We start from the raw sequence: 57,671 nt of genomic DNA, 5'->3' as shown, positions 1-57,671 counted from the left end.
CAGCCTTGCCGGCGAATCTCGCGTGGAGATGGTTGCGCGATTCACGGAGCCGTTTCCGGTGAGCGCTGCGCTCGCGATCTTCGGATTTCCACCGCCTGACGCGCGCCGACTGAGCGGACTCGTGGACGGTTTGATTCACGGTCGCGGCAGCGAGGCGTCGATCAAGGCGTCGCAAGAGCTGACGGACTATCTGATAGAGCAATTGAAGATGCGTGCCGCTTCGGCCGATCCATCGACGGACGTCCTGGCGGCCGTCGCCCATGGCAGTGTCGAAGGCCGACCGCTCTCCATCGAGGATCAGGTCTCGATCACACGACTCTTGTTGTTCGGTGGGTTCACGACGGTGAACCTGGCGTTGTCACAGACATTGCTGCTCTTCGCAAAGTATCCGGAACTCGCCGAAGGGCTGCGCAGTCAGCCAGAACTGTTTCCAACGGCTCTTGAAGAGTTCGTGCGTTATGCATCGCCCGCCACGTATCTACGTCGCACCGTGGTCGCCGAGGCCGAGCTTGGTGGCTCGAAACTTCGCGCTGGCGATCAGGTGCTGCTGTGTTTCGGCGCGGCCAATCGCGATCCGTCGGTGTTCGACAAGCCGGACGAGATAAATCTCGCCCGCAATCCCAATCCGCATGTGGGCTTTGGCTTCGGGGCGCATCGCTGTCTCGGCTCGGCCATTGCGAAGCTGGAGCTGCGGGTCGCGCTCGAAGAAATTCTGCGTCGTTACGAGCGCGTGGAACTGGATCCAGACGATTCGATCGCCTGGGGCGAAGGCGAGACCCAAGGGTTGACGCGGCTGCCACTGGTGCTGCGCCCGCGCGCGAGCGCCTGACAACTGTTGAGGATGCGTGCATGACGACTGAAGCAAAAGTGATGACCGAACAGACGATCCCTCGTCGGCCGTTGACGGCGATACAGCGCCGCATCGTCGAGTCGCTGACGGACTCCGATCCGACCATGGTGCCGAAGGCAGTGACCTATCTGCCCACGAAGGTCTTTTCGTCTGCGGAGTACTTCGAGCTGGAGCAGAAGACGCTGTTCCGCGGCAAGCCGGTGCCGATGGAAGTATCGGCGGCTTTGCCGAAGCCGAAGATGCACGTTGTGAATGAAGACTACGGCACGTCGGTCCTCCTGACCCGCGACGACGCCGGCAAGGTGCATGCATTCCTGAACGTCTGCATGCATCGTTGCATCCAGCTGTCGCGCGAGAAGCAGCCGAAGTCCGGCGGATTGATCGTGTGCCCGTATCACGCGTGGTCGTACAACATGAGAGGCGAGCTCGTCGGCGTGCCGCGCGAAGACGTGTTCCCGGGGCTCGATCGCAAGAAGCATTCGCTGAAGGCGCTCGAATGTGTCGAAGCGGGCGGCATCATCTGGGTCAATCTGGACCCCAACAGCAAGGCGGATTTCTCGATTGTCGCGGGCGATCTAGCCGCGGAGTTCGATGCGATCGGCTTGCCGAACCAGGTCGTCTACACCAAGGCGCGCTATGAGATCGCGGCGAACTGGAAGTTCGTGCACGACGCGTTCCTCGAGAACTATCACGTGCCGCGGCTGCACTCGAAGTCGCTCGGTAAAATGTTCGAGGATCGACCGACAGCCTTTACTCAGATCGGCCCACATCTGCTGCAATCTTCGACGCGCGCGGGCTACAAGAGCGAGCAGGGCGCAGGCATGCAGACGTTCGAGGACTTTCGAGCCTCGGGCGTGTTCAGCTACACGCTGATCCCCGGCAGCATCGTCATCACCAGCCCCACCTATATCAACGTGATGTTCCTGTCGCCGCAGTCGCCGGACAGGACCGTCATCAACTACTACATGCTCGTCGACCGCATACCGGAGACCGAGGCTGAGAAGGCGCGCTGTGAAAAATCGATCGCGCTGATGCAGCGGGTAACCGCGGACGAGGATTTCTGGGTCTCTGAACTGGGAACGCGCGGCGTGAAAGCCGGCGCGGTGGAACAGATGACCTTGGGCGGCATGGAGCAGGATGTCGCGACTTTCCACAAAGTGCTCGAAGAACAGATGGGACTGACCCGCGGGTAAGAGAACAGACCATGGCCACCGAAACGATCAGCAGCATTCCGGCGCACGTGCGTCCGGAACAAGTCGTCGATGTCGACATCTACACGGACCCGCGGCTGCTTGCCGGGCCGCATGCGGCGTACAAGGCATTCCAGGACGCCGGGCCGGACATCTTCTATACGCCCCGCAACGGCGGTCATTGGATCATCACGCGCTACGATCTGATGTCGACCATCCTGCGCGACCCGGAGCATTTCTCGAGCAAGGAGCTGCACATCCCGCGGCTCAACAGCCCGGTGCAGTTCATTCCCCTGAGCCTCGATCCGCCGGATCACGCGCGCTATCGGGCGGTGCTGCTCAAACACTTCGACAAGAAGTCCATCGCGGCGATGGCCGACAAGCTGCGCCTGTGGGCGGATCGGCTGATCGATCGAGTGCAGGCCAGGGGGCATTGCGACTTCGCCGAGGAGTTGGGCGCGGCCTATCCCGTGTCGATCTTCATGGAAATGATGGGCATGCCGCTGGAGCGTTTCGAAGAATTCCGTGGCATCGTGCTGGAGTACTTCAGCAACATCAGCAGCGAGCGTCGCCTTCAGCTGCAAGAGACGATCATCGGCGTGATGATGGATTTGCGCGAGCAACGCTTGAAGGAGCCGCGCGAGGATCTCATCAGCAAGCTCCTCGCCGAGCGTGTGCGAGGCGAACCGTTGACGGCGGAAGAGTTCCAGTCGATGGGATATCTGCTGTTCCTCGGCGGTCTCGACACGGTGGCGAATGCATTGACGTTCGCGTTCTATCACCTCGCCGGCGATCCCGCGCTACAAAGCCGGCTCGCCAGTCAGCCGGAGCGTCTGCCGGACTTCGTCGAGGAGTCGCTCCGCATGTACGGAGTCGTGCATCAGCCGCGCATCGTCAAGAAGCAGATCGAGCTTGCTGGCGCTCGTTTCGAAGTAGGCGATATGGTGATGTGCGCGCTGCCTGTCGCGGGTCGCGACGATCGCAAGAATCCCGATCCTGAACGTTTCGACATCGATCGTCAGGATCGGCAGCACATCGCGTTCTCCATCGGCGCTCACACCTGCATCGGCAATGTGCTGGCGCGGGCCGAGATGCGCACCTTCACAGAAGCATGGCTACGGCGTATTCCCAATTTCCGGCTGGCGCCGGGCGCGAAACTCGAATGGCGGGGCGGCTCCATTCTGGCGCTGACTCATCTGCCGCTCGAATGGCATGCTGGAGGCTGAGCCCGCCATGCCACGAATCAATGTGACGACCCGGTCGGGCGAGACGCTGACGATCGATGCAACGGCCGGCAGCTCTCTGAAAGATGCGCTCATGGACGGTGGTGTGCAGGAGATCAACGCGGTGACGAGCTGCGGCGGGTGCTGTTCGTGTGGCACGTGTCATGTCTTTATCGATGCCGCGGATTTCCCGCGCTTGCCCGGCATGCAGAGTCAGGAAGACGATCTGCTGTATGTGCGGGACGATCGTCAGCCCACGTCGCGGCTGGCCTGTCAGATCAATGTCACCGACCAGCTCGATGGGCTGAAGGTGACTGTCGCACCGGAATGGTGAGGAGCAAGTCATGTCAGCGATCGATCCGCAACGTTACGAGATGATCAAGGTGTCTGTCAGCGACGGCATCGCGACGCTGGTGCTCTCCAATCCGGCCCGCAAGAACGCCGTGAATCGCCAGATGCACACCGAGCTGGAACGCATCTGGGACGATATCGATGCCGACGACGACGTGCGCGTGGCGATTCTGACCGGCGACGCGGGCACGTTCTGCGCGGGCACGGATCTCGGCGGACAACAGAAGCAGAACAACGAGGGACGACGGGGGCGGCCGCGAACCCGGCCCGCCCGGCGAATCTTCTGGAACATGCTCGATTGTGAGAAGCCGATTATCGCGAAGGTGCGTGGCTACGCTTATGGCCTGGGCGTGAATCTGGCGCTGGCGTGCGACTTGGTCTACGCCGCGGAATCCGCGAAACTATGCGACTCGCACGTGAAGCATGGCATCGCTCCGGGCGACGGCGGCGCTGCGTTGTGGCCGCTGCTGATCGGGTTTCATCGTGCGAAAGAGCTGATCCTCACGGGTGAGCCGATCGTTGGTCGCAAGGCGGCGGACATCGGGTTGATCAACTATGCGCTGCCCGACGATGAGCTCGACGCGGCTGTGGATGCGATGGCTCGCAAGCTCGCGGACGGACCGCCGCTGGCGATCTCCTACGGCAAGCTTTCAGTGAATACCATGCTGAAGCAGATGATGGCCGGTGCATTCGAGACGTCGCTCGCTTACGATCAGCTGACGCTGTATACGCAGGACCACAAAGAAGGCGCCAATGCATTCATGGAAAAGCGCAAGCCGAAGTTCACGGGCAACTGACGCAGGAACGTCTGAACAATGTGCGCGATGAGAGCCCCTCGTTCTTTGAAAGCCGCGGCGAATCGGGTCGCCTCGAGCGATTCACCCTTGTCGCGACGGAAGAAGCCGTCGCAGGAGCGATCGCGCACGACCGTCCAATCCATCTTCGCGGCCACGGAAGAGCTGGTGCGAGAGCACGGTTTCGGCAACGTCGGGACGCGTCAGATCGCGGAGCGGGCGGGCGTGAGTATCGGCTCGCTTTATCAATACTTCCCGACTTACGAGGCGATCCTGCTCGCCTGGTACGAAGACGTGGCGGCCACGGCAGCTCAGAAGATGCGCGTCACGACAGTCGACATCCTCGACAAGCCGCAGATCGAAGCCGTGCGTATCGCCATCACCGCGCTGCTGACTATTCTCGAGCGCAATTCACTGGTGTTGCTGCGCATGCCGACCGAGGCGCCCGAGATCGAACGAGTGGTCGGCGCGACGTCGTTTCTGACCATGAATCGGGCGGCGATGCGCTTGTTCTTCGCTCAGCACCACGAGTTCGACCCACTGGAGACCGAGCGGCACATCTTCTTCCTGGAGACGCTGCTCATGAGCGTCTTCCGTCGGTGGGTGTTGGAAAAGCCGCGCAACGTGCCGCGAGCCATGCTGATCGAGCAGGTGGTCGGCGTGGTGGACGACTACTTGAAACGCAACGTCGTGGCGCCCAAGCGCAAGCGTTGACGTTTCAGGGCAGGATTTCGGCGAGCTGTCGTTGCGCTTCGAGCATTCGCGGCAGCACTTCGGTTCGTATGCGCGCCGCGGACTCCGGCGTCGCATGCAGCGCGACGACGAAGGCCGCAACGGTGCGGGCCTGCGTATTGCGAATCGGCACCGCGATCGACATCGAGCCGATTTCGACTTCCTGATCGATGATCGAGAAGCCGCTGGCTCGGACGCGATCGAGTTCGGCCTCGAGTGCGTCGATATCGGTCAGGGTGCGAGGAGTGATGGCGCGGCGATCGCTTTGCATCAGTCGCTCATGGCTTTGAGCGGGCGGCAGCCCAGCCAGGAGCACGCGACCCATGGCTGTGCAGTACGCCGGTAACCGGCTGCCGGCGTGCAGACTGCCGGCAATCAACTGATGGTGTGCGGCTCGCGCGATGTAGACGATCTCGGTGCCATCGAGCACCGACGCCGAACAGGACGCGCTCACTGCATGAGCCAATTGATCGAGCGAGGGCTGAATCAATCGCGACAACGGCGCGGCCAGGTACGCGTTGCCCAGACGCAGAATTTGCGGAGTGAGCTCGAAGTAGCGGCCGTCGGTCGTCGCGTAGCCACGGTTGACCAGCGTGAGCAAACACCGTCGCGCCGAGGCGCGGTCGAGACCGGCGAGACGGGCCACTTCTGCGATGGTCAAAGCGGAGCGGCCGCGGCCATAGGCCTCGATCACCGCCAGCCCCTTGGCGAAGCCGCCCATCTGGTCTTCCGGATTCGCGGCGGCCTTGGTCGGCGGGGCTGCGAGGTCGGGCGTTTTGTTAGTCGGTGTAATCGGTTGGCTCATGTTGGCGGTCTTGAGGTGCTGCAATGCTAATGACTTCCTCGGGAGAGTGCGAGGTAGCCGTTGTGCGATATGGATTCAGTTGATACATTATCGCACAAACGTGCTACTGGAATGAGCACCACCCGGAATCCATGCCAGGGTCGGCGATCCGTATCGGCGATGAGGTGTGAGCATGAAATTGACGGGGTGTGCAGCGGTCGTGACAGGCGGTGCTTCCGGACTGGGCGAGGCGACTGCTCGCGGGCTGGCTGCCGAAGGCGTAAAGGTCGCGATCTTCGACCTCAATGCTGAGAAGGGCGAAGCGGTCGCGGCTGCGATCGGTGGCGTCTTCTGCCAGGTCGATGTGCGTCAGGACGCGAGTGTGGATGCGGGCTTCGCCAAGGCGCGGGCCGCGTTTGGACAGGAACGCATCCTGGTCAACTGCGCCGGCCTCGGTAACGCGGTCAAGACCGCGTCGCGCGACAAACAAACGGGCGAGATCAAACATTTTCCGCTCGACCAGTTCGAGCGCATCGTGCAGATCAATCTGATTGGAACGTTCCGCTGTATCGCGAAATCCGCGGCCGGAATGTTGCAGCTGCAGCCGATGGATGATGGCGAGCGCGGTGTGATCGTGAACACCGCCAGCGTCGCTGCCGAAGATGGCCAGATAGGGCAGGCGGCTTACGCCTCGTCGAAAGCAGGCATTGTCGGCATGACATTGCCGGTCGCGCGCGATCTGATGAACGAAGGCATTCGCGTGAACACGATTCTGCCCGGCATCTTCGACACTCCCCTGATGGCGACGATGAAAGAACCTGTGCGCCAGGCGCTGGCGGCTTCGGTGCCCTTTCCCAAGCGCCTCGGCGCGCCGGCGGAATATGCCTCGCTCGCGCTCGAGATCTGTCGCAACAGCTACCTCAATGGAGCCTGCTTCCGTCTCGACGGCGCCATTCGCATGGCGCCGCGTTGATCGGTCGCAATGACTCGGATTTAACCAACCCGTACCCGGTTTCTCGTTGACACCCGGAAACTCATGTGCGACTTTGTTACATCAGGGCGATAATCGCACAACTGATTCAGCGGTTCGAAAACGATCTGACCTTTTTGATGTGAGAGGGGGACCCATGACGATTGCAGTTCAATCAGCGGTGAAGTCGGTGCTCACGGCTGCATCCGTGTTTTCGAGCCTGCTTGCTGGCGTCGCATCGGCGCAGACGGCAGAAGCGCCAGCGGCCGATACGGCCCAAACACAATCCGAGAGCCTCGAGGTGATCACGGTCACTGCGCAGCGTCGCGAAGAGCGCTCCGTCGATGTGCCGATTTCCATCGCCTCGCTCAGCGGAGATACGCTGCGCGCGGCCGGTGTTGCGGCGACCGCCGCCCTGCCGCAAGCGGTGCCCGGTCTGCGCTTCGATTACTCCGGTTCTTACGTGCAGCCGACCATTCGCGGTGTCGGTAGCGCGCTCGCCGGTCCCGGCATGAACTCCAACGTCGCGATCTATGTCGACGGTTTTTATGTTCCGAACCTGTTGGGCTCGGACTTCGATCTGGTCAGCGTGCAAAGCGTCGATGTCTTGAAGGGTCCGCAAGGCACGCTGTTTGGCCGCAACGCCACGGGTGGCGCCATTCTCGTCACCACGCGCGATCCTACGGATGAGTTCACGGGCGAAGTGCGTGCGGGCTTCGGCTCGTTCGGCCGTGCCACCGTGAGCGGCTATCTGTCCGGCGGTTTGACCGACACGATCTCTGCGGATCTCACTGCGTACTACGAAGAGGGCGATGGCAGCGTCAAGAGCCTGGTCACCGGTAAGGATGACGTCGCCGCGTTCGAACGATCGACCGTGCGTTCGAAGATCCTCTGGAAGCCCTCCGATGCCGCGAAGATCGCGCTGACGCTCGAGCATCGCGAAGCTGACGATCCGACCGCGAACATCACCAGCGCCTATGAAGGGATGTCGGCCGGCTCTGTGATTCCCGGGACGCTTATCGCGACCGGTCCACACAACTACTCCGGTACGGCGAAGGCAGGCCACGATTACGCGGGCACGAGTGCAACGCTGCGCGGCGACTTCGACCTGGGCGGCTTGAATTTCACTTCTTATTCGATGTATCGCGACGAGAAGAGCGATGAAGCGAAGGACTACGACAGCACGCCGGTGGACATCTTCTCCGCGGCCTGGCGCGTGAACGACAAGACTTTGACGCAGGAATTCAACCTGTCTTCGAACGAGGGCGAGAAATTCTCCTGGGTCACGGGCCTGTTCTACTACCGCAACGAGAACGAATATCCGTCCTTCAATCAGAAGGTCGGCACGGCGGCCCCATTCAGCGCCTTCCGTTCCAACATCGTGCAGAAGTCGTTGGCTGCGTTCGCCGACGGCACTTATGAGATCGCGGACGGATTGTTCCTGACCGCCGGCGTGCGTTGGGGACGCGATGAATCCGAGGCCAGCTATCTGGACAAGGTGAATCCCGCGAACACGCGTCAAGGCGAGCACAGCTGGACGAGTGTCACGCCGCGTGCGGTGCTCCGCTATGAGCTGTCGCCGTACTCGAACGTGTATGCCTCGTATACCCAAGGTTACAAGGCCGGTCTCGTGCCGATCACCGAGTCGACCACGCCGGTCGATCCCGAGAAGATCGATGCGTACGAAGTGGGTTACAAGCTGGCCGGCTCGGGACTCACGTTCGATGCCGCAGCGTTTTACTACGACTACACGGATCTGCAGATCGCGTCGTACGTCGGCACGATCAGTCTGACGCGCAACGCGGCCGAGTCGGAGATTTACGGTCTCGACGCGCAAGTGACGGCGGATCTGACCGATCGATGGTCGGTGCGTGCCGGCGCTACTTACGTGCATTCCGAGTACAAGTCATTCCCCGGCGCGGTCTCCTATCAGCAGGTGCTCGATCCGACTTCGCCGGCGTATGGCGTCTTTATCAACCCGCCGGTCGATGCGAGCGGCAACCAGATGCAACGTGCGCCTGAAACCTCGGGCACGTTGGGCGTGAACTATCACCAGCCGGTATCGTGGGGCGAGCTGTCGTTCGATGCGAATCTGTACGCGACCTCGAAGTTCTACTTCGATCCCATCAACGACTTCGTCGAGGACGGCTACACGCTGCTGAATCTGCGCGCCACCTGGACGTCGCTGTCCGGGTCAACGTCGGTCACCGTGTACGGCAACAACGTTACGGATGAGGACTATCGCGCCGAAGTGCTGCCGGGTCCATTCTCGATCCAGCAGATCTACGGCGAGCCTGCGGCTGCCGGCGTCTCGGTGTCTTATAAGTTCTGATCGAGCGCGGCGTGGAAGAAACGTTTGACTATGTGATCGTGGGAGCCGGTGCGGCGGGTTGCGTGCTCGCGTACCGGCTCTCGCAAGACCCTGCGAACCGGGTGCTGCTGATCGAAGCGGGCGGCTCGCATCGTCATCCGTTCATCACCATGCCGAAAGGCATTTTCAAAATCATGGCGAGTCCGGTGCACATGTGGCCCTACATGACGCAGCCGGACACCGCTTCCAAGCACGCGGCCGAATCGTGGGCGAGGGGACGCACCCTCGGCGGATCCAGCTCCGTGAACGGCATGGTCTATGTCCGCGGCCAGGATGCCGACTACGATTCGCTCGCGGCCAATTCGAGTGAAGATTGGAGCTGGCAGCACATCGGCGCCGCGTATCGTGCGATGGAGAATCACGAGCTCGGGCCGGCGCCGACGCGCGGCGACCGCGGGCCGCTGCATATCTCGTTACCTGAAATGCGCACGCCGCTGATCGATGCGGCCATCAAAGCCGGTGCGTCGATGGGGCTTGCACCCAAAGCCGACGTCAACGATCCGGAAGACGTGCCTCGAATCGGCTACGCGCCGCGCACTATCTATCGCGGTCGTCGTCAAAGCGGCGCAACGGCTTTTCTCGATCCGATTCGAGATAGAAAGAATCTGACTGTGATCACGGGTGCTGCCGTCGATGCCGTCGAGTTCGACGGGCGGCGCGCTTCGTCAGTTCGCGCGATTCACAATGGCGCGACGGTGCGATTCAAGGCTCGTCGAGAGATTCTGCTCTCGGGCGGCACACTGTCCACGCCAGCGGTATTGCAGCGTTCGGGTGTCGGTCCGGCGGAGCTGCTGCATCGGCATGGCGTTGCTTTGGTTCAAGAGAGTCCCGAAGTGGGCCGCAACGTTGTCGAGCATCGCGGACTCGTAATGCAATGGCGCGTTCCGGATCGCTCTTCGGTCAACCGCGACCTGCAGGGTTGGCGCCGGTATCGCTCCGCCACTCAATATTATCTGACCCGACGCGGCCCGCTTGCGGCCGGTGTTTACGACGCCGTTGCGTATTTCAAATCACGCGCTGATTTGTCGCGTCCAGACATGCAGATGCTGATCGCACCCTTCAGCATCAACTACACGAACCCGGCTGCGGGCGTCGAAGCGCACGGTGGCATGAATCTCTGTGTGTATCCGCTGCGGCCGGAATCGAAAGGCTCGGTATCGATTCGCTCGCGCGACGCCAGCGAGTTGCCCGAGATCCAATCCGGATACGGCACGGCGCCAGACGATCGCAAGAAGATGATCGACATCGTGCGGCTCACGCGTCGGTTCGTGAAAAGCCCGGCGCTCGCGGCGTTTCAGCCGCAGGAGACTCGCCCGGGTGCTGAATACCAGAGCGACGAGCAGATCCTCGATGCCCATCTGCAGATGGGCTACACGAACTATCACGCATGCGGCAGTTGTCGCATGGGAAGGGATGAGCAATCCGTTGTCGACCCACGCCTGCGAGTGCGAGGTGTCGATGGCCTGCGGGTCGTGGACACCTCGGTTTTTCCAGTCATGCCCTCCGGCAATACCAACGGGCCGGCCATGGTGCTCGGCTGGCGGGCGGCGGATCTCATTCTGGCGGAGCGTTGAGAGATTCCTATGAGCGCGACATCCATGAATCATATCTCCAGCCTGAAGTATCCGGACCGCTTGTTCATCGACGGCGCCTGGGTCGCGGCTTCGTCGAATCAGAGTCTCGACGTCATCGCGCCGGCGACAGAGCAGAAATACCTTTCGGTCGCCGCGGCGTCGTCAGCGGATATCAACCGAGCCGTCGCAGCCGCACGTGTTGCGTTCGACAAGGGCCCATGGCCCCGAATGTCACATGCCGAGCGTGGGCGCTATCTGATGGCGATCGCCGAGGAACTGGATCGTCGCAAGCAGGATGTCGCCCGGGCGTGGCCGAATGAGATGGGCATCCTGCACTCGATGGCGACTGCATACGCCGGCGGTGTGAGTGGCATGTACAAGTTCTATGCGAGCCTCGCCGGTCAGTTCGCCTTCGAAGAAAAACGTCGCACGTTCTCTGGCGCGAAAGTCGGACTGCTGGTGCGCGAGCCTGTGGGTGTCGTCGGTGCAATCATTCCCTGGAATGGACCGATTGCGCTCATCGGGTTCAAAGTCGCGCCGGCATTGCTCGCGGGCTGCACCGTGGTGATCAAAGGGTCGCCGGAGGCGCCAAGTCATGCGCTGATCATGGCCGAGATCGCGGAGAAAGTAGGGCTCCCGCCGGGCGTGCTCAATGTCGTCACCGCCGATCGCGAGGCGTCCGAAGCGCTCGTGCGCCATCCCGGCATCGACAAGATTGCATTCACCGGCTCCAGCGCTACCGGCAAGCGTATCGCTTCGATTCTTGGCGAACGGATGGCGCGTTACACGCTCGAGCTCGGTGGCAAGTCGGCAGCGGTCGTGCTCGATGACTACGATGTGGAGCAGGCGGCACAGTCGATCGCCGCGAATGCATGCGACATGACCGGTCAGGTCTGCGCCTCCCTCACTCGCATGATTGTCTCGCGCTCGCGGCACGATGCTTTCGTCGAGGCGCTCAGCAGCAAGCTGTCGAAGGTCGTGGTCGGCGATCCGTTCGATCCAACGACGCAGATGGGGCCGCTGGCGACGGCAAGACAACGTGACATCGTCGAACGCTACATCGCGAAGGGCAAAGAGGCTGGCTTCAAGATCGCCACGGGTGGCCGGCGGCCGTCGCACCTGTCGCGTGGATTCTTCGTTGAACCGACAGTGTTCGCGGGCGTCGACAATCGCTCAGCCATCGCGCAGGAAGAAATCTTCGGCCCGGTGATCGTCGCCATTGCCGCGGACAACGACGAGCACGCCATCGAGTTGGCCAACGACAGCCCGTATGGATTGAACGCGACCGTGTTTACCAACGACGTCGAGCGCGCCTATTCGGTGGCGCGTCGGCTCCGCAGCGGTACCGTCGGTCACAACGGGTTGCGTCTCGACTTCTCGATTGCGTTTGGCGGATTCAAACAGTCGGGTGTCGGCAGAGAAGGCGGAGTCGAAGGACTCATGCCCTATCTCGAAACCAAGACGGTATTGCTCGACGGCCTGCCTGCGCACATCGCCGCGGCAGAAGCCTCGCGAGCGAAGGCCTGAGGCAGAGACCGTGAAGCAAGAGAATCTTTCCGACACCGTCCGGCTCCATTCGCCAGCACCGCACGTCGCGGTGATCACGATCGATCGACCTGAGGCTCGCAATGCCGTCAGTGCTTCGGTGGCGGAGGGCATCGATCGAGCTCTGACGCTCACCGAAGCTGACACGGACACCTGGGTAGTCGTGCTGACCGGCGCGGGCGGCAAAGCCTTCTGCGCGGGTGCGGATTTGAAAGAAGTGGCGGCGGGGCGCGCGGCGACCTTGGGAACGTCACGCGGCGGGTTTGCAGGCTTCGTGAATTATTCTCGAGAGAAACCCTGGATCGCCGCTGTCGAGGGTTTCGCGCTCGGCGGCGGTTTCGAGATTGTTCTCACTTGCGACATGGTCGTAGCCGCGGAGACTGCGACGTTTGGTTTGCCCGAGACGTCACGCGGACTCATGGCGGCGGCGGGGGGCGTTTACCGACTGCCTCGTTTACTACCCCGGAATATCGCCATCGAGCTGATCGCGACCGGAAAGGTACTATCGGCGACGCAGGCGCATGCTCACGGACTCGTCAATCGAGTCGCCTCCGCCGGCTCCGCGCTCGATGTTGCCGTCGAACTCGCGCAAGCGGTTGCGAAATGCGCACCTGTCGCCGTTCGTGAAAGCTTGAAGGTCGCGCGAGTCGCGGCCGATATGAGCGATGCTGAGTTGCGTGTCGTGATGAGACAAGCATTCGAGCGCAATGCCAGCGCGGAAGATTATCGCGAAGGTCCGCGTGCGTTTCTCGAGAAGCGCGCCCCACAATGGCTCGGTCGCTGAGCACGCCACCGCTGGAGTGACCATGATCGAAGAGTTGAAGGCCCACGAAGATTTTCGGCAGCAGGTGCGCGAATGGCTCGCTCGCAATCTGCCGAAGGATTGGCAGGCCGAAATGCTCGGCGCGTCCGAAGACGAGCACGCTGCATTTCAGAAGCGGTGGTTCCGTCAGATGCGAGAGGGCGGCTACGTTGCTCCGCATTGGCCGAAGCAGTGGGGCGGCGGTGGCATGTCCTTCCCGCAGCAGATCGTGTTGTTCGAAGAGCTCGCCCGCGCCGGCGCGCCGCGGCTCGTTCTCTATTTCATCTCTCTTTATCACGCACCGGCGACACTGCTGGAGTGGGGTTCGGAGGAGCAGCGCAAACGACATCTGCCAGCGATCCTGACCGGCGATGAGATCTGGTGCCAGGGCTTCTCCGAGCCTGGCGCCGGCTCCGATCTGGCCAGTTTGCGCACGAAGGCGGAGCGTCGCGGCGATGTCTACGTTATCAACGGCCAGAAAACATGGTCGTCGAACGCCTATCGCGCACGCTACTGTCTGCTGCTCGCGCGCACGGATTCCACCGCGCCCAAGCACAAAGGCATTTCCTATTTCATTCTGGATCTCGAGAGCAAAGGCGTCACCCGCCGGCCGATCCGGATGCTCACCGGTGGCTCGCACTTTTGCGAACTGTTCCTGGACAACGTCGAGATTCCGGCTGAGAACCGCATCGGTGAAGAAGGTCAGGGTTGGGCGGTTGCTCAATCGACACTCGCGTCAGAGCGCGGCCTCACGGCGCTGGAGTTCGCTGAGCGTATGCGCCAGGCGCTGGCTCTGTTGGTGCGCGATGCTTCCAAGCCGGCGCCGTGGGGCGGTCGGTTCATCGATGACGCCGGCATTCGCCGCCAGCTCGTCGATGTGCACATCGGCACCGAGACGCTCCATGTGCTGGTGGGAAACATGCTGACCCGTGCGTTGCGTGGCGACGGGGGCGGCTCCGAAGCATCCATCATCAAGATCTATCACAGCGAGATGCTGCAGAAGTTCACCGACCTCGGTGTGCAGCTGGGCGGCATCTCCGGCCAATACGTGCAATCGGTGCTGATGGGCGGCGGTTACGAATCCGGCTACTGGATGCACGACAACCTGTACTCGTGGGCTTGCACCATCGCAGGGGGCAGCAACGAGATCCAACGCAACATCATCGCTGAGAAGACGCTAGGTCTACCGCGCGAGCCGAAGCTCGCCAGCGGACACTAAGGGCTGCAACATGGAATTCGGCTGGACTCCCAAACAAAACGAGTATCGACAACGCGTGCGCACCGCGTTGGACGAGCTCCTCCCGGACAACTGGGATGAGTTCTACGTCAAGCGCAGCTATGCCTCCGACGAAGCGATGGAGTTCTCGCGCTGGTTTTGCGCCGAGCTCGCCAAGCGAGGACTGTTGGTGCCGCACTGGCCGACCGAGTACGGCGGCAACGCCGGAGAGGACTGGGAGCATTTCATCCTCGGCGAAGAGATGAAAGCGGCTGGCGAGCCTCGCGGCGGCCAGTACATGAACATCAACTGGATCGGACCCGTGCTCATGAAGTACGGCACCGAGGAGCAGAAGCGCGAGCACCTGGGCGGCATCGCGAGCGGCAAGGTCATCTGGTGCCAGGGTTTCTCCGAGCCGAATGCGGGCACGGATCTCGCAGCGTTGAAGACCAAAGCGGAGCGTCGCGACGATCACTACATCGTCAACGGCGGCAAGATCTGGACGTCCTACGCGCGCAAGGCCGATTGGTGCATCCTGCTGGTGCGTACAGGGTCCGAGCGCAAGGACATTACCGTGCTGCTCGTCCCGATGAATTCGCCCGGCATTCGCGTCGCGTCCTATTCCGGGCTGGTGAAAGACGGTCATCTCAACGAAGTGTTCTTCGAAGACGTGCGCGTGCCGGTGGGCGCACGGGTCGGCGAGGAGAACCGTGGCTGGGAAATCATTACGCACGCGCTGTCGTACGAGCGCGTTGGCGTGCCGCGATATCACGTTGGCCTCGAGGCGCTCGACATGATGGTCGAGAAGTTACAGAGCGAGGGGCGCTGGGACGACGCCGTCATCCAGACGCTCGCCGGCGAGCTGGTCGCCAAGTTCGAGGCGGCTCGCTTGCTGACGTATCGAGTGGTCGATCAGCGCGTGAAACGTCAGCCGCCGAACACCGACGCCAACCTGTCACGCATCTGTTCGCTCGAAGCCGTGCAGGATTTAATGGACTTCATCGCGCAGTTTGCACCGGATGCGCTGGCCGGCGGCCACCTGCTGCTCGACGACTACTATCGGATCAACACGCCCGCCGGCATTACCGGCGGCACCAACGAGATCCAACTCGATCTGGTGGCGCAACGCGGCCTCGGGCTGCCGAGGAAATGAGTCGATGGATTTCAAACTGACCGAGGAACAGTCCGCTCTCGTCGAGGCCGTGCAGGCCATTCTCGGCGATCATTCGGAGCTGACGGTGTCGAATCGCCACGGCTTCTGCCATTTCGATCACAAGCTGCAGCACCTGCTGCTCGAAAACGGCTTTCTCGACGCCGGTCGCGATCTGGGCGCGCTGGAAGCGGCGCTGGTCACAATCGAAGCGTCCCGTATTCCGGCGACGGTCGAGGTGGGCGCGTCCGCAATCGTCGCGGCTCGGCTGCTGCCCGATGAGCGAGTCGAAGGGCCCATTGCCTTGATCGGGGAGGGGGGCCTCGACAAGCCGGTCCGCAATCTTCCTGTGGCGCGCACCGCATTCGTGGAAAGCGGCGACGATGTACTCGTCCTCAAGATCGAGGCAAAAGACGTCGAAATCACGCCGTCTATTTATGCGTATCCGTTCGGACGCTTTCGTACCGAGCCGGATCTCACCCGATGCCAGCGCATCGTAGGCGCGGCGGTTCAGTTGAGGCAGTGGTGGCGTGTCGCGTTGGCCGCCGAATGTTCCGGTACGGCACAGAGTGCCATCGCTTTCACGATCGACCACGTCAACAACAGGCAGGTGCTCGGCCGTGCCGTCGGTTCGTATCAGAGCGTGCAGCACCGACTCGTGCAGTGTCACATGATTGCTCAGGGCATCCACTTCCTCACGCTACGCGCCGCCTGGAGCGGCGACCCTGCTCATGCGGACGAGGCGGCGTGCTATGCCCAGCAACACGTGCAGAAGTTCATGGTGGACCTGCATCAGTTCAATGGCGCCATGGGCGTGACCAATGAACACCTGCTGCATTTCTGGACCTATCGGCTGCGCGCGTTACAGAGTGAGGCCGGTGGTGCTCATGGAGCGGCGCGGAGCATTGCACGCGCTCGATGGGCGCGTTCATCGATGCCCAAGGTCGCGGGAGGGCGCGCATGACAGATGAAGCCGGCAACGAGCTTCGCGAAGCAATCCGCCCCGTGCTCGAGGGCAAGTGGGACGGCACGGTTGCACACTTTAAAGAAGGTCGGACGGCCCAAGCCGAAGATGAGCTATGGAACGAAGCGGCCTCGCTGGGCTGGTTCGGCGTAGCCATCGCGGAGGAGCACGGCGGTCTGGGCTTGGGTTATGCAGGCCTCGCTGTTCTCTATGAGGAGCTGGGGCGATATCTCGCGCCGTTGCCAGCGCTGCCGATGTTGCTGGCCGCCGAAGCGATTGCGCTCGCCGGCGATGACGCACAGAAGTCGATGTGGCTGCCGAAGATCGCAGCCGGCGAGATTCGCATCTCGATGGCGTTGCCGCTCAAAGGTGAGCCACTGCCTCGAGTGACTGCCGAAGGCGTGGTCAGCGGTCGTGTTCCTCACGTAGGCTGCGGCAGCAAGGTCGACTATCTGTTGCTGCCAGTCCGAAGTGAGCGCGGAGTCGACCTGGCGATCTTCGATGTGTCCGCGAAAGGTGTGGTTGTCACGCCCGCGCCGATCATCGATCTGACACGCTCGATGTGCACGGTCACCCTCGAGGGAGTGCAGACAGACGGCGCACGGCGACTACTGCTCACGGCCGAACAATGGGAGCGGTTGCTCGATCATGCGAGTGTCGCGCTCGCACTGGACAGCGTCGGCGGCGGCATGCACATCCTCGAGCGGACGGTCGCATACATGAGTGTGCGAACTCAGTTCGGGCGGCCGATCGGCTCATTCCAGGCGCTGAAACATCGCGCGGCCAGCTGGAAGGTTTGGCTCGAAGGCGCGCGTGCCTTGACCACTCAGGCGGCTTTGCAAGTGGCGAGTTCAGCGGCGAATGCTTCGTCCCTGGCGTCTTCGGCCAAGGCGTCGGCCTGCGATGTCTACACGGGGGTCGCTGGAGATGCAATTCAGCTCCATGGTGGGATCGGCTTCACGTGGGAGCACGAGTGTCACTTGTTCATGAAGCGGGCGCGATTGAATGCCGCATGGCTCGGCACACCGCTGCAACATCGCGAACGCGTGGCAGGGCTTTCCTTCGCGGCAGCGCTAGGCCCGGATTTTTCTCGCGGCGGACTGCTCGCCATTTCCTGATCGAGGGCGCGTCGTGATTGGATTAGCAGACAAGTCAGTGATCGTGACGGGTGGCGGCAGCGGCATCGGTCGCGCGGCTGTTGAGTTGCTGATCGGTCACGGTGCAATCGTTACCGTCGCTGACATCAACGAGGCGGGCGGCCGCGAGGTCGTGGACGCCGTGAATGCAGGCGGCGTGCGTCGTGCACAGTTTGTTCGTGCCAACGTTGCGGTTGAAACTGACGTGAAGGCGATGGTCGAAGCCGCGGAGTCTTTCGGCGGCCGTCTTGACGGAGCTATCAATGGCGCTGGCATCGGTCAGCTAGGCAAGAAAGTGCACGAGCTCGACGCGTCCGAATGGGATGCGCACATGGCGATCAACCTGCGCGGGATGTTCTTGTGCATGAAGTACGAGATCGCGGCGATGCTGAAAGTGGGCGGCGGCTCCATCGTGGCGATTTCCTCCGTTGCCGCGGTGATGGGGTTGACCACGAGCCCGGAGTACTGCGCGGGCAAGGCCGGCGTAAACGGGCTCGTGCGCGCTGCTGCGATCGACTACGCCAAGCAAGGCATTCGAATAAATGCACTGCTGCCGGGCGCCACGAATACGCCGCTGGCGATGAAGGCATTGGCCACGAAACCCAAGGATGTCGGCCCCATGACACTACCGAACGGCCGTCGGGCGGAGCCGATCGAGATTGCTCGCGGCGCCGTTTGGATGATCTCGGACGAGGCGTCTTATATGAATGGCCACTGCCTCACGCTCGACGGCGGCCTGTCGATTGTCTGAATATGGATCTCGGCATCTCCGGCCGAATGGCGTTGGTTTGCGGCGGTAGCCGCGGGATCGGCTATGCGACGGCTCGGCGACTCGCGAGCGAAGGCGCACGGGTAACGATTGTCGCTCGCACGCACGAGTCTGCGATGCGAGCTGTCGGTTCGCTACATCGTGAGACCGGCGGTGTCGTTGAGGGTCTCTTCGCGGATCTGAGCACGCCCGAGGGACGAGCAGGGATCATCGCGGCGTATCCGCACACGGACATCCTGATCGCTCACGCGGGCACTCCACAGCGGCCAGCGGAGTTCGAGTCGTTGTCGCGAACGGATTGGGAAGGGTGGTTCGATGCACATTTCTATTCCGCGCTCGATCTGATCCGCGCCTACACACCGGGCATGAAGCAGCGTCGTTTTGGACGCATCGTCAACGTCTCTGCGAGCTTCATCAAATTTCCGCAGATCAGGAACGGGCACTCGCATGCAGCGCGGCTGGCGCTTGCTGGTGCGATTGCAGCGCTGGTTCGCGAGCTTGCGCCATTCAATGTGACCATCAACAGCGTGCTGCCCGGGCTCGTGGACACCGATGCGCTACGTGGCGCGCTGAGCGAGCGCGCCCGACAACGAGGACTCTCCTTCGAAGCCGTGCTCGCAGAAACGATTCGGACCTGTCCGGCCGGACGCATCGCGAGCGCGGATGAAATGGGCGATCTGATCGCGACGCTGGCCGGCTCGCCGTTTGCGTTCATGACGGGGCAGAACGTCGTCGTCGACGGCGGCGCCTACCCCGGTTTGTTTTAACGACGCGGTTATTACAGCGTCTCTTCGGTACCGAACAAGGCCGTGCTGGTGAGCGTATCGCCCGGGCCACCGGTCATGAGCGAAAGCTTCGCATCGGGCACCTGATTGGTGGACGTACCGCGTAGTTGACGTACTGCTTCCGCCATCAAACCCATGCCGTGAATGAAGCCTTCGGCGAGATCGCCGCCCGAGGTGTTACAGGGCAGGGCGCCGTTGGGCGCGATCAGATTCTCGAAGCGGATGACTTCGCCTGCGTTCTCGAAAGTGCAGAAACCATGATCGATGAGGGCGCCGACGCCCATGCCGGTCATGTTCTGATACACCTGCAGGACGTCCACGTCTTTCGGCGCGTAGCCAGACTCGGCCCACATCCTGCGCGCGACGCCGGCCTGGCCGGCGGTGCTATACGGATGGATGTTTTCCTCTCGCGCGCCGCTGCCTTCGAGACCGCCCATGGGTGCGGAGAGAATGTAAGCGGGCTTCTGTTTGAGGTGTTTCGCGCGCTCGGCGGAAACAACGATCACCGCACAAGCCCCGTCGTTTTCGCGTGAGCAGTCGAACAGCCGATACGGCTCCGAGATCATTCGCGCATTCGCATAGGTCTGGTCATCGAGCACCGTATTGCGCCCATAGGCGCGAGGATTGTTGCGAGCGTGGTAGTAACACGCCTGGGCCATCGCACGAAGCGTTTCTGCCGGCACGCCATCGGCCTCGATCAGCCGCTGCGCGCGCAGAGCCAGAATCTGGACCGGCGATTCCAGGCCGTTCACGAGGTATTGTGCGGCGGTATCGTTCTGCGCGACGTTGATGCGCAAACGTTGTCCTGCGCTCTCGGCCATCGATCGATAGACCGCGACGACACTTGCCTGTCCGGCAACGATGGCGCTCGCAGCGATACTGAGTGCGCCAGGAATGCCGCCACCGTGGATCCAGCTGAGCGCTGCGAATCGAACTTCGCGCGTGCCCAGCGCAGGCATCAGCTTCTGCGCATCGCTACGTTCGGAGGCGTATGAAATGAACCCATCCACTTCGCTCGGCTGGATGCCTGCCTCTTCGCAGGCATCGACGATGGCGCGTACGCAAAGCTTCAGCTCGGGATCGGGCGACGTGCCACGCTTGTAATACGGTGTTTGACCGACGCCGACGATCGCTGTCTTGCCGCGAATGGTGCTCATCGGTGTGCCTCCAGCGTCCACTGGATGGAGGGATAATGTTTGCTCTTCTCTGAGGGTGGCAAGATCAGGCCGCGAACAGCTGCGCCAATTCGGAGGTTCTCTTCCGAGCCCTGCAGAATGCCCATGACGCGCGCGTTGCCAGCCGCGGGGATTTCGGCGAGCACGGTGACGTAGGGAACATCGGCGGCGCGCTCCTTCACCCGCTCGAACGCATAACACGTGCGCGTCCACGCATATACGGTGCCGACGGGTTCGAGCGGTGTCCAAACGAATTCCCACGAGCCACAAACACCGCAACGGTAGTGCGCGGGCCACGTCCATTGTCCGCAGCCGGAGCAACGAGGTAATTTGAATTCACCTTGTTCCAATGCGCGCCAGTATTCATCGTCGGCGCCGATGCCGCCGATGATTCGATGTTGCTCGTAAGAAAATTGCATGACATCTCCAATCAGACGATGTGCGATAGGCGAACCGAGGTGCGTCTGCCGCCGTGGCATCTAAACACACCTCAGTCCGCGATGAAATCGAAGTGCTCGACGGCCTCGCTCTCGAGATCCAGTACGGCACAGCTCGAAATGAAGCCCTGCGAAGTAGGTCGGCCTTCGCCCGTCGAGCCGGGATTGATCACCAATGTCCCGGCAACGCGCGTGGCGACCGGGCAGTGGATGTGTCCATACATGACGATGTCGGCCGCGACCTCGCCAAAACGTTTGAACTCGCTCGACGATGGAAGGATGTAGGCGCCGCCCGATTCCCACGGCGTGCTGTGAACGAGCAGTACTCGCTTGCCTTCGAGTTGCAGCTCTCTGCGCTTCTGTTGTCGTGACAACCAGATCAACAGCTCTGGCTCGATCCAATCTTCGGCGCGCGCTCGCATTCCTTGCGCGCTGAAAAAAACTTCTTCGTGATTGCCCCAGATCGTGCAGACATCGCGATCGCGCAGCTCACGCACCACCTCATTCGAAAAACGAAACTGGTTGATGCAGTCGCCCAGGCAGATCCAACGATCGACGTCGCCCATCAAGTCGAACGCCCGGCGCAGTGCACCGGGGTTCGCGTGGATATCGGAAACGATGCCGAGCTTCATGTTCAGGGCTTGACGGCGGAGCACTCACTTTGGTGTACTTTATCGTAACAGACGTGCGATAAACGCACAAAACGAATTTGGCTTACGAAGAGTCCAGGGCAGGAGTCGCGTGGGCTGCCAGCAGAAGGCAGTGCAGGGCACTGCGTGCGAGGGGGCGATGACGAACTCCGGGCTTGGTAAGAAATTTGTCTGCGGCTTGACGGCCTTTGCCGGATGGGCGGCCACGTCAACGGTGCTGGCTCAGGTCCAGTCCGAAGCTGCTCCCACGACGGTGCAACCAGCATCCGTCGGGCCAGAAGAGGTCATCGTCACGGCACGCCGTCGCGATGAACGACTGCAAGACGTCCCACTCGCGGTAACAGCGGTCAGCTCCGCGGAATTGCAGCATCAAAACATTCTATCCGTCGCGCAACTCTCGCAAGCTGCGCCAGCGCTCGTGACGGTGCCCGCCTCCGGTGGCGGTCGATCGCAACCGGTTTTCACGATCCGTGGATTGAGCGCTCAGGAATTGTCGGTGATCGGCGATCCCTCGGTATCGACCTATCTGGGCGATGTGGTCATGGCTCGAACGCAAGGCATGAATGCCGCGCTCTTCGACGTTGGATCGATTGAAATCCTGCGCGGTCCGCAGGGCACGCTGTTCGGCCGCAACACAACTGGTGGCGCCGTCGTCATCCGACCCAACAGGCCTACCGATCGATTCGAAGGAAGGGTTGCTTTGACCGGCGGCAACTTCGAGACGTTCAACACCGAGGCGATGATCAACGTGCCCGTGGGCGAGCTGTTGAAAGTTCGCGTCGCGGCCGTGAATCGCAAGGACGATGGCTTCGTTTACGACGAGTTGCTCGGTCGGAACATCAACGACACCGATCAACAGGCTGCGCGCGTTTCGGCGCTGCTGACGCTTCCCGGCGATGCCGAGGTGCTCACGGTTTACGACTACTTCCGCGATGACAGTGGAAGTACCCCTGGCTTCATCAAGCATGTGAACCCGAATGGCTCGTTCAACGGCGAGGCGTACCGGGCAGCGCGGGGTTATCGGCCGCTCGAGACGCTGCTGTCGGAGCAGCAAGCGCGCGGCATCTATCGTGTCGCAAACGGCACACCGTTGTTCAACGACATCAAGACGCACACGTTCTCGAACACGATTACGGTGCCGCTCAGCGACGATGTAAGCATCAAGAACATCCTGGGCTATCGCACAGTCTGGGACGAGTTGCGCGATGACGTCGATGGCACCGAGAGCGCGCTGTTTCCCCAGGAACGCAACGATCGCGGGCACCAGGTGAGCGAAGAATTCCAACTGCTCGGCACGGCGGGGCGCCTGGACTGGATCACCGGCTTGTATTACTTCCGCGAGAAGGGTCGCACTCAGGCGGAGTCCTACGCCGGAGCAGTCGATCCGGGGCCGATCGAGCCGCGGCATGTCGAAGAGTACGAGGGGCCTGCCTATTCCATCACCGATGTCGCGGGAGAAAACACCAGCTATGCGGTGTTTGCTCAAGGCACCTATGAGTTGCTGGATGGCCTGAAGCTGACGGCGGGCGCGCGCTACACCCGCGATGAGCGCGAGGCGACGATTCGTAATCGCACTCGGAGCGCATGCCGTTTTACGCTAGACCAGGACGGCGATCCCGCGACGCCGGAAACGACGCCGGCATTGGGCGACTGTGCAGTCACCAACGATGCGTCGTTCTCCGAGCCGACGTACAACATCAGTCTCGATTATCAGTTTGCGGATTCGAAGCTGGTCTACCTCGCACATCGCCATGGCTATCGCAGCGGTGGCTTCGGATCTCGCGCAGCTTCGCAGGCGGGCCTGGCTCGCACCTTCGAGCCTGAATCGGTGGATGACGTCGAGATCGGCTTGAAAGCCGATTGGCGGCCCGGCGATGTGTTCTTGCGGACCAATCTGGCCGCTTATTACTCGAAGTACGAAGACATCCAGCGCATCCTGACCGATCCGAACGTGGCGCCGGTTACGGCGGTCACTACCAACGCGGGCCGCGCGCGCATCCAGGGCATCGAGGCTGAGCTCATGGTGCGTCCCATCGAGTCGCTGGAGTTGTCCGCCGACTACGCTTATACCGACGCGGAGTTCACCGAGTTCATCGCACCGGACGGCACGGACTTATCCAACGCGCCGTTCGCACGCGCACCCAAGAACGTATATACGTTCGGGGCTCGCTACACGCTGCCGATCGATGCGAGTCGCGGAGACATCTCGTTGGGCGGCTCCTTCTATCACGTCGACGAGTACAGTGCGGTCGACGACGTCATTCCCGGCGTCACCGGCGTCGCGGCGCGGGAGCTCGTCAACGCCGACGTGAGCTGGAACGCCGTGCTGGGCTCGCGTTTCGATGTGTCTGCGTACGTGACCAATCTGCTCGATAAGCAGAACAGCTCCCTGTTCGTGACGTTGAACGGGCTGGGCTTCACCAGCCATATCGCCGAGGAACCGCGGCGCTACGGCGTCAGCGTGCGCTATCACTTCGGGGAGTGAGCCGGCCTTGTCCACGAGCGGGCCGAGCACCCTGCGGCAGCAAGCCGGCGCGTCATGGCTGGTCGCGGTGTTGTTTACGTGCTGTTTCACGTTGTCGTATGTGGATCGGCATGTCATCAGCCTGCTGGTCGAGCCGATCAAGTCGGCGCTGGTCTTGAGCGATACCCAGATCGGTGTCATTCAAGGTCTGAGCTTCTCGGTGTTCTACGTGCTCGCCAGCCTGCCACTGGCGCACCTGTCGGATCGAGGCAATCGTCCTCGGATCATCGCGGCGTGTATCGCGGTGTGGAGCTGCATGACCATGCTCTGCGGACTGGCCGTCAACTTCTGGCACCTGCTGCTGGCTCGCATTGGCGTAGCAGCGGCGGAGTCGGGTTTGCCGCCGGCCGCCTTGACGATGATGGCCGACACGTACGATCCCAAACGTTTGGTGCGGGCCACGTCGATCTTCATGCTCGCGCCCTATCTTGGTGGAGCGATCGCGCTCGTCGGAGGCGGCGCCATTTACGCTGCCGTTGCGCAAACTCCGTGGCCCGCGATTCCAGGCATCGGACCCCTCGACTCGTGGCAGTGGGTTTTCATCATGGCTGGCGCGCCGGGAATGCTGGTGGCGTTGATCGTGCTTTGTTTGCTGAAGGAGCCGAGGACCGAGGCCAGCGGCAAATCCGATGCAACGGTGGCGGAGCTGGTGACCTTTCTTCGTACCGATTGGCGGCCACTCATGGCGTACATCGTCGCCACCGCCTTGGTCGTGCTGCTGTTCAATGCGCAGGTCGCCTGGGTGCCGGCAGCGTTGATGCGTGCTCATGGCATGGACGCGCACACCGTCGGCCTCTTGTTCGGTCCCGTATTTCTCGTGGCAGGCGCCATCGGCACACTGGGGGCCGGCATGATTTTGGGGAAGGCGCGGGGCGATGTGGTGACCAGCACGGTCCGCCTGATGCGCCTTTGTGCGTTGGTCGCGCTGCCGGCGGCCGTCATCGGGCCGCAGATCGCTTCTGTCTGGATTCAGCTCACGGTTGTGGGTGTTTCACTTCTGTGCAGCAGCGCCATCCTCGGTATGTCTACCGTGCCACTGCAGTTCATTGCACCCAAGCCGTTGCGGGCGCGAATCATGGCGCTGCAAGGACTGGTTTGCGCATTGATCGGGACGGGGCTCGGACCGTTGCTGGTCGGCGTGCTGAGCGACCAGCTCGATACCTTTGCTTCGCAGTCATTGACAGTCGCGCTGTCGGTCATCGCCGTCGGCACCGTTCCCTTGTCTTATCTCTTGCTCGGGAGCGCGCTTCGATCTTTCGATAGTTCCGCTCGAGCATCGCGGCCAGAGCGCAGTGCTCTGTTCAGTCATCCGCCCGTGCCCGTTCCCGAGGAGTAGTTCATGAGTCAAGGCACCAGCAGCGTCCGCGTCGATAGCAATGTCGCGCAGCGGTTGATCGAGCATATTCGTAACAAGACGACCGATACCGCGCCATCGGAGCTGCGCATTCCGATCGACCAGTTCGTGAACCCGGCGCGAGCGGATGCCGAGATCGCGCTGTTGAAGCGCTTGCCGGTAATCGTCGCGCATGAGTCCGAGCTGAAAGATACGGGCAGCTATGTGACACGCGAAGTCCTGGGCGTGGCGTTACTCATCGTGCGACAGAGCGACGGCAGCGTGGCCGCGTTTCATAACATGTGCCGACATCGAGGCGGCCGGGTCGAGCAGGCCGCGGCGGGCAGCAAGCGCGTGTTCATGTGTCAGTACCATGGCTGGGCCTACAACTCCGAAGGCGGAAATTTGCGCCATGTTCCCTATGAAGAATCGTTCGGCGAGATCGACCGGTCCTGCAACGGTTTGAAGCGTTTCACCACGCACGTGAGGCACGGTTTCGTTCTGGTCGAATTGTCGAGCCCGCCGGGTCGCTCGATCGCCGGGTACTTCGGTCCCGAAGTCGATGCGGAGCTCGCGCCCTGGGGTCTGGAGCGCTCGCAGATCTTCCTCGACAAGTCTTTCACGCTCAATATCAACTGGAAGCTGGTGATGGACGGCGCCGTGGACAGCATGCATCCACAGTTCCTGCACGTGGGTGGCGTGGGCAAGCTCGTGGCCACGCACACCGCTGTGTTTCAGGCCTACGGCAAGCACGGCAAGTTATTTCAACCGCGTCGCAAGCTGGAACAGCTGGTGCGAGAGGGCGCGGAGCTGGAAGGCAGCTCCAAGTACATCAGCTCACTGCTGCTGCTCTATCCCAATGCGCTGATCATTGGCGCGCCCGATCATGTCGAGTTCTGGACCGTGTGGCCGGTGCCTGGCAATCCGAACCAATCCACGGTGCATATCCGTTTCCTGGTGCGTCCGGAGATTCTCAGTCCCGAAATGGAAAGCCGCATCAACGCCAGCTGGGACATCCTGGCCAATGCGGCCACCCAAGAGGACTGGCCGATGGAAGAGTTCATTCAAAAAAATGCGCAGGCGAATCCCGAAGGCACGTTCGTCTATGGCAAGAACGAGCGCGCGGCCCAGCATCTGCACTGGCAGTTGATCGAGGATCTCGGCAACGGCGCGTCCTGAGCCTATGGCTGGCTACGATTTTCTGCGGGGACTGAGGGTCCTGGAAGTAGCGCAGCTCGGGCCGTCCAGCCTGGGCGGCTATCTCGCCGACATGGGCGCCGAAGTCATCAAGATCGAAGGCGCCGATGGCGATCCGGTGCGCCATACCGGCTCGCCCGCGATCGGTGCGCCGGACGGCGTCGGCTTGCTCCACCTGCGCTGGAATCGCGGCAAGAAAAGTGTGGGTGTGAATCTCGCGAGCGAGCAGGGCCGGCACGTTTTCCGGCGGCTCGCGGCGACGTGCGATGTCGTGATCGAAGGGATGCGCGCCGGATTCCTGGAGCGGCTCGGCCTGGGCTTCGACACGCTGCGAGCTGATAACCGAAAGCTTGTTTTCTGTTCATTGTCGGGCCTTGGCAGTACCGGCCCTTATCGCACGCTCGGCTCGCATGCGCCCGCATTCGATGCATTCGCGGCGCTGTCTTCGACCAATCTGTATGCGCTGACGAGTGCCGAAAGAGCCAATGCGGATTGGGCGCCGATTGGAATGAACGCAATGGGGTTGAATGCGGCATTGGGCACGTTGGCCGCAATCATTCGCGCGCGAGCGACAGGAGAGGGCGCAATGATCGAAGTGACTGGTGCGGAATCGGCTGCCCACTGGCTACCGGACGGGGTCGACCGGGCGCTCAATGCGGGGCAGTCGCATGAGCGACCGGGCTTCGCGCACGAAGATGGCAGGATGATTGGTTGGCCGCGCTTGCACGCTTACGAGACGAGCGACGGCCGTCAGATCTTTTTCCAGGCAACGCGGCCGAAATTCTGGGAACGGTTTTGCCAGGCTGTGGAGCGCGTCGATCTGCTCGCCGCCACTGACGAGCTCATCTTCCGCGAGCTCACAACCATCTTCCGTACCCGTGCCGCTGGCGAGTGGATGGCGCTGTTTCTGTCCAAGGGCATCGCGGGCGGTCCAGTCAACACGGTCGAGAGTCTCGCGACTGACCCTCATTTTCTGGCGCGCGACAACGTTTATGAAGTTCGCGGCTCCGACGGCAATGTATTACGCCTTGCCACCACGCCGGTGAAGACGTCGGGGCAGCGATTCGCGCCGGAGCTTGCGCCCGAGCAGTGGCAACACACGCAGCAGGTGCTCGCCGCGACCCTCGCTCTGGATGCAGAAGAGATGCGCGGTCTGCTCAGTCAGGGCGCGATCTATTCTCGAGAACGTCGCTGAGAAACATTTCATGTCGACCATCAATCTTCATCAGATGCTGCGTTTCTGGGCCACGCGCTGGCCGCAGCGACACGCGATTCGATGCGCCGGCCGCGATGTCAGCTGGGGGGAGTTGCATCGTCGCAGCGATGAGATCGCGGCAGGGCTGCACCGGCTCGGCGTCAGTAAGGGCGATCGCATCGGCATTCTCATGCACAATCGCGTCGAGTTCATCGAGACGATGCTCGGCGTCATCAAAGCCGGCGGCGCGGTCACGTTGCTCAATGTCCGATTCACGTCGCGAGAGATGATGTACCCGATTGTCGATGCGGGCATCGACGTTGTGGTTACGGAGCGCGCGCTGGTGGAACTGTTGTCGGAGGCGGAGCGCGAGAATCCGAAGTTGAAGGTGTACTCGGTCGACCGAGTCGACGGCTGCGGATTGCTGGACGATCTCAGAATCTCGGGGGCAATCGCACCCGAGCTGCAAATCGGCTCGGAGGATGTCGCTCTCGTTTGTTACACGTCGGGAACGACTGGCTTTCCCAAGGGGGCCATGCTGACTCACGGCAACATTCGTGAGTCGGCGCTGGCAAGCAACATCCCGTCCGGCATGACGTTCGCCGATCGCTTGCTGGTGTCATTGCCGCTGGCATACACCTGGGCAAGCTGTCAGTACCTGCGCGAAGCCATCGTCACGGGCGCCACGGCGACGATCGTCGAGCCGCGCAGCGATGTGGATCAGCTGATCGATCTGCTGGTGGGCGAGAAGATCACCGCCTGGTCGAGCGTACCGGTCTTGTTCGAACGGATCGCAAATAGTCCGCGCTTCGGCTCCGAGAATTTCTCCAACCTGCGTCACGCGGTGACGGGCGGCGCCTCATTGCATCTACTGCGTTCCTGGCAAAATCTCGGCGTACCTATCACGCAGGCATACGGGCTCACGGAGACCGCCGGCCACGTAACCCTGCTGTTCGCGGACGATGCCGAACGCAAGCTCGGCACCGCGGGCCGGCCGGTGATGAATGTCGATCTGCGGATCGTCGATGAGCACGGCGCCGTGCTCGCGACGGGCCAGGCCGGTGAGATCTCGGTCCGAGGCCCCACGGTGATGAAGGGCTATCTCAACAAGCCTGAGGCGACTGCGACCGTGATGGAAGCCGGCTGGCTGCGCACCGGCGATATGGGCTGCTTCGATGATGAGGGTTTTCTCAAGGTCGTGGATCGCAGCAAGGACATGTTGAAGTCCGGCGGCCTGAACGTCTATCCGGCGGAACTGGAGCGAGTGCTCGCCGGGGTGCCCGGGCTCGAAGAGTTCGCCATCATCGGTGTCGGCGACGAGCGCTGGGGCGAAGTCCCAATGATCGTCACTCACGGCAGCAGGCCGCTGGATGTGAGCAAGCTGAAAGAATGCTGTGTGCGAGAGCTTGCGGACTACAAGCGACCCAAGTACGTCATCGAACACGGCAAGCCACTGCCGAGAACGATCTCCGGGAAGATCCTGAAGCGGGAGCTCCGCCGGGAGTATCCCAAGGCGCCGGCGAGCGCCACGCACCTGAGAGATTGACGCATTACCGGGCGGGGCCACGCCGATCCCTGCCGCCCGCAGTCGCTCGATGCCGGCCGCCGACGTAGAATCCGCTCGTCGGCCGAACCTCGTTGTCCGCTCATGCGTCTGCTCGTCGTTGAAGATTCTGCTCCCCTTAGCGCCGCCTTGCTCAAAAGCCTGAAGGGCGAAGGTTATAACTGCGATCATGCCGGCGATGGCAGGGCGGCACTGCGCTTCATCGACGCCTACGAATTCGACCTGGTCGTGCTGGATCTGATGCTGCCGCAACTGGATGGGTTCGCGGTCTTGCGGGCACTTCGACAGCGCAGCTGTCCGACCTGGGTGCTGGTGTTGTCTGCGCCGGATCAGGTGGCCGACCGGGTGGCCGCGCTCGATTCAGGCGCCAACGACTACCTCGTCAAACCGTTTGCGCTGGACGAGTTGCTGGCGAGGCTGCGTGCGTTGAGTCGCCGGCCGACCGACGATCCGCGGCCAGTGCTGGCGCACGGCGAGCTGCATCTTGAAATAGTTTCGCGTGTGGCGCGCTGGCAAGGGGAGGCTTTGCAACTTACTCCCAAAGAGTTCGCCCTGTTGGAATTATTGTTGCGCTCTCGTGGGCGAGTCCTGTCACGCACGCAGATCTTCGAGAAGTTGTATGCGAGCGCGAGCAACTCGTCCGACAAAGCGGTGGAAGTCATCATGAGCACGCTCCGTTCGAAGCTTGCCAAGGCAGGTGCGGGCGATCCGGTGCAGACCCGGCGCGGGTTCGGATATGTCATCGCCTGAAGCGAATCTCTGGTCCATCCGGCGCCGTTTGACCGTCAGACTGACGCTTGCCCTTGGAGCGGTGCTGGCGGTGCTGGTCCTGTTGATGGACTACCGTATCGATGCCGGCGTGTACGACCATCTGGATACGGTGCTGGCGGATCAGGCTCGCAGTGTGACTTATGCGCTGAAGTACAACGATCCCGCCACGCTCGAGCAGCTGCTGCCTCATTACGCCATCCCGGGGCACACCGAGTTCTTCACTGTTTACGATGCCGATGCGCGCATGGTGCTCACATCGGCCAACAGTGCTGGGGTGGCCATTGCCGCGCCGGGCCGCGATCCAAATCTGCCCTTTTACTACGACGTACTCACACCGGACGGGCACAGCGCTCGCGCGCTCGCAGTGGCATTGGATGGGCACGAAACGGGTCGGCTACTGATCGTAGCTACCGAACGCGAAGCATGGGACAACGCCGAAGGTGGCATTCATTCCGTGCTGCTCGGAGGCGTTGCGTTCACGATCATCGTGGTGTTGTTGCTCGTGCAATGGGTGGTGAGGGGGGCGTTTGCTCCACTGCTCGAGCAAGGCGCGCGTATCGCCAGAATGGATGCCGAGAAGCCGCCTGAGCGGGTGGGGGAACATCTGCCCGCCGAGCTTGCGCCATTCGCAGACGCGTTCGACAGCGGCATTGCCAAACTTTACGGTGCGATCGAGCGGGAGCGCCGCTTCTCGCGTGACATTGCTCATGAGCTACGCACCCCTTTGGCGGAGACGCGCATGACCGCGGAGGTCGCCTTGGGCGATGGCGACAGCGCCGCCTTGCGCAGCGGTCTGGTCACTGCGATTGCCGCAACCGAACGCATGCAGCGGAGCGTGGACACGCTACTGGCGCTGGCGAGATTCGAATCTGGTCAGGAAGCACCGGCGCTGGATCCGTTGGATGTAGTTCAGCTGGCGACGATCCAGGTCGAAGCGCTGCGCCGTGCGGCCGAAGCCAACCAGATCGTGCTGGCGCTGCATGCGCCAGCGGAGGCATGGGTGCACAGTGACATCGGTATCCTCGAGCGCATTCTCACCAACTTACTGCAGAACGCGGTCGACTATGCGCCAGCCGGCAGTGCCGTGCATTGTTCTATCGATCCCGTCCAGTCTGGTGCAGGGTCCGCGCATTTAATTTGCATCGACAACGAAGCGCCACAACTGACGCAGGCGGACCTGAGGCACCTCGGCACGCGTTTTTGGCGTAAGCCGAACGAGGGCGGCACGGAAAAACACGCGGGCCTTGGGCTCGCGCTCGCATTGGCGCTCGCGCGCTCACTCGACGTGCGGTTGGATTTCGAGCTGCGCGACTCACGCTTGCATGTAAAGCTCGGTCCACTTCCAGCTTTGTGATCGCGCCGACTCACGGCGACCAAAGCTTGAGCAAAGCTTCATCGGGCAAGCTGCGGGGATCTGCGATCTCTGGGTTGTTTGCCGATGCTCCTTCCATCATCTCGGCCCGCGCGCTCGATCATTGTCGTCGCGGTTCTCGCCCTCGTCGGCTGGTTCCTGTTCGATCGTGAACACGCGCCGCAAGCCACGGCAGCGCCGGAAAGCGTCATCGATGCAAAGGGGCGTTTGAAGCTGGACTCGGTGCAGGCGGGCGCGCTGGGTTTGGCGACTGAGCCGGCGCTCACCGCCCAGGCGCTGCCTATCAGTGGCCTGCCAGCCGAAGTCGCCGCGCCATTGCATTCGAGTGCGCGCATAGCGGCGCCTTACGCCGGGGTCGTGACCCGAATTCTGCGCGATGAAGGTGACGCCGTCGAAAAGGGCGACGCGCTGGTGCGCATCCAAAGTCGCGAGTTGCTGAGTGCGCAGGCCGACCTAGTTCGCACTCGTAGCGAAGCCATCGCAGCGCTACAGCAAGCCGAGCGCAATGAGTTGCTGCTCAAGGAAGGCATCATTGCCGCCTCTCGCAACGAAGAAAGTCGCGCCCGGGCGGCAGCAGCGCAGGCCGCTCGCGAGCAGGCAGAAGGGGCGCTGTCCGGCTTGCGGATCGTGGCTGACGGGGTGCCGGGCGAATATGAGTTGTTGGCCCCGATCTCCGGCCAGGTGCTGCGTCGTATGGTCGTTCCCGGCCAAGCGCTGGTCGCGCTCCAGGAAACCTACGCCGTGGCGGCGCCCGGCAGTCTCGATCTCATCTTCACTGTGTCCGTGAGCTCCAGATCGCAGGTCGCGCCCGGAATGAAGGTGCGTTTGCCGGATGGATCCGCTGGCAGCGTCGTCGCCGTGGGTGCCGACACCGATCGGGCCAGTCAGCGATTGCGGGTGCGAGCGCGTGCGGATGACGATCGCGGTCTCGTTCCGGGCCAATACGTGGAGCTGACGTTATTGGCGCCGGCGCCCGCCGATTCGATCAGTGTGCCAGCCGCATCGCTGATCACCGAAGGCGACGGACACGTGCTCTTCGTACTCGCCGAAGAAATGTACCGCGCCGTGCGCGTCGAGCGATTGGGAGGTGACCAGGAACACGTCATCGTGCGAGGTGACATCCGCACTGGCGAGCAAGTCGTGGTCCGAGGTGCGAGCGCACTGAAGCCGTTGCTCGCGTCGGAGTAAGCGCCTCATGCTCGCACAGATGATCGAGTTCTCGCTGCGACAGCGCGTGCTGGTGTTGCTCGCGGCGGCAGGCATCGCGGCTGCCGGCATCATGGCGTTCTTGCGCTTGCCCATCGATGCCTATCCGGACATTTCTCCGACGCAGGTGAAGTTGATCCTGAAGGCGCCGGGCATGACGCCGGAAGAGATCGAAACGCGCGTCGTGGCGCCGTTGGAGATGGAGCTGCTCGGCGTGCCGCAAGGCGTGATGTTGCGCTCGATGGCCAAATACGCCATTGCCGACATCACCATCGATTTCGCCGAAGGCACCGACATTTACTGGGCGCGCCAGCAGGTCGCCGAACGGTTCGCCAACGCTTCGGACAGTCTGCCCGACGATGTGAGCGGCGGTCTTGCGCCGATATCGACCCCGCTCTCCGATGTTTTCATGTTCACCGTCGAAGGCGAAGGGTTGTCGCTGACCGAGCGACGTACCTTGCTCGATTGGACACTGCGACCCGCATTGCGAACGTTGCCGGGCGTCGCCGATGTGAACGTCCTCGGCGGTCACGTGGGTAGCTTCGTCGTAGTGCCCGATCGCGCGCGCCTGAACGCCAATAATGTGCTGTTCAGCGACGTAGTGAACGCGGTCTCGCGCAACAACAGGAACGACGGCGCTGGGCGTATCGGTGCGGGTGAAGAAACATTGATCGTGCGCGCCGAGGGCGCCATCCGGTCGATGGAGGACCTCGAGGCGATCGTCATCCGATCTGGAGCCGACCCGGTTCGGATCGGTGACGTTGCCGAAGTCCGTGTCGACTCGCTCACCCGTTACGGCGCGGTGACTCAAAACGGAGAAGGGGAGGCGGTACAAGGAATCGTGGTTGCTCTGCGCGGCGCCGATGCATCTCAGCTCGTCAACCGAATTCGAGCCAAGCTCGACGAGCTCGAGCCCACATTGCCGGCGGGCGTGACGATCTCGACGTTCTATGACCGCAGCTCGTTGATTCAACGAGCGGTGGGAACAGTGCAGAGTGCGTTGCTCGAAGCGACCGTGCTGGTCGTGGTGCTGCTGCTGTTGTTCCTTGGTGAGATGCGTGCGGCGCTGGTAGTCGCACTGATGTTGCCTTTTGCGGCCTTGAGCACGTTCCTGCTGATGCATATCACAGGACAAAGCGCGAACCTGATGAGCCTCGGTGGCCTGGCGATCGCTGTGGGCATGCTGGTGGATGCCGCGGTCGTCGTCGTAGAGAACACCGTGAGCCGGCTGGATCCGAATGCGTCCGGCTCGCACCTGCCGAGATTGCATCGAGTGTTCGCTGCCGCCCGCGAGGTCGCGACGCCGGTGGCCTCGGGCATTTTCATCATCTGTCTTACGTTCCTGCCGCTGCTCACGCTGGAGGGCTTGGAGGGCAAGCTGTTCGCGCCGGTTGCGCTCACGATTGTCTTCGCGCTGGCAGCTTCGTTGCTGTTGTCACTGACTCTCGTTCCCGTGCTGTCATCCTTGTTGCTCAAGGAGCATGCACATACCGAGCCTTTCGTCATGCGTCATCTGTCGCGGCTGTATGTGCCGTTGTTGGACGGGGCGCTGAACAACCCGAAACGCGTGTTTGTGGCGGCGGGCGCGACGTTGCTGCTGGGAATCGTCGCGTACCTGGCGACTGGCAAGACGTTCATGCCAACCATGGACGAAGGCGATCTGCTGATCCAGACGCAGAAGGCGCCCACCATCAACCTGCAGCGTTCGCTCGAACTGGACGTGAGCCTGGAGCGCGCCATTCTGCAGCAAGTGCCGGAAGTCCGGCGACTCGTCGCGCGCACCGGCTCCGATGAGCTGGGTCTCGATCCCATGGGGCTGAACGAAACGGACGTGTTCATGGTGCTGGCGCCCAAGGACGAATGGCGCGTCCCGGATAAGGAATGGCTGGCCGAGCAGTTACGCGCCGTGATGAGTCGGTTTCCGGGTGTCGACTTCGGTTTCACTCAGCCCATCGAGATGCGCATCTCCGAGATGCTCACCGGCAGTCGCGGCGATCTCGCGATCAAGATATTCGGTCCGGAGCTGGATCAGCTGGGCGAACTGGCGCAACGAATCTCCGACGCTCTCGCGAAGGTGGACGGTGCGCAGGACATTCTCACGCAGACGACGGATGGCGTTGCCTATCTGCGCGTGGCCATCAATCCGCAAGCCGCGGGGCGCGCGGGCCTCGCCGTCGCGGATGTGCAGGATGAGTTGCGCGCACAGATCGAGGGTGTTCCAGCGGGCACCGTGATCACACCAGATCGACGCATTCCAATTCTCGTGCGAGGCCGTGAGGGCGTGCGCGAATCGGTGCATCGCTTCAACGACCTGCGGCTGGCTCGCGGTGACGACGGTGAGATACCGCTCGCGTCACTGGCGAGTATCGAAGCTGCGTCGGGTCCAGTGAGAGTCAATCGGGAAAACGGCTCGCGTTTCGCGGTCGTCCAAGCGAACGTCGGTGGCCGCGATCTCGTCGGCTTCGTGGAAGAGGCGCGTGCCGCGATCGCGCGGGATGTGCCCATGCCGGCGTCGTATCGATTGGAATGGGGTGGTCAGTTCGAGAATCAGCAGCGCGCCGCTGCGAGGCTGGGCCTGGTCGTGCCCGTAGCAATCGGCCTGATCTTTCTCGTGCTGTTCACAACGTTCGGCTCCGCTCGCCAGGCCGTACTGATCCTCGGAAATGTTCCTTTTGCGCTGGTCGGCGGCATCGTCGCGTTGTGGTTGTCGGGCGAGTATCTCTCGGTGCCGGCCTCAGTGGGCTTCATCGCCTTGCTCGGCATCGCGGTGCTCAATGGCTTGGTGCTGGTGTCTCATTTCAATCACCTGCACGGCATCGGTACGAATATCGACTCGGTCGTGCGTGAGGGTGCGCAACGCCGATTACGGCCGGTGCTCATGACGGCGACCATCGCCGCGCTGGGTCTGGTGCCCTTGCTGCTCGCTACCGGGCCTGGCTCGGAAATTCAACGTCCGCTGGCGATCGTCGTCATCGGCGGGCTCGTGAGCTCCACCGCACTGACGCTGTTGCTGCTGCCCGTGTTGTATCGGCGCTTCGGCATGCCGCATCCCTCTGCTTTGGAATCGGTTTCATGACTGCATTCGTTCGACTGACTTTGGTGTTTCCGCCCTCCCTCGAGGAGGCACTGGTCGAGACACTGATCACCGCGCCGCAAGCGCCGGGTTTCACCTTGTCGCATGCGGAAGGACACGGTAGCGACTTTCGACACGCCTCTACGGCAGAGCAAGTCCGCGGTAGCGTCGAGCGTCGCATTGCTTGGATTGTGATCGAGGCCGCGGCCTTGCAGCCTTTGCTCGAGACTGTTCGCGAACGGGTGCGTTCGCCGGACGTCGTGTGGTGGTCCGAACCGGTGTTGGAGCGCGGGAGGCTCGCGTGATGCCACGACGCGTCTTCTCGATGCTCTGCTTGATTGCGGTGTCGCCCACGATCTCGGCACAAAATTATTTGCCGCCGGTAGAGCTGGCGGTGGAGGCCATAGCTCAGCAGGCCGAAGTGCTCGCAGCCGATGAGCGTGCAGCGGCAGTCGATGCCGAAGCTCGGGCGCTCTCTCGCGGCAGCTACGAATTGGAAGCGACTTTGATACCGCAGCGCCGGCGCACGGATGGGGGCGAGGGATTCGATGAGTTCGAAGCTCAAGTCGGTCGCGCCTTTCGATTGCCCGGCAAAGCGCCCCTGGACCGTGAAATCGGTGCGCGCTCACGCGCGATCGCCGCACTCGAACGCGGTGAAATCGCCCACGAGGCGGCGCTGCGCCTGCTTGAGTTGTGGATGCAATGGCTGCGTGCAACCGCGACCGATGCAGAAGCTCGAGAGCAGTTGCAGTCGCTGCAAATGGAACATGCGTCCTTGAAGCGCCGGGTCGAGATCGGCGATGCCGCCGAGCTGGACCTGCAATTGATCACTGCCGAGCTTGCGCAGGCGCGCGCAGCCGCACTGACGAGTGCGACGCTACTGTCTGCGGCGACACATGCTCTCAACACCGACTTTCCGCAGATCGCCTTGCCAGCTCGAGCGCCGACGTTGCCCGAGCCGCAGCCACTGCCGCACACAGCAGATGAGTGGCAGGCGCGGATCATCGACGATAGCTACGAGTTGAAGTCGGCAGAGCAGGAAGCGGCTCGTCAGGATGCAACGGCGAAGCGGGCCTGGGCCGATCGCATCCCCGACCCAACCCTGGGTGTGCGCTTCTTCAGCGAGCGAGACGGGCAGGAGCGTGCGGTCGGTCTCGTGTTCACCATGCCTCTTTCCAGTGGCTATCGGCGCGAACTGGCCAACGCGGAGCATGCTCAAGCTCGTGCCCGCCTGCGTGATGTAGAAGTCATTCGACGCGTGCTTGTGAAGGACGCGCATCTGAAAGTTGCGGTTGCCGCCGATGCTTTGAACCAATGGCAGGCGCAACGGGATGCGCACAACGCAATGAGAGCCGCCGCGAATCGAATTCAGCGCGCCTGGGAACTGGGCGAAATAGGACTGGCGGAACGTCTTCTATCGGCGCGTCGCGCTCGCGAGATGGCTTATCAAGAGCTCAGTGCTCGCGCCGCCGCCCATGAAGCGCAACTGCGCGTGCGCATCGACGCTCACGATCTTTGGCATCCAGAACACGGACGGAACGAAGAAGATGACTGATGCACTCATGCACATGCTGCGCGCCTGTGCGCTTGCTGCCATCGTTGCCGTCACAGGTTGCGCGTCCAGCGCAAGCGGCCTGTCGGATCAAAGAAAGCTGGAGGCCGAGGCCAGCTTTGAAGCCACGCTTCGCAAATGTAGAAGGCTGCAGCCGGGTCGACTCAACAAGCGGATGAATCTGCCCCCGACGAGCCTGCGTATCTCGCGCTGTCTGCGCAAATTGGGCTGGCAACCGGATGGGAGCCGCGCTGAACCCGCTCGAGACGCAACGACGTTGGATAGCCGCGCTTCTCGTTCTTGACTCACGCCGCTGGGTAAGGTGGCGAAGGCGGCGTCGCCAGCGTCAATAAGTTGCCGTCTGGATCGCGCACCTGTGCCAGCGTCGAGTATTTGCCGGCCATTTCCTCGCCGAGGCCGATCCCGAGATCCTGAAGCCGGCGGCGTTCGGCGGCCAGATCGTCGACGATAAGAAACAGCGCGCCGCCAGGGCCGCAGATCAACTCATCGGAGGAAAGGCCGACGCCGTGTCGGGCAGAGAGCTCCCACTGCACCAGTGTCGGCATCGGCCGGTTGTCAGGACTTCGCCCCAGCAACTTCGTGTACCAGCGTTCGGCGGCAGCGAGGTCGGCGGTGCGCAATATGGTGTAGGTCATCTGCAAGTTCATGACCGTGAAATGGTTGCGCTGAACACGGGGTTCCAAGTCCCAAGCATGATCGGACGGTAAGAGAGAACGTTCAGCTTCGACGCCTGCGATGCAATTCATGAGGGATTCTCAGCGCCGCATTCGATTCCCGGCGACTAATCAGGGGCCGTGCTGCGTGATTTACTGCGGGTCAGCTGCTCGACATCGACAGCTTCACGCTGAAGGGCTGAACCATGAATCCGACTTATGACTTCAAGGGCCAGGTGGCGCTCGTCACAGGCGCCGCGATGGGCATGGGACTCGCAACCGCTCGCGCTTTTGCAAAGAACGGTGCGTCCGTCGTCCTGATCGATCGTAACGGCGATCTGGCCGCGAAAGAGGCGGCAAAGATTGTCGAGGAGGGCGGCGTCGCTATTGGCTTGAGCTGCGATGTGACCGATGAGGCGCAGGTCGCTGCCGCGATCGACCGGACTGTCGCCGAGTATGGGCGGCTCGATATGGCCTTCAACAATGCCGGCATCCAGGTGCCCCCGAGCGATGCTGCCGAGGAACCCACTGAGAACTTTCATCGTGTAACGGCGGTGAATCAGTTCGGTGTCTGGGCATGTATGAAACACGAGCTTCGTATCATGCGTGCGCAGGGCTCTGGCGCCATCGTCAATTGCTCCTCGCTCGGCGGTTTGGTTGGCTTGCCCCAACGTGCGGCTTACCACGGTACAAAGCACGCCGTGCTTGGGATGACCAAGAGCGCAGGTGTCGAGTATGCGCCGCGCGGTATTCGCATCAATGCTATCTGTCCGGGCACCATCGATACTCCGATGGTGCGGGATATGCTGAAAGGCCAGTCCGACGCGATGGCCGAGATCATGAAACAGCAGCCGATCGCGCGACTCGGTCGAGCCGAGGAAATCGCAGCCGCAGTGCTATGGCTGTGCAGCCCCGGAGCTAGCTTCGTGATTGGCGTTGGCTTGCCGGTAGACGGCGGCTTTACCGCGCACTGAGTCTACGGCGAAATCATCCGAGCGGCTTCAGTTCACGGATCAGATCGATGAGAAGCTTCAATCCGGCGGGCACCTGGCGCCGGCTCGAGTAGTACATATGGAATGCCGGCCCCATCGAGCGCCAGTCTTCCAGGACGTATTGCAGTTTTCCCTGCTCCACCAAGGCGCGCACCGATGGCTCGGTCGTGTAGAACAACCCGAAGTCACGTTCCACGAGTGAGCGCCCAAACGCGCCATCGTCGACCGTAATGACGCCGGGCACCGACACGGCCAGCGATTCCGAGCCGCGATCGAACTCCCACTCATAGATGTGGCCGGTGCCGAGGCGAATCCCCAAGCAGCGGTGATTGCGAAGCTCGCTCGGATGAGTCGGCGTGCCGTGGCGTTTGAGATAGCCCGGCGATCCGACCACGACCCAGGCGATCTCGGCCGAGAGAGGCTGGGCAATCATGTCTTCCGGCACGGTCCCGCCGTAACGAATGCCGGCGTCGAAGCCTTCGGCAATCACATCGATCATCCGGTTATTCGCGGACACATCGAGCTTGATGTCGGGATAGCGCTCCGCGAACGTCGGCAGAACCGGGCTGAGCAGATAGATCGCAGCGTCCTGCATGACGTTCAATCGGATCAAGCCCGAGGGCGAGTCGCGAAACCGATTCAAACGATCGACGGCCTCGCTCAGGGCGCCCATCGGTGCAGTGATCGCATCGTAGAGTTGTTCGCCTGCTGCTGTGAGCGTCACGCTGCGAGTGGTGCGATTCAGCAACCGAATGCCGATACGCTCCTCGAAGGTGCGCAGCGCATGGCTCAGGGCCGAACTGCTGACGCCCAACTCGATTCCCGCGCGGCTGAAACTGCGATGCCGCGCCACGGCGAGAAAGTAGGGCAGGTCGGCGAAATCAGTTCGACTCAGGTTCATCGCAAGCCCTTTCAGCGCCGTCGTCGGAGAACCACGGACCTTGCTGGCAATCGTACAGGCTAATCCAAGGGACTGGCCATATCGCGCCCGTCTATTGCTGAGAATTCCTCAGTAGCGCTTGCGAACCGCCCGCGTTAATCCAAGCGCGCTCGCGTGATTCAATCTGCGCATCTTCAGAGGGCAACATCATGCGCGCGACGATCATGCATGCAGCCGGTGACGTTCGAATCGAGAACGTTCCCGACGCCACTATCGTGGAACCCACAGACGCGGTGGTGCGCGTTACGAGAGCGTGTATTTGCGGAAGCGATTTGTGGCCCTATCGGGGCATGGAACCCTCCGAGGGCGGACAGTCGATGGGGCACGAAGCAATCGGTGTCGTTGAAGACATCGGCGCCGACGTGCGTACATTGAAGCGGGGCGACACGGTCATCATGCCGTTCGCGTGCTCCGATGGCACCTGTGCCTTCTGCAAGGAGCACTTGTACACGGCATGCGTCCACGTTGCGTTCTTTGGGAATAACGGAATGATGGGCGCGCAAGCCGAAGCCATCCGCATTCCCAACGCGGATGGAACGCTGTTCGCCATTCGGCAGAAAATCGACGATGCATTGATGCCCGCGGTGCTCACGTTGTCAGATGTCATGGGCACGGGTCATCACGCGGCCGTCGTTGCCAAGGTGGGGCCCGGCAAGGATGTCGCAGTCGTTGGCGACGGCGCCGTCGGCTTGTGCGGCGTGATTGCAGCGAAGCGGCTCGGCGCCGAGCGCATCATCATTCTTGGCCATCATGCCGATCGAATCGCGCTCGCGCGGGAGTTTGGCGCGACCGATGTTGTCAGCGAGCGTGGGCCGCAGGCGATCGGGCGAGTGCGCCAGCTAACTCGAGGCGAAGGCGCGCATGCTGTGCTCGAATGCGTGGGGCATGGCGCCGCGATGGCTACCGCGATTGAAATTACGCGGTCCGGTGGCGCCGTAGGCAGAGTAGGCGTGCCTCAGGACGAGACGATGCCAGCCTCGCAACCGGCGTTCTATCGGAATATCACGATCGGCGGCGGCCCGGCGCCGGTGCGTGCTTATATCGACGAGCTCCTGCCAGACATTCTCGAAGGCCGCATCCAGCCGGCGAAGGTATTCGACCGCGTCGTGGATCTGGACGGCGTGCCCAAGGGTTACCGTGAAATGAACGATCGCAAATCGATCAAGGTGATGATCCGGCCATGAGCGATTCCAACGCCCGGCGACCTCGCGTCATTTGTCACATGACGACCTCTATCGACGGCCGCGTCGTCGTCGATGGCTGGCCAGAGCCGCTGCCGAAGGCGGTCCATCGTCATTACGAAGCGATCCACAACCGCTACGACGCGCAGGGGTGGATCTGTGGACGTGTCACGATGGAGTCCTTCGCGGGAGCGGCGCGTTCGGAAGCGGAAGTTGCTCATGAATATCACGACGAACCTCGCGCCGATTTCGTTGCGCCGGGTAAGCATGACTCGTTCGCGTTCGCCATCGATCCGAGTGGCCGCTGCGCGTGGCGATCGAGCGATATCAGCGGCGATCACGTCGTCGCGATACTGACCAATCGTGTCTCCGAGTCCTATCTCGAGTTTCTGCGCGAACAAGGCGTTTCCTATCTGCTCGCGGGCGAAAAGGAGATGGATCTCAGCCTCGCGCTCGAAAAGATCGGCACGCACTTTGGCGTGAAAACGTTGCTGTTGGAAGGCGGCGGGCGCGTCAACGGCTCGCTGTTGCAGGCAGGGCTGATCGATGAGGTGAGTTTACTGATTGCCCCCGTGACCGATGGGCGCATCGGCACCGCGGCACTGTTCGACATTGAAGCTGAAAACGCCACGCCAGGTTCACTGGTGCTGGAGGACCTCGAGCGCTTTGACGACGGGTTCGTGTGGCTGCGTTATCGTACGCCTGGCGGCAACGAGTGAATTCTATCTGGGCCTCGGCCCGGTATACCTCAACACCCACAGCCCCTGGTTCTTGTCGGTGATGTAGATGTTTCCGCGCCGGTCGACCAACACGTCTTCGGTTTGCGTGACGAGCGGTCCTTGAGGCATCGGACCAAGTCGTTTGACCGGATCGGGCGGCATGAACCAGCCCACTTCCCGGGGCAGCCGTGCATGCGATACATCGTAGATCCGCAGGCCTGCATTGAAGTGCGTGAGGTAAAACAGATCGCCCTGTTTCTGGACGGCGGGGTTGTGCTGGAGCTGGTTCGTGTTGTGAGGGCCGCTCCAACCCGGTCGCGCCGAGAAGCTGCGATAGCTCGCACCGGGCGGTGGCAGTGGGGCAGGCAATAGCGATATCAGCGTCGGCTGCACGGGGTTGCGAATATCGACGATGCCGGCGAAGTGCGCGGCACCCTGGCCGTACGAAGTATCTTCCGAGTTCACATAGGCGACGCCACGTGCGGGAACCGGCAAGACTGTGTGCACACCAAACATCGAGTGGAACGGCGGGCTGAAAGGAATGCGCGCGATCTGCCGCGGGCGCGTGACGTCTGAAATATCCAGCACGATCAGTCCAGCCGCGCCGTAGGGCAGCCAGGCGCGATTGCCTTCGATCACCGCGGGGCCATGCAAAGAGACGTCCTTGCCGGCGACGTTGCAGAAGCCATGTGCCGCCGTGTCATGCGCCGATGTCGGCGTGCTCGCACTGGCTGCGACTTCTTGCCCTGGCACCCACCAACGGCCAACCTCGCGAGGACGGGCGCGATCCTGGATGTCGACAATCGAATAAATGTTTCCGTTGAATCCAGGCGCGCTCGCGGCGAGATGCATATACCGCCCGCCTTGATAGGCATTGCGATGGGTGCCACGCGCGCCGGTGCGGTAGTGAGCCGTTTGCCGAGGTCGGATGGGATCGGCGAGATCCCACAACAAGACGCCTTCCTCATAGGGGCCGTTGGCATCGAGACCCCAGGGCGCATTCTCCAGTCCTTTCTCCAGGCTGGTGATCAGCGTGTCGTCCGCCAGGTCCACTTGCAGCGTGAATGTATTGGCCGGACCAGGCAGGAAGTTCACCAGCTCGGGCCGGGTGGGATCGGTGACATCGAGAATGTTCCAGCCGCGATGCCAGAAACATCCGGTGTAGAGATACCAGCGACCGTTGCGTTCCAGAATCGTGAGCTTGAATCCAGGGCGTCCTTCCAGATCGTGGTAGGCGATCGCTTCGACATTCCACGCCTGCGAGCCTGTCGGAGTGGCGGAACGCTCGGCGCTCGAGCTTTGGCCTGCGGTCAGTAGCAGGGCGCCCGCAGCGCTACCTTGCAGGAGGGCGCGGCGCGTAAGTAGGGCACGGTCGTCCCGCTGGGACATGGGTGTGGTCTCCGCATCGATGGCGGAGCCGAGTATCGAAGCCGGGCGCGCGGGTGTCTGTCAGAATTCCGGGAAATTGTCACGTTCCGGGATTCTGGATGCACGCAGCGCGCGAGGTGTGATTCCCCGTGTCCGGCGCAGCGTGGCAGTCAAGTGACTTTGACTCGAGTAACCGAGCGAGTGCGCGACGGCACTCACCGGCAGGTTGGTCTTGATGAGCAGCTCTTCGGCCCGACGCGTGCGTAGCTCCAGCACGTAGGCATAGGGTGGCAATCCCGTCGTCGCCTTGAAACGGCGTGCAAACGTGTCGGCTTTCATGCCGACCGCTCGCGCTAGGCTGCTCAACGAAACGTCGTCAGCGATGTGATGTTCGATGTAGTCGCGCACTGTTGCCAGCGTTTTCGTGCCGAGCTTTCCGTGTCCGCGACTTTGCGACCTGGCGCCGTCCAATGCGCGAATGCGCATCAGAATGAGCGCGGCCAGATGCTCGACATACAGCGACTCAGGCTTGAAGCCTCGCGACAGTTCCGAATTGAGCGAGGAGATCAGCGAGCGAATGACCGTATCGGTGCGATTGATGAAGATGGGCAGAGAGGACAGGTTCTCAAAGCCCGCAAGCTGGATGTCCGGCGAGATCCACAGCGCGGAGTAACTGAGCTCAGCGTGGCGATAGCTGCCGACCCGCTCGACATTGGCCGGTACGAAGGTCAATGCGCCGGGCCGGTCGCGGCCCTGGTAAGTCATCTCCGCGTCACAAATCGTTCTGGTGTGTTGCGTCGTGCCGGTCTCGGTGAGCACGATCAAGTGATAGGGCGCCGACCAGCGCAGGTCGGTGGCTTCGCATATCCAGTGGCTATGATCGAAAAGCAGCTGTGAATTCGACCACTCCGCTTTGCGCACGGATCTCGCATGGCCATTACGCTCGCGGATCCGACCGTTTCCAAGCCGAGGTTTTAGTGACATGACGGGCAGCATGCCAGCATTGCCCACATTTTTGCAGCCGTCATAGCAACGACGGTATGCGAATGGCCGCTGACTCGGTGAGTTACAAGCAGCGGCAGTCTGCAAGTTTCGCGACAGTCTCGATTGATAGCTTGGGTTCCGATGACGATCAACGTCCGAGGAACAGCCATGCTGCGTCGATTCTTGCCGTTTGCCGCTCTTATATATGTGTCTGCATCGCTCCCGGCGCATGCCCAGGAGGGCGCGGCGGGCGCCGTCCGTGGACGCATCGTGGATTCGGTGACTGGGCGGGCGGTGCCGACGGCCACGGTACACCTCATGCGCAATCAGCGCGTTCATAGTACGGTCGAAGCCGATGTCGCTGGCGCGTTCTCGTTCAATGACGTGCCGGAAGGTGTGTATTCGGTCGAGGTGGAAGAGCAGGGCTACTTGAAAGCCGTGCAGGCGGATGTACGGGTCGTGCTTCGCAGAGTGGCTGCTGTCGAATTCGCGCTGGTGCGCGGGAGCGATGACTTGCTTGCGGAAGTGGTGGTCTCGGCGCGCGCGACAGCAGGAGATCCAAGGGCTACGCCGAACACCGTACTGCTCGAACGTGAGGAGATCCGCCGCAATCCCGGCAGCGCGGGCGACGTGTTCCGAGCGCTGGATGTTCTGCCGGGCGTCGTCGCGACCGGTGAGTTTTCAAATTTCACCGTGCGTGGCAATGGACCGCGCGACAACCTGATCCTGATCGACGGCATTCCCTTCGATAAAGTCGCCCATTTCGATCAATCGCTCGGCGAGCAGGAAGACATCGAGGGCGGCGGGCGATATTCGATCTTCGCGCCGAACATCGTCGGCAGCGCAAAGTTTTCTCCGGGCGGATGGCGCGCGTCGGAGGGCGGCAAGAATGGTTCGTTGCTCGAGCTGGAGATTGCGGAAGGTAATCCGGCGAGCTCCACGGTAGGCGCGCGAGTCGACATCATTGGCATAGAGGCCGACTACGAAGGGCCGAGCTACGTCGCCGACAACACCAGCTTGCTGCTATCGGCGCGCCAGTTCGATTTCAGCAACTTGTTCGAAGCGATCGATGAGAACGATATCGGCACGCCGCGGTTGACCGATTTCATCATGAAATCCGTCACCGACCTGAATGACGAACATCGCCTCGAGCTGCTGGCGATCTATGCAGGCGAGGACTTCACGCGCACGGTCGAGAATGCGCTGGAATCCGAGGACTTCGAAGACGTGGCGCTCGGCGAGTCGGAACAGGACAGCACATTGTTCGGTGTGACGTGGCGCTGGTCTCCCGGGGAGGTCGCGCAGCTGCGTAATACGCTCTACTACCGCAACAGCGACAAGACGAGCACGCAAGGCGAGGCATTCCCGGATCTCGCGGGTCCCGACCCGACTCCCGAGACGACGCCGGTTCGCGAGGACATTCTGCGCATCGAGGAGGGCGAGACGGAAATCGGCTGGCGCGGCGATTTCAGCACGATGCTCGGCCCGGATGGAATCTTCTCCGCCGGCGCGCAGGTTGCTCGTGTGGATCTCGACTTCGACCGCCGTCTCTCCGGCGACTGGACACGGTACGTGTTCGATCAGTCCGACTATCGCGCCGACCCGACCCAGCAGTACATCGTGCTGACCCCGGCGGAGTACAACTCGACGATGAGCGCAGCGGAGACGCGGATTGCCGCGTACACCGACTACGCCTGGACCGTCGGCGATTTCACATGGACGCCGGGGATGCGCTACGAGCGCGATGGATTTTCCGGGAAGTCCGTCGTCGCCCCGCGTCTGTCATTGACCTGGCAGCTCGATGCGGTCACGCGAGTGTGGACTGGTGGTGGCGTGTATTACCAGGCGCCGCGATATATCGATATCGCCGCCAATCCGTCCAATCTCGATCTCGAGAGCGAACGCTCCACCCAGGTAGTGCTGGGCTTCTCCAGGCACCTGCGCGAGGACCTGCGTTTTTCGGCCGAGGGGTATTACCAACAGCTGGACGATCTGATCGTGTTCGACGATCGGACCACGGACGCAGCGTCGAATACCGGCGAGGGTTCCGCGACGGGCGTGGATCTCATGCTGGCCAAGCGCATGAGTCGAGGCTGGAGCGCTTCGGCGACCTATTCATACTCGCGCGCGCGTCGCGATGACAACCTCGGCGAAGGAGAGCTTGCGTCGGATTGGGACCGCCCGCATGCCTTCGGCATCGTGGGAGTCTGGCAGCCGAGCGATCGCTGGACGTTCTCGGCGAAATGGAAATATGCTTCAGGCCGGCCCACCGACGCATTTGTCGTCCACAGCGACGTGCTGGGAGATGCGGGGCCTTTGCGCTACTCGAAGGAGCTGACGCGCACCAACGCCGAGCGCCTGCCGGCCTATCATTCGCTGAGTCTGCGCGCGGACTACCAGCGACGATTCGGCCCGTTGAGCCTGGTGGCCTATCTGGACGTACTGAACGTCTACGGTCGCGAGAACGGCAACGCGTATGAATGGGACGAACGTCGCGGGGCGAATATCATCGAAGGGCTCGACGAGATGCTGCCTACGATCGGACTGAGGTTCGAATATTCATGGACGCGTGGTCAATGAGCCCGATCGTCGAGACATCTCATTGAGATTGCTGGTCGTCGAAGATAACGCGCGTCTCTGTCAGGCCGTTGCGGAAGGTCTGCGTGCGCAAGGATTCGCCGTCGATGTGGCGAACTCGGCCTCCGAGGGGCTGCGAGCGTGGCGGGCGGCCGATTACGATGCCGCCGTGCTCGATCTCATGCTCCCGGATGGCAGCGGCCTCGACGCGCTGAAGGACATGCGCAAGCGAGGCAGCACGACGCCCGTGCTGATCCTCACCGCGCTCGGTGCGGTTGAGGATCGAGTTCGTGGCCTGGATTGCGGGGCGGACGACTATCTCATCAAACCCTTCGCGATGCAGGAGCTCATTGCCCGGCTGCGGGCGCTATTGCGTCGTCCCGGTGCGGCCTTGGGTCGCATGCTCACACTCGGTAACGTGAAGCTCGATACATCGGCGCGCGTCGCCACCGTCGCCGACATGCCGCTCGATCTGACACGCTCGGAGCTGATCGTGCTTGAAGCGCTGCTGCGCAATCAGGGACGGGTCCTGTCGAAGGAGCGGTTGGGCGAATGTCTGTACGATTTCGAGCAGGAGCGGAGCGCGAATTCGGTGGAGACGCAGGTGCATAGGTTACGCAAGAAACTGACGGCCGCGGGCGCCGGGGTGTCGCTCCGGACGTTGCGCGGTCTGGGTTATCTTGCCTCCTGCGCGCAGCCCGATGCGTGACCCTTCGCTGCTGCGGGCACTGGTCATTCGATTGACCGTCGTGGTTGTGCTGGCGCTGGCTGGCGGTTATCTGATCCTGTACCTGGAGTTTCGCGCTGGCCTGATGGGTCTGGAAGGCCAGAGCATCGAGGTTCAGTTGCAAGACGTGCGTGCGGCCATCGTGCCAGGCCCGGGCGGGCCACGGCTGGAGTTGTCACGGCCGCTGCGAGAGTTCTATGCCCAGCGGGACACATTGAACGGCTATCAGTTGTTGAGCGCAGATGGCACGGTGCTGGAGTCGGGCGGTTTCTCTGCGCCTTATCTGCCGTTGCCGGGGAATCCAGGCGATCGGCAGATCATCCTGCAGCGGGAGAGGGACCCTCGATCAGGCAACAGCGTGATGGCCGCCACGCTCGCGTTCGATGAGGGTCATGGCACGCAATGGCTGCGTGTGGTGCGAAGTCTCGAAGATACAGAGAGCCTGGTGGCCCAGCTCATGCTGGGCGCCTTGGAGGAATTGTATCCGCCGATTGCGCTGCTGCTGATCGCCGTGGTCGGTGTCGTGGTCGTGACGGTGCTGTCGTCGCTGCGCTCTTTGCGTGCCGTCTCGCATCAGGCTTCGACGTTGTCGCTGGATCGGCTGGGCGAACGGTTGCATGCCCAAAACCTGCCACAGGAGCTCGTGCCTCTGGTTCAGGCAGTCAATGCCGCGCTTGACCGGCTCGAAGCGGACTATCGTGTGCAGCGGGAATTTACGGCCAATGCCGCGCACGAGTTGCGCACGCCGCTTGCGACGTTACGAGCACGGCTCGAGTCGCGCTTCTCTGCGGAGGAGTTGGGTGACGTTACATTTGAGATCGAGCAGCTCGCGCGCCTGGTCGAGCAACTGCTGTGTCTTGCGCGTCTCGATTCGCAGGAACATTTTCAGTTTGCCGCGTTCGACGCTCATGCCGTCGCGCTGGAAGTGGCTCGGGAGCTTGCGCCGGTCGCACTCGAATCGGAGCACTACGTGACCGCGGCGACGCCCGACGTCTCCGTGCCTGCTCATGGGAATGCCACGCTCACGCGCCTGGTCTTTCGCAACCTGATCGAGAACGCCATTCAGTACACGCCGGCCGGTACGTCGATCACGCTCTCTGGCGCCTCCGCCACGGTGATCATTGCCGATGATGGGCCCGGAATCGCCGCCGATACCGCTGCGACTTTATTCGAGCGCTTTCGTCGCGGCCACAATGCCGCCGGCCCGGGGGCGGGCCTGGGCCTTGCGATCGCGAAGAGCATCGTGGAGCGTCAAGGCGGACGTCTATGTCTCGATCCGAAAGTGACGACCGGGGCGCGCTTCGTGATCGAGTTTCGCGGACATTCCTGAGTGCATCGACACTCGAGCGGCTGAAATCCCCCATGTGAGTTGCAAGAGTTGCCATCGGACCCAGGGCAGGGTACGGTCGATCGGACGGATAGCCAGGCAATGACGCCAACCTCAGACTCTCCCACCGAGACCTTCATCAAGCTCTTCGCCGAGAGTCGTCACGCGCTGCTTCAATATATCCGGCGCTTCGTGCGCTCCAGTGAAACAGCGAAAGAGATCGTTCAGGAAGCCTTCCTTCGTACCTACCGGGAGCGTGAGTCGATCGTAACGCTCCGGGCGTTTCTCTTTTCCACGGCGCGCAATCTGGCGGCAAACGAGATTCGTCATCGACGAACGGTGGAGCGCGACATCGTCGAGAGCGCCGATGAGTCGCGGCTCGATGCTGAATACGAGTCTCTGGAGTCGGGACTGCTGCGCGATGAGCGGAACCGGCTCCTGGAGCAGGCGATCGATCGGTTACCCCCGCAATGCCGTGCGGCCTTCACCCTGCGCGTATTTCACGAGTGCTCATACCGGGAGGTCGCGGACCGCCTGGGAATTTCGGTGAAGACCGTTGAAAAGCATATCTCGCACGGCATGCGCGAAACGAATCGCTACCTGAAAATCCAATACAGGGCCACGAGGCGGCGCCATGGGTGAGGTTCATCGGCTGCCGGATCCAGAGGTCACCGAGCGCGAGGCCAGCGACTGGTTTGCTCGAATGAACGCTGACGACGTGACGGCCGACGATCGCGCGCGATTCGATGCGTGGCTGGCTGCTCATCCGTGCAATGTGAAGGCATACGCCGAGTTGGAGGCCACTTGGAAAGAGCTGGTCAGAACCGGTCCGCTGGTTCGGGCAGTCTACTTCGGCCAAGTGATGAATGCCGCGTCGGCTCGATCTGCACGCGCGCCACGCTGGCTCGCTGGCGCCCTGGCCGCGACCGTTGCGGCGATCGTACTCAGCGTGAGCTGGAGTTTTTACAAACAACAGGCGGACACCCGATTTCAAACGGCGATCGGTGAGCAGGTCGCTGTCATGTTGCCCGATGGCTCCTCGCTCAATCTCAATACCAACAGTCAGGTCGACGTCGAATACAGTCAACGTAGCCGCGTGATTCATCTCGAACGGGGCGAAGCGTATTTCAACGTTGCTCACGATGCGCATCGGCCTTTTTGGGTGCACGCCGGCAATCGCTGGGTGCGCGCGGTCGGCACCGCATTCAACGTCTACGTGCGACCGGCCGGTGTGCAGGTCACGGTCAGCGAAGGCACGGTCAACGTGGTCGATGCGACCGGCGGCAAGTCGCCACCTTCGGACGCTGCATACGCGAAATCTGCAGCAGCTGTGACTGCAGGTGAGCAGGCCGACGCCCAGGGCAACGCAGATGTGATCCGTGCCCTGAATGCAGCAGAGCTCAACCGTTCGCTGGCCTGGCGAAACAAGAGCTTGTATTTCCACGATGAGCCGCTCGGGAACGTCGTCAACGAACTGATGCGATATACGCGTCTGCAGATCGAAGTGGTCGACGATTCACTGCGCCAGTTGCCCGTCGGCGGCACCTTTCAGACCAGCCCGGAAGGTGCGGAGGCGCTGCTGAAAATGCTGGAGGATGGATTTGGCGCTCAGGTCCGGCGGCACGGCGCGGATCATGTGTATATCGAAGCTCCTGCTGAATAGAAATCGACTGGGGGTTTTCAACTTCTCGCGGGTCGTCATAACAGACAGGGTGAGCATGAGAAGAGCCGAGCATCCTAGGAGGGGGCATGAGAGCAACCAATCGAGCCGTCAGATTGGCGATTTTGCAGGCGTTGGCCTGCGCATCGGGACTGCTGCTGACGACACCCGGACGTGCGAACGCCGATCCAGCTCAATTCGATATCGGCCCGCAGCCTCTGCCGGATGCGCTGAAGAACTTCGCGGCGCAAGCGAAGATGCAACTTCTCTACCGCTACGATGCGGTCCGCAACGCGACTGCTACGCCGGTGACCGGACAGCTCGAAAAGCACGCAGCCCTCGAGCAGATGCTACGAGGGACGGGTTTGGTAGCCATCTATAGCGGCGAAAACACCGCGACCATTCGTCCTGTTTCCACGGAGAAAAAGCGCGTCGATACCGCGAGCAGCGACACATCCGGCGTTGCACCGACTCCAACTTCGTCCACGACGCCCGGCAGGCAGTCGCGCTACATCCGGCTGGCGCAGGCGGAAACCAGTGAAACGCAGGAACCAGCAGCGGACAACGCGACCATCCAGGAAGTGGTCGTGACCGGTCTGCGTCAGTCGCTGGAAACCTCCATGACGATCAAGCGCGACTCCCTGGGGATTGTCGATGCCATTGCGCCCGAAGATATCGGCAAGCTTCCGGACACCAACCTCGCCGAGTCATTGCAGCGAATTACCGGTGTGTCGATCGATCGCTCGGGCGGCGAAGGCGCGTTCGTCACGGTTCGCGGCTTTGGGCCGGAATTCAATACCGTGCTGCTCAACGGGCGACAGATTGCCACGCCGACGGATCCGTCGCAGGCGAGCGGCCGCGCCTTTTCGTTCGACACACTCGCCTCCGAGCTCATTGCCGGCGTCGAGGTGTTCAAGTCTTCGGTGGCGCACCTTCAGTCCGGTGGTGTGGGCTCGGCCATCAACATCAAGACGGCGCGGCCCTTCGACTATGACGGTTTCAAATTCTCCGCTTCGGGAGATATCAATTACGAGGACAATTCGGATGAGGCCTCGCCCGACGCGGCATTTCTGATCACCGACAGCTTTTTCGATGGACGCTTGGGGCTGCTGGCATCGGGCAGCTATCAGCGGCGCAAGGATCGGCTGAACCAGGCGCAGACCGACGGTTGGATCGTCAATGGCGGCACGCCGGCTGGGCAGATCAATGGCGGCGCCGGCGTGCAGGCCACCGCGTCAAATCCGCAAGCCAATCTGTTCGTTCCGCAGAACTTCGATACCAAGGTGACGTTTGAGGATCGCAAGCGCGTGGGTGGCACGCTGGTGCTGCAATATAAAGCCAATGACGATCTGACGATCACTGCGGACACACTTTACTCGCGCTTCACCAATACCACCGACGCGCGGTCGTTCGGCCATTGGTTCACGCCGTCCAACCTCACCGACGTCGTTACTGATGCCAATGGAACGGCAATCGACCTGACGCAAGGCGTCGGTATGGCTTCTGACTTCCACGACAAGGCGTTCGACAAGAAGACTCGTCTGACCGCGAGCGGTCTCAATGTCGAATGGAAGCTCTCGGAGCGCATGACGCTCAATCTGGATGGCAGCTTCTCGCGTGCCAAGGAAGATCCGAACGGCGGCGCGGAGAGCGAGCTGGCCTTGCTCGGATACACCGGACAGACGATCCGATATCAATCCGACGGACCGATCCTGCCGGTGACCACCGGTTTCGTGAGACCGACCAGTGGAACGAATGCCGGTGTCGCGGGCGGCACGCAGCCGATGTTTCAGCACGTGATGCTTTATCGCGGTTATGGCGTCGAAGACGAAGTGACCCAGCTGCGAGCCGATCTGGAAGTGCAGGGTGAAGATTCAAACGAAGGACTGACCAGCTTGCGCCTGGGCGGCTTGTTTTCTCGCGACAAGAAGGATACCGCGCTCTACTCGAATGACGGTGGCACGGGGTGCACGACGTGCGGCTATAACAATGTGGCGCCAGCAAGTGTTCCGATCGGTGTATTCAATGCCGGCGGCGGCTTCCTGTCCGGTATCAGTGGTGCGGATCGCCTGACCACTCAATGGCTCACCTTCGACGGACGGTCGTTGTTTGATGCGATCACCCAGGAGCAACAGGCTGTCACGCCCGGCTTCACGTTCGCGCCACCCAAAGTGAACGATTCGTTGGTGGAGGAGCAAGTCTATGGCGCCTATCTGCAAGCCGTGTTTGAAGGCAGCTTGGGCGGTCGGTCCTTCAGCAGCGTGGTAGGTGTGCGTGTTGAGAATACGCAGGCGGACATCAGCGGGCTTGCGACCAACTTCGTAGCGCTGCAGCGGCTGGCCAACGATGCCACCCAATATGGTGTTCAGACTGCCGGCACCGCGACCGTCTCCAAATCGAATCACTACACCGACGTGCTGCCAAACCTGTCGTTCAAGTGGGACCTGACGGATGAAATTACCGCGCGCTTTGCCGCAAGCCAGACGATGACGCGCCCGACGCTCGAGCAGCTCTCGCCGGTCACGACGCTGGTGACGTTGCGGCCCGGCAATTTCGCGGCGGCCAGCGGTACACCCGATCTGGAGCCGTTCCGCTCCGATAACCTCGATGTTTCCTTCGAGTACTACTACGGCCGGGGCAACTTTGTTTCGGTCGGTGCGTATTACAAAGACGTGAGCAACTTCATCGTGCTGAATCAAACGACCGGCGTGGTGAACAATTCGTCCGGCTCGCCGCTGCTCGATCCCGCGACCGGATTGCCGGCGCAATTCACCATCACCGCGCCCACGAACGGGGAAAGCGCACAGGTGTACGGATTGGAAGCGGGGATTCAGCAATCGTTCGGCAACAGCGGGTTTGGCATCCAGCTGAACGGTACGCTGGCTCACAGCGACAAGGATCTGGATCCGCAGGACCTGACCAACAAATTCGCGCTGACCGGCCTGTCCAACTCGGCCAACGGCGTGTTGTTCTACGACAATAAGAGCAATTTCGAGGCGCGCATGGCGCTCAACTGGCGTGAAGACTTCCTGCAGTATCTCTCGCCGCCGCCGTTGAACGGCGCCGGCCAGGCCGTCACGCAGGTCCGTGGCCGCTATCAGCTGGATGCGGGCGCGACTTATCACCTCAACGAAAGCTTTGCGGTGTTCGTGGAAGGCGTCAATCTGACCAACCGACCCATTATGAAGTACGCTTACTACGAGAACCAGTTTCTCTATGCCGAGGACAGCGGCCGCCGATACAAGATCGGCATGCGAGCCCAGTTCTGATCGAGGACTCAAGCGATGCCCGACTGCTCAAGCTAGGTCATGGAACGCCCGATCCGGTCGATTTTCATCGTCGGCGGCGGAACGGCCGGATGGCTGACCGCCGCCATCATTGCGGCACGCCATGCTTCAGGATCCGGCCGAGGTCTCGAGATCACCCTGGTTGAAAGCGAGACCATCGGCATCGTCGGTGTGGGCGAGGGGACCTGGCCGACGATGCGCTCGACCTTGAAGAAGGTAGGTATCTCGGAGACGGACTTTTTTCGCGAGTGCAACGCCTCGTTCAAGCACGGTGCGAAGTTCGCGCGGTGGGTGACGGGCCAGGCGTCCGACTTCTACTATCATCCACTGATGTTGCCGGAGGGCTTTCCGAGCTTCGATCTCGCGCCCTACTGGATGAAATATTCCGAAGGGCAGCGGGATGCTCCTTCGTTTTCCAACGCCGTCTGTTTTCAGGAAGCGGTGTGCGAGCTGGGCCTGGCGCCCAAGCTGATTACCACGCCCGAGTATGCCGGCGTCGCCAACTACGCCTATCATCTGGATGCCGGCCGGTTCGCGGCTTTCGTTCGCGATCATTGCGTCCAGAAGCTCGGCATACGTCACATCGTCGATGACGTGACCGAGGTCATCAGAAGCGACACGGGCGACATCGACGCTGTGCAAACCCGCAAGTCCGGCCGCCTCGGCGGCGATCTCTTCATCGATGCTTCGGGATTCCGCTCCTTGTTGCTTGGCGAGACGATGGGCGTGCCCTTCGTGGATCGCAGCGATGTTCTTTTCATCGATCGGGCGCTCGCCATGCAAGTGCCCCATGACCATGAACAAAGCGACATCGTCCCGTACACCGTTTCGACCGCGCAGAAGCACGGCTGGATCTGGGACATCGGTCTGCAAAGTCGCCGCGGCGTGGGCTACGTCTACTCGAGCAATCACACCACCGCCGATGCGGCCTTGGCGGAGTTGCGCGCGTATGTCGGAGACAGGCATCGCCATGTGCAGCCCAGAGAGATCAAGATTGCCTGTGGCCATCGTCAGGTTTTCTGGAAGGGCAATTGTGTCGCGGTGGGTCTCGCAGGAGGATTCCTGGAGCCGCTCGAGGCGTCGGCGCTCGTGCTGATCGAGCTCTCGGCCGACATGATCAGCACGATGCTGCCGGCGACGCGCGAGACGATGCCGATCGTCGCGGGTCGTTACAATAGAACGACGCAGTATCGCTGGGATCGGATCATCGACTTTCTGAAGTTGCACTACATTCTGAGTCGACGCACCGATTCGGCCTTCTGGATCGACAATCGCGCTCCGACCAGCATTCCGGACAGCTTGCGGGAGCAGATGGAGCTGTGGCGCTATCGGGCGCCGGGCGATCAGGATTTCACCAGCAACTGCGAGATGTTTCCTGCCGCCAGCTATCAATATGTACTGTATGGCATGGGCTTCAGAACCGATACTCGTCATCAGCCGCTGGACCGCGACATCGGCGGCGCCAAGCGGGCCTTCGCGCAGAACGAGACGCTGAAGGCGAGATGGACGAAAACACTGCCGAAAAATCGCGACTTGATCGACAAGATCAAAGCGCTGGGGCTGCAGAAGATCTGAATCGAGCAATCGCGAACGGGTGACGGATGCGTCTGGTCGAGCTATCGCGCAGCGAGCATCGTGAATTGCGGATCCGCGGGGATCGTGTTGAAGCCTGTGCGGCCAGTCAACACCTGATACCGATTGTCGTGGGCGAGTTCCGGAAAGCCGCGACTCAATACCCCATCGTGTTCGCGAAACATCCTGAAACGGGGCGTTTCGCTCCCTACGTACTGAGCGGACTGGGCGTTGCGGAGAATCTGTTCTGGTCTGGAACGGAGCTGGACGTGTCTTACGTGCCGTTGAACGTACGGCGACAACCGTTCTACGTGGGCATGGACGATGCGCCGGATGCGTCCGCCGGAAACGTGCTGTGCATCGATCTCGATCATCCCTGCGTGGATAGTGCTGGCGCCCGGTCGATCGTGAATGCCGATGGGACCGACTCTGCCTATCTCAAGGAGATATTGGCGATCCTGGGCGAATTGGTCGCGGGAAAAACGGCAACTGAGCAGTTCATCGCGGCGCTGCTGTCTCTCGATTTGCTTGCGCCCATTATGCTGGACATCGTGTTGGACGATGCAACGCCGCTGCAAGTCCAGGGGCTTTACGGTCTCGACGAAGAGAAATTCAGGCAGCTCGACGCCACGCAGATCGACAGCCTGTGGCGGAGCGGGCACCTCGACCTGATCTATGCCGTGATGATCGCCAGCGGACAGATCTTCAAACTCATTCGGCTCAAAAACCAGCGCATTGCCCTCAGTCGCGCCTGGCAGGGCAACGCACGCTAGCTACGACACCGGGACTGACGATGAGTGGCGGACCGACTCTCTTCGCATTCAACGACCACGCGGAAATCGAGTTGGTGCGTATCGGCCGGGGCGGCTTAAAAGTGAGCGTGATAGACAAAGTCCTGCGCGATCCCGAAGGCGTTGCTGCCTTGGGCCTCGCTCAGTCTTTTGCCGAGGATCGCGGCAACCTTTACCCTGGCCTGCGGGCTGCAATGCCCGACAGCTTCTCGACCTCGTTCCGCGCCTGGCTTACGCCGACGCTTCAACGCAACGGCATGTTGGAGAGTCGGCAAGTCATATCTGGCGATACGAGTTTCTTTTCCGTGGTGACCACGGCGAGCAAGGACCTGCGGCCCATCCAGTGTATCCCTCACTACGACTCGACCGACCCGAGTTTGTTCGCGGCGGTGATCTATCTATGCGGCCCGAGATTTTCCGGAACCGCGTTCTACCGCCATCGACGGACCGGATATGAAGCAATAACGGAGCAGAACGCCAGCAATTATCAGCTCGCGCTCAATAGCGACATGCGAATGCAAGGGCCGCCGGAGAAACAGTATATCAATGGGGATACCGTGCTGTTCGAGACGGTTTTTGCGAGCGAGTTGAAATTCAATAGGGCGATTGTCTATCCCGCCCGCATTCTCCATGCGGCCAGGATCGAGAACCCATTCCATCCTCCCAAAGATCGCAGCGAGTGGCGTCTCACGGTGACGGCATTGCTGCGATCGAGCCGGCTTTGATCGATCACACCGCTGTCGCGCCGGGCGTTTCGACCTCGATGCCGTATCGTTCGATCGCCTCGCTCACCCGACTTGCGGCTATGCGTCCCTCATCCGCGAGCGTTTTGAGTGCAGCGACGGCGATGTAGTGTCGATCCACCTCGAAGAATCTGCGGAGCGCCTCGCGCGTATCGGAGCGGCCGTAGCCGTCCGTGCCTAAGGAGACAAAGCGGCGCTCTGGCAAGAATGGTCGAATCTGATCCGCGACGATTCTCATATAGTCGCTCGCCGCGACAATAGGGCCGGGGTGCGAAGCGAAGCACTGTTGCACATAGCTGACGCGCGGAGCGGCCTGCGGATGCAACATGTTCCAGCGCTCGATCTCCATTCCTTCCCGACGCAGTTCGGTGTAGCTCGTGGCGCTCCATACGTTGCTGGCGACACCGAAGTCCTTTGCAAGCAAGTCCGCGGCGGCGAGGGCCTCGCGCAGAATGGAGCCGCTGCCCATCAGCTGGACCGTGCAACTGGAGCTCGAGTCAGCGGCAGGTTGTAACAAGTAAAGCCCTTTCAGGATACCTTCGCGTGCTCCTTGGGGCATCGGCGGGTGCACGTAGTTCTCGTTCAGCAGCGTGATGTAGTAGAAAACATCCTCGTTGTCGCGATACATGCGCTCGAGGCCGCCTTGCACGATCACGGCGAGCTCGTATGCGAACGTCGGGTCATACGATAAGCATGAGGGGATGACTGACGAAAAGACGTGGCTGTGGCCGTCCGCGTGTTGCAGTCCTTCTCCCATCAGAGTCGTGCGACCCGCAGTCGCGCCGAGCAGGAAGCCGCGAGCGCGACAGTCGGCAGCAGCCCAGGCCAGGTCGCCCACGCGCTGCATGCCGAACATGGAATAGAAGATGTAGAA

The 57,671-nt window shown here is 61.8% G+C and carries 49 protein-coding genes (2 of these 49 running past the window's edge); 40 read left to right on the top strand and 9 right to left on the bottom strand.

Translation table 11 applies throughout. The features are described 5' to 3' along the window. The 6 genes in view from GYH35_RS02555 to GYH35_RS02530 are tightly spaced (at most 27 nt apart) and all read left to right on the top strand, a layout consistent with a single transcriptional unit that may run on beyond the window. Window positions 1-829: the 3' portion of a cytochrome P450 gene (locus GYH35_RS02555; protein ID WP_161813730.1), read on the top strand. It extends 278 nt beyond the left edge of the window; 829 of the gene's 1,107 nt are visible here — the last part of the coding sequence; its start codon lies off the left edge, out of view; its stop codon occupies window positions 827-829. A gap of 20 nt (window positions 830-849) precedes the next feature. Then, entirely contained in the window at window positions 850-2,043 is a 1,194-nt protein-coding gene (locus tag GYH35_RS02550; protein WP_161827579.1) for an aromatic ring-hydroxylating oxygenase subunit alpha, read from the top strand. 11 nt (window positions 2,044-2,054) lie between these two features. Further along, complete coding sequence (locus tag GYH35_RS02545) at window positions 2,055-3,266, top strand: cytochrome P450 (protein ID WP_161827578.1); 1,212 nt, start codon at window positions 2,055-2,057, stop codon at window positions 3,264-3,266. Between the two features lie 7 nt (window positions 3,267-3,273). Beyond that, window positions 3,274-3,597: a 2Fe-2S iron-sulfur cluster-binding protein gene (locus tag GYH35_RS02540; RefSeq protein WP_161827577.1), complete on the top strand. Its 324-nt coding sequence runs from the start codon at window positions 3,274-3,276 to the stop codon at window positions 3,595-3,597. Window positions 3,598-3,607: 10 nt separating this feature from the next. Next, a complete protein-coding gene (locus GYH35_RS02535; RefSeq protein WP_161813734.1) occupies window positions 3,608-4,411 on the top strand; it encodes an enoyl-CoA hydratase/isomerase family protein in 804 nt (267 codons plus the stop codon). A 27-nt stretch (window positions 4,412-4,438) separates the two neighbouring features. Then, window positions 4,439-5,122, top strand: coding sequence for a TetR/AcrR family transcriptional regulator (locus tag GYH35_RS02530; protein ID WP_161813735.1), 684 nt, complete (start codon window positions 4,439-4,441; stop codon window positions 5,120-5,122). Between the two features lie 4 nt (window positions 5,123-5,126). Here the strand turns inward: GYH35_RS02530 and GYH35_RS02525 are convergent, their stop codons facing one another. Further along, the gene (locus GYH35_RS02525; protein ID WP_161814268.1) at window positions 5,127-5,861 is read right to left on the bottom strand and encodes an IclR family transcriptional regulator domain-containing protein; all 735 of its coding nucleotides are present in this window, start codon (window positions 5,859-5,861) and stop codon (window positions 5,127-5,129) included. Between the two features lie 256 nt (window positions 5,862-6,117). Between GYH35_RS02525 and GYH35_RS02520 the strand changes: the two genes are divergently transcribed. From GYH35_RS02520 to GYH35_RS02470, 11 genes are all read left to right on the top strand, one after another. Further along, entirely contained in the window at window positions 6,118-6,897 is a 780-nt protein-coding gene (locus tag GYH35_RS02520; protein WP_161813736.1) for an SDR family NAD(P)-dependent oxidoreductase, read from the top strand. A 154-nt stretch (window positions 6,898-7,051) separates the two neighbouring features. After that, entirely contained in the window at window positions 7,052-9,226 is a 2,175-nt protein-coding gene (locus tag GYH35_RS02515; RefSeq protein ID WP_161813737.1) for a TonB-dependent receptor, read from the top strand. An 11-nt stretch (window positions 9,227-9,237) separates the two neighbouring features. Further along, entirely contained in the window at window positions 9,238-10,839 is a 1,602-nt protein-coding gene (locus GYH35_RS02510; RefSeq protein WP_161827576.1) for a GMC family oxidoreductase, read from the top strand. A gap of 9 nt (window positions 10,840-10,848) precedes the next feature. After that, window positions 10,849-12,366 (top strand): aldehyde dehydrogenase, encoded by a 1,518-nt coding sequence (locus GYH35_RS02505; protein ID WP_161813739.1) that lies wholly within the window; start codon window positions 10,849-10,851, stop codon window positions 12,364-12,366. A gap of 10 nt (window positions 12,367-12,376) precedes the next feature. After that, entirely contained in the window at window positions 12,377-13,168 is a 792-nt protein-coding gene (locus GYH35_RS02500) for an enoyl-CoA hydratase-related protein (protein ID WP_161813740.1), read from the top strand. 22 nt (window positions 13,169-13,190) lie between these two features. Continuing rightward, window positions 13,191-14,405, top strand: coding sequence for an acyl-CoA dehydrogenase family protein (locus GYH35_RS02495; protein ID WP_161813741.1), 1,215 nt, complete (start codon window positions 13,191-13,193; stop codon window positions 14,403-14,405). Between the two features lie 10 nt (window positions 14,406-14,415). Further along, window positions 14,416-15,555 (top strand): acyl-CoA dehydrogenase family protein, encoded by a 1,140-nt coding sequence (locus GYH35_RS02490; protein ID WP_161827575.1) that lies wholly within the window; start codon window positions 14,416-14,418, stop codon window positions 15,553-15,555. Between the two features lie 4 nt (window positions 15,556-15,559). Further along, a complete protein-coding gene (locus GYH35_RS02485) occupies window positions 15,560-16,516 on the top strand; it encodes an acyl-CoA dehydrogenase family protein (RefSeq protein WP_161813743.1) in 957 nt (318 codons plus the stop codon). Next, window positions 16,513-17,634, top strand: a complete 1,122-nt coding sequence (locus GYH35_RS02480) for an acyl-CoA dehydrogenase family protein (protein WP_161813744.1) — start codon at window positions 16,513-16,515, stop codon at window positions 17,632-17,634. The genes GYH35_RS02485 and GYH35_RS02480 overlap by 4 nt, the downstream gene beginning before the upstream one ends. Window positions 17,635-17,647: 13 nt before the next feature. Then, entirely contained in the window at window positions 17,648-18,403 is a 756-nt protein-coding gene (locus GYH35_RS02475; protein ID WP_161813745.1) for an SDR family NAD(P)-dependent oxidoreductase, read from the top strand. Window positions 18,404-18,405: 2 nt separating this feature from the next. Continuing rightward, window positions 18,406-19,188, top strand: coding sequence for an SDR family oxidoreductase (locus GYH35_RS02470; protein WP_161827574.1), 783 nt, complete (start codon window positions 18,406-18,408; stop codon window positions 19,186-19,188). 11 nt (window positions 19,189-19,199) lie between these two features. Here the strand turns inward: GYH35_RS02470 and GYH35_RS02465 are convergent, their stop codons facing one another. The 3 genes from GYH35_RS02465 to GYH35_RS02455 form a co-directional block, all read right to left on the bottom strand. Next, a complete protein-coding gene (locus GYH35_RS02465; protein WP_161813747.1) occupies window positions 19,200-20,363 on the bottom strand; it encodes a thiolase C-terminal domain-containing protein in 1,164 nt (387 codons plus the stop codon). Beyond that, a complete protein-coding gene (locus GYH35_RS02460; protein ID WP_161813748.1) occupies window positions 20,360-20,800 on the bottom strand; it encodes a Zn-ribbon domain-containing OB-fold protein in 441 nt (146 codons plus the stop codon). Before GYH35_RS02460 ends, GYH35_RS02465 begins: the two co-directional genes overlap by 4 nt. 71 nt (window positions 20,801-20,871) lie before the next feature. Continuing rightward, window positions 20,872-21,450, bottom strand: coding sequence for a metallophosphoesterase family protein (locus tag GYH35_RS02455; RefSeq protein ID WP_161827573.1), 579 nt, complete (start codon window positions 21,448-21,450; stop codon window positions 20,872-20,874). A 157-nt stretch (window positions 21,451-21,607) separates the two neighbouring features. Between GYH35_RS02455 and GYH35_RS02450 the strand changes: the two genes are divergently transcribed. The 11 genes from GYH35_RS02450 to GYH35_RS02400 all read left to right on the top strand — a co-directional run bounded on the left by GYH35_RS02450 (window position 21,608) and on the right by GYH35_RS02400 (window position 37,258). Then, complete coding sequence (locus GYH35_RS02450) at window positions 21,608-23,953, top strand: TonB-dependent receptor (protein WP_161827572.1); 2,346 nt, start codon at window positions 21,608-21,610, stop codon at window positions 23,951-23,953. Window positions 23,954-23,960: 7 nt separating this feature from the next. After that, complete coding sequence (locus GYH35_RS02445; RefSeq protein WP_161813751.1) at window positions 23,961-25,328, top strand: MFS transporter; 1,368 nt, start codon at window positions 23,961-23,963, stop codon at window positions 25,326-25,328. Window positions 25,329-25,331: 3 nt separating this feature from the next. Further along, entirely contained in the window at window positions 25,332-26,504 is a 1,173-nt protein-coding gene (locus GYH35_RS02440; RefSeq protein ID WP_161813752.1) for an aromatic ring-hydroxylating oxygenase subunit alpha, read from the top strand. A gap of 4 nt (window positions 26,505-26,508) precedes the next feature. Next, the gene (locus tag GYH35_RS02435) at window positions 26,509-27,717 is read left to right on the top strand and encodes a CaiB/BaiF CoA transferase family protein (protein WP_161813753.1); all 1,209 of its coding nucleotides are present in this window, start codon (window positions 26,509-26,511) and stop codon (window positions 27,715-27,717) included. A 10-nt stretch (window positions 27,718-27,727) separates the two neighbouring features. Then, window positions 27,728-29,263 carry a class I adenylate-forming enzyme family protein gene (locus tag GYH35_RS02430; RefSeq protein WP_161813754.1) on the top strand — a complete coding sequence of 512 codons (1,536 nt, stop codon included), beginning with the start codon at window positions 27,728-27,730 and terminating at the stop codon, window positions 29,261-29,263. 102 nt (window positions 29,264-29,365) lie between these two features. Further along, complete coding sequence (locus GYH35_RS02425; RefSeq protein ID WP_161827571.1) at window positions 29,366-30,031, top strand: response regulator transcription factor; 666 nt, start codon at window positions 29,366-29,368, stop codon at window positions 30,029-30,031. Next, window positions 30,018-31,406, top strand: coding sequence for a sensor histidine kinase (locus GYH35_RS02420; protein ID WP_161813756.1), 1,389 nt, complete (start codon window positions 30,018-30,020; stop codon window positions 31,404-31,406). The genes GYH35_RS02425 and GYH35_RS02420 overlap by 14 nt, the downstream gene beginning before the upstream one ends. 84 nt (window positions 31,407-31,490) lie before the next feature. Continuing rightward, window positions 31,491-32,612 (top strand): efflux RND transporter periplasmic adaptor subunit, encoded by a 1,122-nt coding sequence (locus GYH35_RS02415; protein ID WP_161813757.1) that lies wholly within the window; start codon window positions 31,491-31,493, stop codon window positions 32,610-32,612. Between the two features lie 7 nt (window positions 32,613-32,619). Next, window positions 32,620-35,706: an efflux RND transporter permease subunit gene (locus GYH35_RS02410; protein WP_161827570.1), complete on the top strand. Its 3,087-nt coding sequence runs from the start codon at window positions 32,620-32,622 to the stop codon at window positions 35,704-35,706. Further along, the gene (locus tag GYH35_RS02405; RefSeq protein WP_161813759.1) at window positions 35,703-36,008 is read left to right on the top strand and encodes a DUF3240 family protein; all 306 of its coding nucleotides are present in this window, start codon (window positions 35,703-35,705) and stop codon (window positions 36,006-36,008) included. Before GYH35_RS02410 ends, GYH35_RS02405 begins: the two co-directional genes overlap by 4 nt. Further along, window positions 36,008-37,258, top strand: a complete 1,251-nt coding sequence (locus GYH35_RS02400; RefSeq protein WP_161813760.1) for a TolC family protein — start codon at window positions 36,008-36,010, stop codon at window positions 37,256-37,258. Before GYH35_RS02405 ends, GYH35_RS02400 begins: the two co-directional genes overlap by 1 nt. Window positions 37,259-37,560: 302 nt before the next feature. On the opposite strand, the gene GYH35_RS02395 is transcribed toward GYH35_RS02400, so the two are convergent. Beyond that, window positions 37,561-38,022, bottom strand: a complete 462-nt coding sequence (locus GYH35_RS02395) for a VOC family protein (protein ID WP_202624035.1) — start codon at window positions 38,020-38,022, stop codon at window positions 37,561-37,563. Window positions 38,023-38,135: 113 nt separating this feature from the next. Between GYH35_RS02395 and GYH35_RS02390 the strand changes: the two genes are divergently transcribed. Beyond that, entirely contained in the window at window positions 38,136-38,903 is a 768-nt protein-coding gene (locus tag GYH35_RS02390; RefSeq protein ID WP_161813762.1) for an SDR family oxidoreductase, read from the top strand. 13 nt (window positions 38,904-38,916) lie between these two features. On the opposite strand, the gene GYH35_RS02385 is transcribed toward GYH35_RS02390, so the two are convergent. Next, window positions 38,917-39,822 carry a LysR family transcriptional regulator gene (locus tag GYH35_RS02385; protein WP_161813763.1) on the bottom strand — a complete coding sequence of 302 codons (906 nt, stop codon included), beginning with the start codon at window positions 39,820-39,822 and terminating at the stop codon, window positions 38,917-38,919. A 188-nt stretch (window positions 39,823-40,010) separates the two neighbouring features. Here GYH35_RS02385 and GYH35_RS02380 point away from each other — a divergent pair, with 188 nt between their 5' ends. Beyond that, window positions 40,011-41,045 (top strand): zinc-dependent alcohol dehydrogenase family protein, encoded by a 1,035-nt coding sequence (locus GYH35_RS02380; protein WP_161813764.1) that lies wholly within the window; start codon window positions 40,011-40,013, stop codon window positions 41,043-41,045. After that, window positions 41,042-41,761 (top strand): dihydrofolate reductase family protein, encoded by a 720-nt coding sequence (locus tag GYH35_RS02375; protein WP_161813765.1) that lies wholly within the window; start codon window positions 41,042-41,044, stop codon window positions 41,759-41,761. The genes GYH35_RS02380 and GYH35_RS02375 overlap by 4 nt, the downstream gene beginning before the upstream one ends. Before the next feature lie 3 nt (window positions 41,762-41,764). On the opposite strand, the gene GYH35_RS02370 is transcribed toward GYH35_RS02375, so the two are convergent. Together GYH35_RS02370 and GYH35_RS02365 are read right to left on the bottom strand one after the other, a co-directional pair. Continuing rightward, window positions 41,765-43,150, bottom strand: a complete 1,386-nt coding sequence (locus GYH35_RS02370; RefSeq protein ID WP_161827568.1) for an LVIVD repeat-containing protein — start codon at window positions 43,148-43,150, stop codon at window positions 41,765-41,767. A 60-nt stretch (window positions 43,151-43,210) separates the two neighbouring features. Beyond that, entirely contained in the window at window positions 43,211-44,050 is an 840-nt protein-coding gene (locus GYH35_RS02365) for an AraC family transcriptional regulator (RefSeq protein WP_202624034.1), read from the bottom strand. 231 nt (window positions 44,051-44,281) lie between these two features. Between GYH35_RS02365 and GYH35_RS02360 the strand changes: the two genes are divergently transcribed. From GYH35_RS02360 to GYH35_RS02320, 9 genes are all read left to right on the top strand, one after another. Further along, window positions 44,282-46,693 (top strand): TonB-dependent receptor, encoded by a 2,412-nt coding sequence (locus GYH35_RS02360; protein ID WP_161827566.1) that lies wholly within the window; start codon window positions 44,282-44,284, stop codon window positions 46,691-46,693. A 22-nt stretch (window positions 46,694-46,715) separates the two neighbouring features. Beyond that, window positions 46,716-47,399: a response regulator transcription factor gene (locus GYH35_RS02355; protein WP_161827965.1), complete on the top strand. Its 684-nt coding sequence runs from the start codon at window positions 46,716-46,718 to the stop codon at window positions 47,397-47,399. Further along, window positions 47,392-48,747: a sensor histidine kinase gene (locus GYH35_RS02350; protein WP_161827565.1), complete on the top strand. Its 1,356-nt coding sequence runs from the start codon at window positions 47,392-47,394 to the stop codon at window positions 48,745-48,747. The genes GYH35_RS02355 and GYH35_RS02350 overlap by 8 nt, the downstream gene beginning before the upstream one ends. Window positions 48,748-48,786: 39 nt before the next feature. Further along, on the top strand, window positions 48,787-49,386 hold the full coding sequence (locus GYH35_RS02345) for an RNA polymerase sigma factor (RefSeq protein WP_161827564.1): 600 nt from the start codon (window positions 48,787-48,789) through the stop codon (window positions 49,384-49,386). After that, window positions 49,379-50,407, top strand: a complete 1,029-nt coding sequence (locus GYH35_RS02340; RefSeq protein ID WP_161827563.1) for a FecR family protein — start codon at window positions 49,379-49,381, stop codon at window positions 50,405-50,407. The genes GYH35_RS02345 and GYH35_RS02340 overlap by 8 nt, the downstream gene beginning before the upstream one ends. Window positions 50,408-50,493: 86 nt before the next feature. Next, window positions 50,494-53,673, top strand: coding sequence for a TonB-dependent receptor (locus GYH35_RS02335; RefSeq protein WP_202624032.1), 3,180 nt, complete (start codon window positions 50,494-50,496; stop codon window positions 53,671-53,673). Between the two features lie 39 nt (window positions 53,674-53,712). Next, window positions 53,713-55,266 carry a tryptophan halogenase family protein gene (locus GYH35_RS02330; RefSeq protein ID WP_161827562.1) on the top strand — a complete coding sequence of 518 codons (1,554 nt, stop codon included), beginning with the start codon at window positions 53,713-53,715 and terminating at the stop codon, window positions 55,264-55,266. A gap of 26 nt (window positions 55,267-55,292) precedes the next feature. Further along, window positions 55,293-56,036 carry a SapC family protein gene (locus GYH35_RS02325; RefSeq protein WP_161827561.1) on the top strand — a complete coding sequence of 248 codons (744 nt, stop codon included), beginning with the start codon at window positions 55,293-55,295 and terminating at the stop codon, window positions 56,034-56,036. Window positions 56,037-56,056: 20 nt separating this feature from the next. Next, a complete protein-coding gene (locus GYH35_RS02320) occupies window positions 56,057-56,779 on the top strand; it encodes a DUF6445 family protein (protein ID WP_161827560.1) in 723 nt (240 codons plus the stop codon). Between the two features lie 4 nt (window positions 56,780-56,783). Here the strand turns inward: GYH35_RS02320 and aceE are convergent, their stop codons facing one another. Beyond that, window positions 56,784-57,671, bottom strand: the final stretch of a protein-coding gene (aceE, locus tag GYH35_RS02315; RefSeq protein WP_161813776.1) for a pyruvate dehydrogenase (acetyl-transferring), homodimeric type. It continues 1,833 nt past the right edge of the window; 888 of the gene's 2,721 nt are visible here — the last part of the coding sequence; its start codon lies off the right edge, out of view; its stop codon occupies window positions 56,784-56,786.

This window comes from Steroidobacter agaridevorans, assembly GCF_009932555.1.
In the GTDB taxonomy this organism is placed as follows: Bacteria; Pseudomonadota; Gammaproteobacteria; order Steroidobacterales; family Steroidobacteraceae; genus Steroidobacter; species Steroidobacter agaridevorans.
This window is presented reverse-complemented; position numbering and strand designations above follow the sequence as displayed.

Excerpts from the sequence above, each read along its gene's own strand:
- GYH35_RS02415 (WP_161813757.1), top strand. The coding sequence starts at position 31,491 with ATGCTCCTTCCATCATCTCGGCCCGCGCGCTCGATCATTGTCGTCGCG.
- GYH35_RS02320 (WP_161827560.1), top strand. The coding sequence starts at position 56,057 with ATGAGTGGCGGACCGACTCTCTTCGCATTCAACGACCACGCGGAAATC.
- GYH35_RS02480 (WP_161813744.1), top strand. The coding sequence starts at position 16,513 with ATGACAGATGAAGCCGGCAACGAGCTTCGCGAAGCAATCCGCCCCGTG.
- GYH35_RS02450 (WP_161827572.1), top strand. The coding sequence starts at position 21,608 with ATGACGAACTCCGGGCTTGGTAAGAAATTTGTCTGCGGCTTGACGGCC.
- GYH35_RS02525 (WP_161814268.1), bottom strand. The coding sequence starts at position 5,861 with ATGGGCGGCTTCGCCAAGGGGCTGGCGGTGATCGAGGCCTATGGCCGC.
- GYH35_RS02470 (WP_161827574.1), top strand. The coding sequence starts at position 18,406 with ATGGATCTCGGCATCTCCGGCCGAATGGCGTTGGTTTGCGGCGGTAGC.
- GYH35_RS02465 (WP_161813747.1), bottom strand. The coding sequence starts at position 20,363 with ATGAGCACCATTCGCGGCAAGACAGCGATCGTCGGCGTCGGTCAAACA.
- GYH35_RS02520 (WP_161813736.1), top strand. The coding sequence starts at position 6,118 with ATGAAATTGACGGGGTGTGCAGCGGTCGTGACAGGCGGTGCTTCCGGA.
- GYH35_RS02340 (WP_161827563.1), top strand. The coding sequence starts at position 49,379 with ATGGGTGAGGTTCATCGGCTGCCGGATCCAGAGGTCACCGAGCGCGAG.
- GYH35_RS02485 (WP_161813743.1), top strand. The coding sequence starts at position 15,560 with ATGGATTTCAAACTGACCGAGGAACAGTCCGCTCTCGTCGAGGCCGTG.
- GYH35_RS02375 (WP_161813765.1), top strand. The coding sequence starts at position 41,042 with ATGAGCGATTCCAACGCCCGGCGACCTCGCGTCATTTGTCACATGACG.
- GYH35_RS02455 (WP_161827573.1), bottom strand. The coding sequence starts at position 21,450 with ATGAAGCTCGGCATCGTTTCCGATATCCACGCGAACCCCGGTGCACTG.
- GYH35_RS02405 (WP_161813759.1), top strand. The coding sequence starts at position 35,703 with ATGACTGCATTCGTTCGACTGACTTTGGTGTTTCCGCCCTCCCTCGAG.
- GYH35_RS02395 (WP_202624035.1), bottom strand. The coding sequence starts at position 38,022 with ATGAATTGCATCGCAGGCGTCGAAGCTGAACGTTCTCTCTTACCGTCC.
- GYH35_RS02495 (WP_161813741.1), top strand. The coding sequence starts at position 13,191 with ATGATCGAAGAGTTGAAGGCCCACGAAGATTTTCGGCAGCAGGTGCGC.
- GYH35_RS02440 (WP_161813752.1), top strand. The coding sequence starts at position 25,332 with ATGAGTCAAGGCACCAGCAGCGTCCGCGTCGATAGCAATGTCGCGCAG.
- GYH35_RS02380 (WP_161813764.1), top strand. The coding sequence starts at position 40,011 with ATGCGCGCGACGATCATGCATGCAGCCGGTGACGTTCGAATCGAGAAC.
- GYH35_RS02370 (WP_161827568.1), bottom strand. The coding sequence starts at position 43,150 with ATGTCCCAGCGGGACGACCGTGCCCTACTTACGCGCCGCGCCCTCCTG.
- GYH35_RS02490 (WP_161827575.1), top strand. The coding sequence starts at position 14,416 with ATGGAATTCGGCTGGACTCCCAAACAAAACGAGTATCGACAACGCGTG.
- GYH35_RS02550 (WP_161827579.1), top strand. The coding sequence starts at position 850 with ATGACGACTGAAGCAAAAGTGATGACCGAACAGACGATCCCTCGTCGG.
- GYH35_RS02360 (WP_161827566.1), top strand. The coding sequence starts at position 44,282 with ATGCTGCGTCGATTCTTGCCGTTTGCCGCTCTTATATATGTGTCTGCA.
- GYH35_RS02430 (WP_161813754.1), top strand. The coding sequence starts at position 27,728 with ATGTCGACCATCAATCTTCATCAGATGCTGCGTTTCTGGGCCACGCGC.
- GYH35_RS02545 (WP_161827578.1), top strand. The coding sequence starts at position 2,055 with ATGGCCACCGAAACGATCAGCAGCATTCCGGCGCACGTGCGTCCGGAA.
- GYH35_RS02400 (WP_161813760.1), top strand. The coding sequence starts at position 36,008 with ATGCCACGACGCGTCTTCTCGATGCTCTGCTTGATTGCGGTGTCGCCC.
- GYH35_RS02460 (WP_161813748.1), bottom strand. The coding sequence starts at position 20,800 with ATGCAATTTTCTTACGAGCAACATCGAATCATCGGCGGCATCGGCGCC.
- GYH35_RS02530 (WP_161813735.1), top strand. The coding sequence starts at position 4,439 with ATGAGAGCCCCTCGTTCTTTGAAAGCCGCGGCGAATCGGGTCGCCTCG.
- GYH35_RS02515 (WP_161813737.1), top strand. The coding sequence starts at position 7,052 with ATGACGATTGCAGTTCAATCAGCGGTGAAGTCGGTGCTCACGGCTGCA.
- GYH35_RS02420 (WP_161813756.1), top strand. The coding sequence starts at position 30,018 with ATGTCATCGCCTGAAGCGAATCTCTGGTCCATCCGGCGCCGTTTGACC.
- GYH35_RS02540 (WP_161827577.1), top strand. The coding sequence starts at position 3,274 with ATGCCACGAATCAATGTGACGACCCGGTCGGGCGAGACGCTGACGATC.
- GYH35_RS02435 (WP_161813753.1), top strand. The coding sequence starts at position 26,509 with ATGGCTGGCTACGATTTTCTGCGGGGACTGAGGGTCCTGGAAGTAGCG.
- GYH35_RS02335 (WP_202624032.1), top strand. The coding sequence starts at position 50,494 with ATGAGAGCAACCAATCGAGCCGTCAGATTGGCGATTTTGCAGGCGTTG.
- GYH35_RS02330 (WP_161827562.1), top strand. The coding sequence starts at position 53,713 with ATGGAACGCCCGATCCGGTCGATTTTCATCGTCGGCGGCGGAACGGCC.
- GYH35_RS02390 (WP_161813762.1), top strand. The coding sequence starts at position 38,136 with ATGAATCCGACTTATGACTTCAAGGGCCAGGTGGCGCTCGTCACAGGC.
- GYH35_RS02410 (WP_161827570.1), top strand. The coding sequence starts at position 32,620 with ATGCTCGCACAGATGATCGAGTTCTCGCTGCGACAGCGCGTGCTGGTG.
- GYH35_RS02425 (WP_161827571.1), top strand. The coding sequence starts at position 29,366 with ATGCGTCTGCTCGTCGTTGAAGATTCTGCTCCCCTTAGCGCCGCCTTG.
- GYH35_RS02385 (WP_161813763.1), bottom strand. The coding sequence starts at position 39,822 with ATGAACCTGAGTCGAACTGATTTCGCCGACCTGCCCTACTTTCTCGCC.
- GYH35_RS02325 (WP_161827561.1), top strand. The coding sequence starts at position 55,293 with ATGCGTCTGGTCGAGCTATCGCGCAGCGAGCATCGTGAATTGCGGATC.
- GYH35_RS02350 (WP_161827565.1), top strand. The coding sequence starts at position 47,392 with ATGCGTGACCCTTCGCTGCTGCGGGCACTGGTCATTCGATTGACCGTC.
- GYH35_RS02535 (WP_161813734.1), top strand. The coding sequence starts at position 3,608 with ATGTCAGCGATCGATCCGCAACGTTACGAGATGATCAAGGTGTCTGTC.
- GYH35_RS02505 (WP_161813739.1), top strand. The coding sequence starts at position 10,849 with ATGAGCGCGACATCCATGAATCATATCTCCAGCCTGAAGTATCCGGAC.